Raw genomic sequence first — 55906 nt, forward strand, 5'->3', positions numbered from 1 at the left:
CCGGAACCGTTCGTACTGAGGAGGGGCTGAGCCTGGCAAAGCGGCTCCTCAGGTCGAACGGAGCGTCTAGTGCCCGCCCTTCGGCGTCTCCATCAATTCGGTCAGCACCCCGCCCATGTCCTTGGGGTGCAGGAAGATCACCGGCGTGCCATGCGCGCCGATCCGCGGCTCGCCCAGCACCTTCACGCCCTTCGCCTCCATCTCGGCCTTGGCGGCGTAGATGTCGGGCACTTCGAAACAGACATGATGCTGCCCGCCTGCCGGGTTCTTCTCGAGAAACTTCGCGATCGGCGAATTCTCGCCCAGCGGCTCGAGCAGCTCGATCTGGCTGTTCGGCGTGTCGACGAAGCACACGCGCACGCCTTGTGCGGGCAGGTCGAAGGGTTCGCCGATGCGGGTGGCGCCCATGATGTCGCGATAGCGGGCTACTGCCGCCCCAATCGAGGGCGTTGCGACGCCAACGTGGTTCAGGGGACCGAGTTTCATGCGTTTCCGTCTTTCTCAGACAGATATTCTAAGACCTTATCCTTGATTTCGGTGATTTCGTGCTGCGTCAGAAAGCTGACTTCTAGCGCATCACCCGTGTCGCAATCGGTAATCCGATGATTGCGGACCAGTCCTTCAATCATCTCTCGCGCCCATGTATTTTCTTTCACTCGGGCCATCTCGCACAGGACTTCAAACCTGTCAGTGATAGAAAATCTAGAGTCTGCAAGAAACTGTCCAAAAAGTCCTGCGGAATTGAAGCCGCTTTCGCCGGGCCAACCAGCGCAGTCAGCTCCCCAACTGCGGACGAATGCCGATGGGTTACATTGCGAAATGAAGTCTTCCCATTCAGCGCACAGGAAATTTATTTCCTTGCGTCCAGCGGACCCCGCCATCCAGTCCCAATAGTATACCACGTCCTTCTCATCGAAGAGGCCCGCTTCGACGTCCAACCCGGTGAGGTAGGAATATTTCGCATCAAAAGAGCGATTGACTCGCCCCTGCTTGTCGAATGGCTCTCTATCCATGCTGCCGCTCCTGTTTAAAGCGGAATATTGTCATGCTTCTTCCACGGGTTCTCGAGCTGCTTCCCGCGTAGCTTCCGCAAGCCCAGCGCGATCCGCCGCCGCGTGGAATGCGGCATGATGACTTCGTCGATGAAGCCCTTGCTCGCCGCCACGAACGGGTTGGCGAAGCGCGCCTCATATTCCGCGGTCTTCTCGGCGATCTCCTCGGGCGTGCGGCCGCGGAAGATGATCTCCACCGCGCCCTTCGCTCCCATCACAGCGATCTCGGCGGTCGGCCACGCATAGTTCAAGTCGCCGCGCAGGTGCTTGCTCGCCATCACGTCATACGCGCCGCCATAGGCCTTGCGCGTGATCACCGTGATCTTGGGCACCGTTGCCTCGGCATAGGCGAAGAGCAGCTTCGCGCCGTGCTTGATGATGCCGTTATGCTCCTGCCCCACGCCCGGCAAAAAGCCCGGCACGTCGACGAACGTCACGATCGGGATGTCGAATGCGTCGCAGAAGCGAACGAACCGCGCCGCCTTCTTCGACGAATTGATGTCGAGCACGCCCGCCAGCACCATCGGCTGGTTCGCGACGATGCCCACCGTGCGTCCCTCGATCCGCCCGAAGCCGATCAGGATGTTGCCCGCATGCGCCGGCTGCAGCTCGAAGAAGTCGCCGTCGTCGACCGTCTTCCGGATCAGCTCGTGCATGTCATAGGGTTGGTTGGCGCTCGGCGGGATCAGCGTGTCGAGGCTCGGCTCGAGCCGATCCCACGGATCGTCGCACGGCCGCTCGGGCACTTCCTCGCGGTTCGACGCGGGCAGGAAATCGATGAAGTCGCGCGCGGCGAGCAGGGCCTCGATATCATTCTCGAACGCGACGTCGGCGACCGAGGACTTGGTCGTGTGCGTGATCGCGCCGCCCAGCTCCTCCTGCGTCACGACTTCGTTGGTCACCGTCTTCACCACGTCGGGCCCGGTGACGAACATGTAGCTCGAATCCTTCACCATGAAGATGAAGTCGGTCATCGCCGGCGAGTACACCGCGCCGCCCGCGCACGGCCCCATGATGAGGCTCAGCTGCGGGACCACGCCCGATGCGAGCACGTTGCGCTGAAACACCTCGGCATAGCCGCCCAGGCTCGCGACACCCTCCTGGATGCGCGCGCCGCCGCTGTCATTGAGGCCGATTACCGGTGCGCCGACCTTCAGCGCCATATCCATGATCTTGCAGATCTTCTGCGCGTGCCGTTCCGACAGCGAGCCGCCGAAGACAGTGAAATCCTGGCTGAAGACGAACACCAGCCGGCCGTTCACCGTGCCCGATCCGGTGACCACGCCGTCGCCGGGGATCACCTGATCCTCCATGCCGAAATCGGTGCAGTTGTGCTCGACATACATGTCGAGCTCCTCGAACGAGCCGGGGTCGAGCAGCACGTCGAGCCGCTCGCGCGCGGTGAGCTTTCCCTTCGCATGCTGGGCGTCGATGCGCTTCTGGCCACCGCCCATCCGCGCCGCCTCGCGACGCTGCTCCAGTGCTTCGAGTATGTCGAGCATGGGTTCTCCCGATGTTGCGCCCTTCCCTCACAGGGACGGGCGCGGCGCGCAACTGCAATGTTGCGAAGTTGCAGCCGCAGGGTTTGCAGATATGAAGCGCCGATGGAACCCCGCCGCCGCATCTTCGCCGGAGACCGTTTGCGCGATCTGCGCCGCCGCACCGGGCTCAGCCAGGCCGCGCTGGCGCGGCGGTTGGGCATTTCGGTCAGCTATCTATCGCAGATCGAGAACAACGATCGCCCGGTGACGGCGGCGGTCCAGCTCGCGCTCGCACGGGAATTCCCGTTCGAGCGGCTGGCGAGCGACGATGCGCTGCCGATGCTGCTCGCGGCGGTGGAGGCGGGCAGCGACGTGAGCGTGGCACGCGATCGGCTGAGCGAAGAGGCGGTGCGCCGCGCGCTCGAGCAGCAACCGCAGCTCGCACGCCGGCTGGTCGCCGTGCACGAAGCCTATCGCCGTTCACAAGAGCAGCTGCGCGTGCTCGACGATCGCGTCGAAAGCGGCGCGCAGGAAGGATCGCAGCTCCCCTGGGAGGAAGTCCGCGACTGGTTTCAGGCCGAGGGCAATTATATCGATGCGCTCGATCGTTCGGCCGAAGCGCTGCACGCGCGGCTGGGCGATCTGCCGCTCGAACGCGCGCTCGAGCAGCGGCTGCGCCAGTCGCACGGCGTGCGGCTGGAACGCGAAGGCGCTGACCATGCCGAACTCAGCCGCTTCGATCCGGAGGCGCGGAGCTTCCGCCTCAACGCCGGGCTGCCGCCCGAAAGCCGCTGCTTCCGCCTCGCCACGCTCCTCGTGCGGCTCGAACTCGCGAGCGAGATACGCGCCGTCGCCGAGCACGCGGCGCTGGCCAGCACTGCCGGCCGCGAGCTGCTATCGGTGGGTCTCGCCAACTATGCCGCCGGCGCGCTGCTGATGCCGTACGGCGCATTTCGCCAGGCCGCGCAGGAAATGCGGCACGACATCGATCGGCTGCGCCAGCGGTTCGGCGTCAGCTTCGAACAGGCGTGCCACCGCCTTTCGACGCTGCAACGCCCCGGCGCCGCCGGGCTGCCGGTATTCTTCTGCCGAGTCGACATGGCGGGCAACATCACCAAGCGCCATTCGGCGACGCGCCTGCAATTCGCCCGCTTCGGCGGCGCCTGTCCACTGTGGGTGGTGCACGAAGCGGTCGCGATTCCCGATCGGGTGCTCGTGCAGCTTGCCGAGATGCCCGATGGGACGCGCTATGTCTCGATGGCGAAGGGGCTGGTGAAGCCTTCCGGCAGCTTCTCCCGGCCGCCGCGGCGCTATGCGGTTGCGCTCGGCTGCGAGGAAAGCCACGCAGCCGATTTCGTCTATGCCGATGCGCTGCGCACCGGCGGCGCGGCCACTCCGATCGGCACCTCGTGCCGCATCTGCCCGCGCACCGACTGCGACCAGCGCGCTTTCCCGCCAGCCGCATCGATCATCGAGATCGATCCCGACGTGCGCGAGACCGTGCCCTACGCCTTCCGCTGAGTACGGCCAGGATCAGCCGGCGCGCTCGTCCTCGGGAGTAGGCGCCGTGCTGGAGCGCGTGGCGACATCACCGCCCAGCGCACTATTCTGGTCGCGGTCGCGCGTGCTGCCTTCATTCTCGATATCCTCGGTCGCGCCACGGGGCTCCGGCCCTGCGTCACGGCCGATCGCATCGGCCTCGGGCGCATAGGCGTCCTCGCGTTCGCTCGGGTTTCGCTGCTGCTCGTCCAGATGCCGTGAGCTGCCCTGGTGAAGCCTTCGATCGCCGTTGCTCATACCTGCTCTCCTATTCGTTCGTGCGGCCAAGGTCGTCGGCGCGCGCGCCGCCGCCCAGGCTGGAATCATTTTCGCGATCGCCTTCGACCGTACTCACGCCGCCGATCTCGTTCGGGCTTTCCCCGCTGCGGAACAGGCCCTTCGACTGGCCGATGCCGGGATTGTCCTTCAAGTCGTCGCGATGCCGCTCGCGGGGCTCGGTCTTGTCATGCTTGCTGCTCATCGAAAAACCTCCTTGGGTGGTAACCAACCGCATGAGATCGCTCGACGTTCCGGCCGTTTGCGCGGCTGCGCCGACCCGTGCGATATGTGTGCCAAGACAGAAGAGAGGAGCAGGAAATGGCCACCGCGATCGCCGAAAAGCCGCAGATGTCCGACGCCGAATGGGAAGCGCGGCAGCAGCTCGCCGCCTGCTACCGCGTGTTCGACATGCTCGGCTGGTCCGAGATGATCTACAACCACATCACGGTGAAGGTGCCGGGCGAGGACAACGCCTATCTGATCAATCCCTATGGCCTGCACTTCAGCGAAGTGAAGGCGTCGAACCTGGTTAAGATCGATATCGACGGCAACAAGCTGGATGGCTCACCCTATCCGGTGAACCCTGCGGGCTTCACCCAGCACAGCGTGTTCCACAAGCACCTGCCCGACGCGCATTGCATCATGCACACCCACACCACGGCGGGCATGGCGGTGAGCGCGCTGGAAGGCGGTCTTCAGCCGACCAACTTCTACGCCTGCAACTTCGTGGGGCAGATCGCCTATCATGATTTCGAAGGCGTGACGGTGCGCTCGGAAGAGGGCGAGCGGTTGATCGCCAATCTCGGCGGCAAGCGCGTCATGTTCCTGCGCAATCACGGCATCCTGGTGATGGGCCGCACGCTTCCCGAAGCCTTCATCAAGCATTGGGCGCTCCAGCGCGCCTGCGAGATCCAGCTCGCCACCTTGTCGATGGGCAAGCCGCTGCACGTCCCGGACGAAGTGGTGTCGGTGCATCAGCGCGATCTTTCGAAAGTGCAGATTCCCGGCGGGCAAGGCGCTGCCGACTTCGCCGCGATGGTGCGGCTGGTCGATCGCATCGACACAAGCTGGCGCGACTAACCGGATGATGGAATAGCGGCGTCATGACTCGCTTCACCGTCAACGGCAGCCCAGTCGAATATCTGATGGATCCGGAGACTCCGCTTCTCTGGGCACTCCGCGACGCCTCCAATCTCACCGGCACCAAATATGGGTGCGGCACCGGCGAATGCGGCGCCTGCACCGTCGACATCGACGGGCAGGCCCGCCTCGCCTGCCAGATCTCGATCGCCGCCGCCGAAGGGACGTTCGTAACCACGATCGAAGGGCTATCCGAGGGCCGCGACCACCCGGTGCAGCGGGCACTGATCGCCGCGAGCGTGCCGCAATGCGGCTATTGCATTCCCGGCATCGTAATGGCCGCCGCCGCGCTGCTGCGGACGAACCGTTCGCCCTCGCGCGACGAGATTGCAGACGCGATCCCAAACCTGTGCCGGTGCGGCATCTATCCGCGGCTGACCGACGCAATCCTGCAGGCGGCGCGGATCGCACGCGGCGAAGGCGGCGCCGAAGCCACGCCAGGGCCGGGGTTCGGCGACGCGCAACGATGAAGCTTGCCGCGCGCTTTCAGCGCAATTCAGCCACCGCTCATCTCGCATGGCCTATCAGCATGCTACCTCGAAGCCCGGCGCCGAGCCGGTCCTGCGGAGATTTGCAATGATGAAGCCCCTATTGGCGACGCTGATCGCCGCGACCGCCCTGATCCCCCCGGCAGCGCAAGCCCAGCAGCGCGAGCGCCAGCAGCAGCAGTGGGAGCAGCGCCAGCAGATTCGTGAGTCCGCCCGCGAACGGCGCCAGGCGGCACGCGAGCAGCGCCAGCAAAACGCGCCCGTGCAGCGCCAGCGTCCGGCTGCGGCGGAGCTCCCGCAGCAGCGACCGGCCGCGCGCCCCGACTTCCGCCAGGATCAACGCGAAGCACGTCAGGAACGCCGCGAGGAGCGGCGCGACTTCCGACAGGATCGTCAGGAGAACCGCGGCGAGGCTCGCGGCGATCGACGCGACTTTCGTCAGGATCGCCGGGAGGACCGTCGCGACTATCGGCAGGATCGTCGCGAGGACCGACAGGACGCTCGCCGCGACTGGAACCAGCGCGAGCGGCTGACGCGCCAGGCGCAACGCCGCTACAACGACTGGCGCGACGACGTTCGCTGGCGCAACGATCTGAACGACCGGCGCGACTGGAACCGTCGCTGGCGCAACGATCATCGCTACGACTGGCGCCATTATCGTACGCGCAACCGCAACATCTATCGCCTCCCGCGCTACTATCCGCCGCGGGGTTACAATTACGGCTATAATCGCTTCTCGATCGGCCTGACGATCGGATCGCTGCTGTTCGCACCGAACTACTGGATCGATGATCCGTGGTACTATCGCCTGCCGCCGGCCTATGGGCCCTATCGCTGGGTTCGCTATTTCGACGATGCGCTGCTGGTCGATATCCGAACCGGCACCGTGGTCGACGTGGAATACGGCATCTTCTGGTAAGCGCCGGAACGGGGCCCGGATGCGGAAGAGCTTCGGCTCGCCGCATCCGGGCCCTTTTGCGTCTTCGGCGCCGGCGCTAGCCTCTTGCAATCGGCGGCTCGCACTGCACAGTGGCGGCGTGACACAGACGACCCGCAGAAAAACCGGCAGCCAGTCGATGAGCCGCGCGCGCATCGGCCGCGACGTCGCCGCCCGCCTCGAAGCCAATCCCTTCATCAAGAAGGCCAAGGTCGACGCGGCGCAAATCTATTATTTCCCCGATTATCTGAACGACGCCGAATGCGACATGCTGGTCGAGCGGATAGACGCCAACCGGCGTCCCTCGACTCTGCTCGCGACGCACGACGATCCGGATTTCCGCACCAGCGACAGCTGCGATCTCGACCGCTGGGCGCCTGAAATCCGCGCGATCGACGAGCGGCTGGCGCATCTCCTCGGCATCCCGCCCGAACATGGCGAGACGATGCAGGGCCAACGCTATGCCGTCGGCCAGCAGTTTCGCGCGCATTGCGACTATTTCCACGAGACCGAGGCCTATTGGCAGGACATGGTCGATCAGGGCGGTCAGCGCACCTGGACGGCGATGATCTACCTCAACGAAGTCGACGAGGGCGGCGCCACCTGGTTCCCCCGCGCCGGCATCCGAGTCGCGCCGCGCAAGGGCCTGCTGCTGATGTGGAACAATATGCTCCCCGACGGCAGCCCGAACTACGACACGCTCCACGAAGGCATGGCGGTGCTCGAGGGCACCAAATACATCATCACCAAATGGTTCCGCGAGAACGCCTGGATCCGCACCGCGGTGCCCACCTACACCTCGCCCGGCCGAGAGTCCTAGGCCTCGCCAAGCACGGGAATCCCGTGCCCAGGCTGTGATCGGCCCCAGCCCCATTCCCCTGTCAGGCGCAGCGCGCTACCGGTCGTTCATGTCCCACGCCCTCAACATCGATCGCTCGCTCTCCGGCCAGCCCTGGCGCTGGCGTGGACTCGCGGCAGATGCGCGGGATCCCGGGTTCGCGCCCGACGACCTGGTCACGCAGCTACTGCTCGCGCGTGGCTGCGCGCGCGAACTGCTCGAGCAGCATCGCGCACCCAGCATCCGCGCATTCATGCCCGATCCGTCGATCTTCCGCGACATGAACCGTGCGGCCGAGCGGTTGGCGGATGCGGTTCAGGCAGGCGAATCGCTTGCTGTGTTCGGCGACTATGACGTCGATGGCGCCACGTCCGCCGCGCTGCTGATCCGCCTGCTGCGCGATCTTGGGCTCGAGGCGCGGGCCTATATTCCCGACCGGCTGATGGAAGGCTATGGCCCCTCCGGCGAGGCGCTGGTGCGGCTCCATCGCGAAGGGGCGAGCCTGATCGTCACCGTCGACTGCGGCGCCCAGGCGTTCGAGGCGCTGGCGATGGCCCGCGATGCGGGCGTCGACGTGATCGTGGTCGATCATCACAAATGCGCGAGCGAACTGCCGCTCGCCCATGCGCTGGTGAACCCCAACCGCCTCGACGAAGCCGAGGGCGCCGAGCACGGCCACCTCGCCGCAGTGGGAGTCGCCTGGCTGCTCGGAGCCGCGCTGGTCCGCACGCTGCGCGCGCGCGGCTATTTCGCCGGCCGGCCGGAGCCGCGGCTGCTCGACATGCTCGATCTCGTGGCGCTCGGCACCGTTGCCGATGTCGCGGCGCTGCGCGGCCTCAACCGCGCCTTCGTGGCGCAGGGGCTCAAAGTGATGGCGCAGCGGCGCAATATCGGCCTCAACGCGCTGATCGAAGTCTCGCGGCTGACGCGCGCGCCGATTTGCTCGGACCTCGGATTCGCGCTCGGCCCGCGCATCAATGCCGGCGGACGCGTGGGCAAGTCCGATCTCGGGGTGCGGCTGCTCACTACCCGTGACGGTGACGAAGCGCGCGCGATCGCAGCCGAGCTCGATCTGCTCAACGAAGCGCGCCGCGCGATCGAAACCGAGGTCCAGGCCGCCGCCGAGGCGCTGTGCGAGCGGCAGGGCAACCGCGCCGTCGCGGTGGTTGCGGCGCGCGGCTGGCACGCGGGCGTGATCGGCATCGTCGCCGGGCGGCTCAAGGAACGGCTCGGCCGCCCCGCCATCGTGATCGCGATCGACGAGGACGGCACCGGCAAGGGCTCGGGCCGCTCGATCCCCGGGGTGGACCTGGGAGCGGCGGTGCTGGCGGCGAAGGACACCGGCCTGCTCCGTGCGGGCGGCGGCCATGCGATGGCGGCGGGGCTGACGGTCGCCGAGGACGGAGTCGAGCGTCTGTCCGATTTCCTCGAGGAACGATTGTCCGAGCGCGTGGCGCAGGCGGTGGGCGAGCGGGCGCTGCTGCTCGATGCGGTCGTGGCGCCCGGCGGAGTCAATCCGTCGCTGGTGGAGGCGCTGGAGGCAGGCGGCCCCTATGGCATGGGCTGGCCCGCTCCGCGGGTCGCGGCCGGGCCGGTGAAGGTGGTGAAGGCCGATTGCGTGGGCACCGGGCATGTTCGCCTGATCGTAGCGGGCGACGACGGCCGCAGCCTCAAGGCCGTGGCGTTCCGCCAGGCCGAGACCGAGCTCGGCCAGGCGCTGCTCGCCGCCCCGCCCTATCGCAAGCTCTGGATCGCCGGCCGCGCGAAGATCGACGACTGGGGCGCCCGCCCCGCCGCCGAGCTGCATCTCGACGACGCGGCATGGGCCGAATGACGCGGCTCCCCGCGCTGCCGGAAATCCGCCGCGTCGCCTTCTTCAAGCGCGACGAGCTGACGACCGACCTCATCTGTTGCGAAGTGGTGACTGCGAAGGGCGCCTTCCTCTTCCATGAGGAGCAGTCCGCATGGCAGGATCTGATCGCCAGCCTCGAACGGCTCCCGGGCTTCCGCCGCGACTGGTACGCAGCGGTCGCGAGTCCGGCCTTCGCCCCCTCCCCGCTCCTCGCCTTTGAAAGAGACGCTTGACCCGCCGCTCCGCTTTCCCTAACCGGCCACTCCACGCTTCGGCATGGCCCCTTCGTCTAGCGGTCTAGGACGCGGCCCTTTCACGGCTGAAACACGGGTTCGATTCCCGTAGGGGTCACCAGATTGCCTTCCCAGGGCATCCCAAAACGTGCCGTAAATGGCTGTTTTCCCTTGCGGCGTTGCCGGTGATCGCGATCGAAGCGGCTGAGACCCGCGGCGCGGCTGACGGCGATCGGAGCGAGCCCGATCGGCTACGATCTGCACGGGAACCTCACCAGTTCGAACGCCATCGGCTACGGCTATAATCTCGACAATCTGCTCGCCGGCATGTCGAACGGCGCAACGTTCAGCTACGATCCGCTGGGTCGCCTGACGAGCTATGGCAGCGCTGCTCAGACGCGCTTCCTGTATGACGGCGTCGAGATGGCCATAGCGACGACGGGCGCTCGTGATCGAAGCTGCGGAGCCGCGGCATCCTTTCGAAAAGTTCGCAGTTCTAGCGCTCAGCACGGCACAAGCGATCACCCCCGAAGTTCGACCGAACCCGACAGTCGTCCGTCGGCAACATTGCTGTCATAGAGCCTCGGTACGAGCCGGGCGTGCGCGACAGGGCCTCAAGTCAGCGTCCCGAACAAGGAACCGAAAGTGACGGGTCGAACGGACCCGGGGCGGTCGGTCCCGCTGTGCCGGAGACGGAATGGAGCGCCTTGCGGCAGGCACTCGTCGCCTATGTGCAGCGTCGCGGCAATTCCCGGGATGTCGCCGAGGATGTCGCGCAGGAAAGCCTCTCGAAACTGCTCCGCTATACCGAGCGAAACCGGCCCGCGAGCCTGTATGCGCTCGCGTTCAAGATCGCCGCGAGTACGCTTGTGGATCGCGCGCGCGGGGAAGCGCGCTACAGCCCGCCGGTCGACGAGGGGCATGCGTGCAGCGTTCCGCTGCCCGATACGGTGGCGGAGGACCGGGAGCAGCTGGCGCTGCTCAAGATCGCACTCGACCAGATGCCGCCGCTGCGCCGCGCGGTGCTGGTCCGGCGCAGACTGGAGAACCAGTCGTGCGCCCGCATTTCCGCCGAACTCGGCCTTTCGGTGGCGGCGGTGGAAAAACATGTCGTCCGCGGGCTTGGCGACCTGCGCGCGGCGATGGCGGATCGCCGGGATCGCGATAAGGTGCTTTCGTGACGCGCGAAGAGAAGATCAGGTCGGAAGCTGCCTATTGGCTTGAGCGAATGAACCGGCCGGTGTTCGAACCGGCCGAGGGGGCGGCGTTCGATCGCTGGATGAACGACGACGGCCGTCATCGCGAGGCATTCGCCGATATGGCGGCGGTGTGGGATGCGCCGCTGGTGGCAAGCGCGCTCGCCGAGCAGCCGGGCGCGGTGCAGCCGCAGAACTCGGAAGAGGCTTCGCTCCCCGCCCGCCGGGTCCCGGTCATGTGGCTCTCGGGCGCGGCGGCTGCGCTGGTTCTTGCAGCGCTGATCTGGCTGCTACCCGCGCTGCCGCGCAGCTATGAAACCGCCCCTGGAGCACTCGGCTCGATCGCGCTCGCCGATGGAAGCACCGTGGCGCTGGGGGGTAACAGCGCGATCCGCGTCCGCTATCTGCCCTGGCGCCGCGAGGTACGTCTTACGCGGGGCGAGGCGACGTTCGACGTGGCGCACGAGGCAAGCCGCCCCTTCGCAGTGCTTTCCGGGGTGGCGCGCGTCACCGTCACCGGAACGAGCTTTCATGTCGACCGGCTCGGCGAGGAGACAGTGGGGGTACAAGTCGCGCGCGGATCCGTGCGCGTCGAGGCAAAAGACGAGATGCTTCGGCTCGGCGCCGGCGAGGCCGCGCGCGCGGGCGGCGACGGGCTCGCCCGCGTTCCGATGCAGGACGAGGATCGCAGTTGGCAGTCCGGCTGGTTTGTCGCCAATGACGTTCCGCTCGGAGATCTGATTGAAAAACTTCGCCGCTACAGTAAATTGCCAATCCGCGTTGCCGATCCTGAAATAGAAGATCGTATCATCATGGGCCGGTTCAATATCTCGAAGCCGGAAGAGGTGCTGCGATCTATGTCGATTTCCTATGGCGTCAATGTTGATACCAACGAAAGATGGATAATTATTTCGTAGTTAAAGTGCAGCATTTCAGTCGCGGAACTTTAACAAAAAACTTCTGTCCGGATCGGTGGATCCGCTCCGTTTAATCCCCGGAAACCAATCACTGGGGGGTAACGATGCGAATGAACTTATTCACGCTGCTCAGCAGCGCCGCTGCCGTTGCGGTCGTGGCGCAGCCGGCGCTGGCGCAGGATGCCGACCACAGCCGCACCTATCGCTTCGAGCAGCCCGCGCAGGAGCTGGGCGATGCGCTGATCGCTTTCTCGCGCGTCACGCAGCTGCAGATCGCCTCCTCTCCCGCCGACGTGCGCGGGCTTCGCAGCCCTCCCGTACGAGGCGAGATGACCGCGCAGGCAGCGCTTGCGCGAATGACGCGGGAGCTGCCGGTGGACGCACGCATCGCGGGCCGCACGGTGACGGTGGCGCGCCGGACGGCCGCAGCGACGGGCACGAATGTCGTAGCGCACAACCGCCCGACTCCCGCAGAGCGCCGCGAGAGGCAGGACATGCCCTATTTCGCGCCGGCGTCTGAGCCGGAAGAGATCGTCGTCACGGGCTATCGCGAAAGCCTGGACCAGGCGCTTGTGCTGAAGAAGCAGGCTACGGGATCGAAGGAAGTGATCCTCGCCGAAGACATCGGCAGCTTTCCCGACCAGAACCTTGCTGAGGCACTGCAGCGCGTCCCCGGCGTAGCGATCAGCCGCGACAGCGGCGAAGGACGGCAGATCTCACTGCGCGGCCTCGGCCCCGAGTTCACGCGCACGCAAATGAACGGCATGGAAGTGCTGAGCAACACTGCTTCGGGGCTCGACAGCCGCAGCGGCGCCAGCCGGACGCGCTCGTTCGATTATAATGTGTTCGCTTCCGAGCTGTTCAACCAGGTGGTGGTCGAGAAGTCCTATTCCGCCGAGCAGGACGAGGGCGGCATCGGCGGCACGGTAGCGCTGCGCACTGCCAAGCCGTTCGACTATGGTGCAACCACGCTCGTCGCCAGCGCAAAGCTGCAGAGCAACCAATATACCGAAACACTCACGCCGCGCCTCGTTGCGCTGGCATCCACCCGCTCGGACGATTTTGGTGCGCTGGTGTCGGCTGCATATAGTTCGGCCGACACGATCGAATGGGGCTATCGCAACTGGAACTGGTCGCGAATGAACTTCGGCGCGGGCAATGTCGGCCCCGCGATCGATTCGGCGACACGTGACCTGCTGGTGAATGCCACCGGGGACGATCGCGTGTGGAACTCGCGGGCCCAGACCTACGCCAGCTGGTTCAACCATCGCGAGCGGCTGGGGCTTACCGGTACGCTGCAGTACAACCCCGATGATGCGACCGACGTGACGCTCGACGTGCTCTACGGCCGTCTGACGAACGACCGCGACGAACATGTCATCGGCAACGCCGGGACGAACGGCCTGTCCGCCAACGATGTGCGCGGCACCCAAGTGCTTCAGGACGTGACGATCGACCAATACAACAGCATCATCGCCGCCACGGTGAGCGGCGTCGATGTCCGCTCGGAATCAAAGCCGACGCAGGATCGCACTGATTTCTGGCAGGTGGCGCTGAACGGGCGTACCGCCGTGACCGATTCGCTCACCTTCACCGGACTGGCGGGCTGGTCGAGCTCTGTCTTCGATTCGCGCTGGGACCGGGTCTATCTGGAGTCGGTCGGTCACACCGTCTCTTTTACTGGGCTCGACACTCAGAATCCGGTCAACAGCTATGATTTCGATCCGGCTGATCCCGCGGCCTGGGATCTCCAGTCGCTCCAGTGGCGCGAAGACCATATCGAGAGCGAATTCTACACCGCCGGGGCTGACCTTGCCTGGAGCGTGGCCGAAGGCTCGGTGCTCAAGGCGGGCGGCGAGTTCAAGAAGTTCGAGAACAGCGGTTATCGCTACAATGCGAGCGCCAATTTCGAGAACCGAAACGCGCTCGCATCGTTGCCGACGATGCTCACACCATATTCCACTGCTATCCCCTATGTCGTGGCCGACGTTGCAGCGACGTTCGCCGCGCTGGGGATCGATGCGTCGCTCGACGACAGCGACCTTTCAGCCGGGACGAATTATTCGCTTACCGAACAGACCTGGGCAGCATTCCTCCAATACGACCTGCAGACCCAGGTTGGCGGCATGGGGCTGCGCGCGAACATCGGCGTGCGCTACTATGACACTGAACTGGTCTCGCGGGGCTCTTCAGTGACGAACGCGGGGCTGGTGCCGGTGGAGATCACCAGCCGCTACGACGGCTTCCTTCCCGCGCTCAACATCGCGCTGGACGTCACTCCTGAACTCGTCGTGCGCTTCAGTGCCAATCGGAACATCAGCAGGCCCGGTCTGGGAGAACTGAGCGCCGCTGCGACGGTTCGCGTCGCGGGCTATGGCGGCACGATCAGCGCGGGCAATCCCTATCTTACGCCGTACACCGCCAATTCGATCGAAGGATCGGTGGAATATTATGACGGAACGCGCGGGTTCCTGGGGATCGGGCTTTTCTACAAGGACATGGAGTCGTTCGTCACGACCGAGACCGCGACCGTACCCTACAGCGAAACCGGCTTTCCGCTCAGCCTTCTCGAAGACGGGCAGGACGGCTCGATCGTCTTCAACTTCACGCGGCCGGTGAACGGTCCGGGTGCGTCGATCCGCGGGGTCGAAGTCTCGGGCAAACGCGACTTCGACTTCCTGCCCGCGCCGTTCGATGCATTCGGCGCGCTGGCGAACGTCACTTATGCGGACGGCACGACCGACGTATATTACAACGCCGTTCCCTACGAACTCACGCTCGTCGATCTCTCCAAATGGTCGTACAATGCCACGCTCTACTATGACACCGAACGGGCCGGTGCGCGCGTGTCGCTCGCCTCGCGCGATCGCTACCGCAAGGGGAACGGTGGCAATAACAACATCGGCGAGTATTTCGCGCCCTCCACTGTGCTGGACGCTACCGCCTACTTCAACGTGACACCACGCATTCAATTGCGGGTGGAAGCGCTGAACCTGACTGACGAGCCGATCCTCCATTATGCCGATACCGATGCAAAGCGGCTGATGACGAGCACGTTCAGCGGCCGCACACTCACCTTCGGCGCGTCGATCCGCTTTTGATACGCGCGCGCTGCCCGCCGCGCCTGCAAGCGCGCGGCGGGCAGCGGGTGCCGTCCCATTGTATTTATCGGATATCCGCAATGACCTTGTCCTCAATCGGCCGGCGCGGTGTACTTGCATCAGGCTTCGGCCTTGCTGCCGCAGGGTTCGCCGGGACGGCGCGTGGACGTCACCTGTTCCGCGAAGATCCCTTCACTCTGGGCGTTGCGGCTGGCGATCCGGCGCCCGATGGCTTCGTGATCTGGACGCGCCTTGCGCCGCATCCGATCGAGGCGAGCGGCGGCATGCCCGGCTTCGACGTGGAACTGGGCTGGGAGGTCGCGGCCGATTCGCAGTTCCGGCACGTCGTGCGCAGTGGGCGCGCCATCGCAATTGCCGCGTTCGCTCATTCGGTGCATGCCGAAATCGGCGGTCTCCTGCCGCATCGGCCCTATTGGTATCGCTTCGTGGCGCCGGACAATCTGCCGAGCCCGATCGGCATCGCGCGCACGCTTCCGCTGCCCGGAGCGGAAATGGCGCGGGCCCGCATCGCAGTGGTCGGCTGCCAGGACTATGAGCGCGGCCTCTATACTGCCTATCGTCATCTCGCAGCGGAACCCGACCTAGATGCGGTGTTTCACTACGGCGACTATATTTACGAATTCGGGCCGCGCTCCGACAACGTCGTCCGTCGCCACTGGGGCGGCGAAGCAACGACACTGTCCGACTATCGGCTTCGCTACGCGCAGTACAAGCTCGACCCGGACCTTCAGGCAGCGCATGCCGCCGCCGCGTTCATCATGTCGTTCGACGATCATGAGATCGACGACAATTGGGCCGGGGAGTTCGGCAAGGATACCGGTGCCACCGCCGCGTTCGCCGCGCGCAAGGCGGCCGCCTTTCAGGCATGGTATGAACATATGCCCGTGCGCCCCGCCATGCGGCCAGGCGGGTCGGGCGTGCGCTGCTACCGCCGCTTCGATTTCGGCCGCCTGATGCGGATGCACGTGCTCGATACGCGCTCGTACCGCAGCCGACAGGAGTGCGAAGGCGGCGGGATGACGGCGGAGCAGCGGGACGCTTGCACACCACAGTACCCGCCTGGACGAACCATGCTGGGTGTCGCGCAGGAGGCCTGGCTCGACGCCGGCCTCAGCAACGACGCCGCTTGGAACTTCGTCGCGCAACAGGTCATGATGATGCCCTATGACGCGCGGAAGGACGGCGAGACGGTCGCCCGTCGCAGCACCGACAATTGGAACGGCTATCCGCAGGCGCGGCGCCGCTTCGTCGAAACGATCCGTCGCCATGGTCTGACGAACGTCGTCGTCGGCAGTGGCGACATGCACCAGAATGTCGTCGGCTACATTCCCGCCGATCCGGACGATCCGAGTGCGTCTCCGGTAGCAAGCGAATTCCTGGCGACCTCAATATCATCGGGAGGTACGGGCGGCCTTCGTCACTCGAACGAACTGCGAGCTCTGAACAACAACCCGAACGCGCTTCTGCTCAACAACCAGCGCGGCTATCATCTACATTCCGCCACGGCACAGCAGTGGTTGGCGGAAATCAAGGTGGTGGACCAGGTCCACCGCCCTGGAGGCTTGGCAGCCACCTTCGCCAAGTTCGCCGTGGATCCGCGACGACCGGCCCCTGAAGCAGGATAGCCACATACTTCCAGAAAGTTGATCTTGCACCTACAAGTTTTTGGTAGCGCGGACAAATGTAACCCGTCGCGATCTCGCCCCTCGGTGCAAATCGACGCCGAGCGACGTCAGCTTTCGGAAAAGCTGAATTCTCTGTCGAACAGCTGCTTATGGGGCGATAGGCCGCGGATCATCAACGGCACAATGCGCAACCGGTCGCCCAAAATCAACTCGTCACAGTGGAGTGACGCGTGTGACTTCTAGTGCGACGAGTCATGTGCGAAAAATGCTCCGCGAGCGTTGATCGTATCTCGCTGAATCAAGTGTTTACGCAGGAAGCTGTCTGAAGCGCAGGATGTGCCGAATTCCACGGCTCCATCCAGATTTCTGATGTAGCCAAGCACCTGAAAAGTAGCAAGTTTCTCTGCGAGCTAACCGCGTGGCACCCTGTTGTGGATCGTCGGACGCGCCCTCCTCCGCCACCGGGCAGAAGGCGCGCCTAGCGGGACCGAAGAGGCTCCGGCGTCAGCCAGCGCTTTTCCTGTGCGGCCACCCGGATCGCTGAGCTTGCCGAACCAACGACTCCTCATTATGCGAGCGATTCGCATTAGCATTTGGGGGAGTGGGAGTTTTGACGAAGTTCATTTTGTTGACCAGCGCGGCTGCGATTTGGTTGGTGAACGCTGGGTCCGCGCACGCGCAGGACGCCAACCGGCTGCCCGAAGTGGTTGCCGAGGGCGATCGCGCGCCCGTGCCCTACCAACCGGGCGAAGGTGTGGAGACCGGCACCAGCACGATCGAGCGCCAGCAGGTCGTGATCGGCACACCCGGATCTGGCGACGTCAACCAATTGCTCAAGACGCTGCCGACCGTACAGTTCACGCGCGACGAGGGTCTGGCGACGCGCGAGGAGATCCAGGACCTGCGGCCCGCGGATATCTCCATTTCCGGCGGCCGCTTCTACGAGAACCTGTTCACGCTTGACGGCATCGACGTTTCGTCGCGAATGGATGTCACACAAGACAATCCGTTCAACTTCAACGAAGTCGCAGGTGCGGGCGCGCAGGGGCTGTGGCTCGATTCCGAACTGGTCGGAAGCGTGACGTTGCGCGACTCCAATGTCTCTGCCGAATATGGCCGCTTCACCGGCGGCGTGCTGGAAATCGAAAGCCGCGCACCGGCGCCGGTGATCCGTGCCAGCGCAAATGCCAGCTACACCTCCGACGCACTGACCAGCTTCAAGGTGTCGGACCGCTCGCGCGAAGCGCTGGGGGCAGACTTCCCGGAGCGTCCCGAGTTCGAGAAGTGGCGCTATGGGGCGAGCTTCGACCTGCCGGTGATGGATGGAGTCACCACGCTGTTCGCCTATAACCGCTCACAAGCGGATGTGACCTATTTTCGAGGAAGGAACTACGGCAACGCGCCATTCGGCCAGTCGAGCCTGAGCGAAAATTTCCTGGGCAAGCTGCAGACTGAGCTGGGCGGCGGGACGAGCGCGACGGCACAGCTGACCTATAGTCCCTATCGCAGCGAGGCATCGAACGCGAACGGCGTCGACAACCTTATCACCAGCCATGGCGGCGGCATCACGGGGCGCCTGGGGGTAACCCATACGGGCGACATCGATTGGTCGATCGATGCGACATTTGCGCATACAGACACGAGCCGCGAAGCGCCCGCGTTCAACTACTCCATTCCTTCCTCGACCACCAACGGCAATGTCTGCGCCGCGACCAACTGCACGATCGGCGGTTTCGGCGATCTGGAACAGCGCCAGAACAACTATGGGCTGAAAGCGCGCGCGTCGGCGCCCACGGGGTTCGGGTTGCTGAGCGCGGGGTTCGACTATCAGCGGATCGACGCGCGGCGGCAGCGATCCGAGGATGGCGGTGCGTTCCAGATGGGCGTGACGGGCGCGAACATCGTCTGCGCTCAGGGCGACAGCCTTGCATGCGTTACCGGCGAATATGCGCTCACGCGTCAGCAGGTCTACCGAGCCTATGATGCCCACGTCGAACTCGACAGCGTCGCCGCCTGGATCGAAGCTAGAGCCGATATGGGCGAGATCACCGCGCGCATCGGCCTGCGCTACGATCATGAGGGTTTCCTCGAGAACCACAACTTTGCGCCCCGGCTGTCGGTGGCCTGGCAGACGCCTCTAGACGGCTGGTCGGCGACCTTGGGCGCAAACCGCTACTATGGCCGCTCGCTGCTCGCCTATGCGATGCGCGCACAGTATCCTGTCAACGTGACACTGGAGCGGGCGGCCGTGATCAGCGGGGGTAATCGCGTTTATTCGGACAATTGGACGATCCGGAGTCTCAGCAAGAGCGCGACCTATTCGGGCGACGGTGCGCTTGAGACGCCCTATTCGGACGAGCTGAGCGCAGGGATCAACGGAGGCTTGCTTGGCGGCACGCTGAGTCTGCGCGGCATCTATCGCGAAGGGCGAAACGAATTCACCCGTGCGCCAGGCACGACCGAGACGATCGTGCTGGAGAACGGCCTCACCGACACCTACACCCAATACACGCTGGCGAACGATGGATTCAGCAGCTATCGCGGCGCGTCGCTGGAATATGTTCGAAGCTTCGGCAAGCACAGCCTTGGTCTCAACCTCAACTGGTCGAAGACGCGCAGCAGCAACGACGACTATCTGGTCGACGTGCAGGACACGCTCGACGGCACTCCGGTGTTGTTCCAGGGGGAAGTGATGACGATCGATGAAGTCGAAGCGCTCAACCAGCGCGAAGACTTCGCCTCGCCGCTGCTCGGCAACATCACTTGGACGGCGCTGTGGCTTGACGATCGAATCCAGACCAACGTCAATTTCCGGTACCGGCACGGCTTCTCGCGGATTGAGGACACTGGCGTCAACGAGACGGTCGAAGGGGTCCGCTATGACGTGTTCGACCACGTCGAATATCCCGACGCGCTCGACGTCAATCTCAATGCGCGCATCGACGTGATCAGAACCGCCCTCGGCAAGGTCACTGCGGACGTGCGGGTCGCGAACCTGCTCGACAACACGCCCGCGCCGAACTCTACGCTGACCACGCAGCCCTATCAGTTCGGCCGATCGTTCTGGGTCGGCCTGAACTGGCGCTTCTGATGCCGCGCGCGCTCGGGGTCCTCGGCTGGCTGCCGCACGCCTCGCTGGCGGCGTCGGCGCTGCTGTTCGCCGCGGCGGTCGGCGCGCGGGCAGTCGAGCCGGTCGATCTGCGCGCGGCCTATTCCGGCACGCCCGGAAGCTGGCCCCGGCCGCAGCTGCGGCCGGGGGCCGTTTTCGCGGAGTTCGCCCCCCTACCCCCGCGCACGACGCCCGACGCCCGAGAGGCCAAGTGGATTGAGCTCGGCGCGAAGCTGTTCGATGATCCGCGCCTCTCGGCTTCGGGGCAGATCGCCTGCGCTTCGTGCCACGCCGCCGAGCTGGCGTTCACCGATGCGTTGCGAACTTCCTTCGGGCATGATCGGCAGCGCGGCCGGCGCAATTCTCAAGGCTTGCTCGTGACGCGCTGGATGACGCCCTTGTTCTGGGACGGCCGCGCCGCGACGCTCGAGGAACAGGCGCTGCATCCGATCACCGACGGGAAGGAGATGGCTGCCGAACTTGCCGATGTCGAACAGCGGATGAATGCAGTGCCGGAGTATCGCGAGGCCTTCGCGGAGCTGACCGGGCGGTCAGCCATACGCCGGGGCGACGTGGCCGACGCCCTGGCCGCGTTCCAGCGCAGTCTGCGCCCGCGCGGCACGCGCTTCAGCCGGTTCGTCGCCGGCGACAATCGTGCCCTGGACGACCGGCAGTTGCTCGGATTGCACCTGTTCCGCACGAAAGCGGGATGCGCCAATTGCCACAATGGCATGTTGCTGAGCGACCGACGGTTCCACAATCTGGGTCTCAGCTTCTACGGCAGGGCGCGCGAGGATCTCGGGCGGTGGGAAGTCACCCGCCTGCCGGAGGATGTCGGCCGGTTCCGCACGCCGTCGCTGCTGAACGCTGGGCGGACCGCACCCTATATGCACAACGGATTGTTGCGCAGTTTCGCCAATGTCGTCGCCTTCTACAATGCCGGCGGCGGGCGCGACCGGCGACCTAGCGCACTGGAAGGGGATGCGCCGCAGCCGACTCCCGATCCGTTGCTCGCGCCGCTGCACCTCACGCGCGAGGAGCAGGAGGCGCTGGTCGCGTTCCTCGAAACGCTCTAGCTGCGCGCGCGGTACCGCATCGGCACTTCGAAGGTGAGCGGCTCGCTGCGCGCCGCTTCGGGCGGCCGGGGAAAGGGTGACGCCGCCCGCACCTGCCGCAGCGCGAGCGCATCGAGCCAGTCGATCCCGCTTTCGCGCACGATCCGCACGTCCCGTACTCGGCCGCGCCGATCGACCGAGAAGGCGATCAGTACCGTCGCGTCGAACCGGTCGCGGACGAATTCGTTCGGGAACCGCTTATGCCGCTCCAGCCAGGCAAGGACACGCTGCGCATAGCGGTCCGCCCCCGATTGCGGCGGTGGGGCGGGCGCATCTGCGGGCTCGGTTGGCGACATTTGGGTGGCGACGGAGGCACTGGGTGCGGGTGAGCTCGTTCCGTCAGACAGCGCCGGAAGTGCCGGTAGAGTGAGAGCCGGGGTGAGCGGGATTGGCGCCTCCGCAGCGCTGCGCGGGGGAATCAGTGGCGCGGAGATCGCTCGATCCGTCGCGGTCGGCGCAACATGCGTTGGCCGCGCGGTCTGAACGGGTGCGGCAGGCTCGGCGGCCTCGGCGACCGGCTCGGCAATCGCAATCGGCTCGAACAGCCGCAATGCAGCGTCCCCTCGCGCCTGCTGCGCGCCCTGTGGAAACGAAAACTCGAGGAGGATCACTGCAATCAGCCCGGTCGTAAGGGCGAACGAGGCCAACGAAGAAAGAGAGCGAACCGCAAGCATGGCGGGCTTCTACGCGATTGCGAATCAATAGCAAATGTCCGGCGTAAGCGCTTTACGTGACGCCGGCCTAGTGGGTAATCAGCGGCGCGCCCTTCCAAGCTGCATGAAAGGCAGTTCGCGACGGTTCGTGACGGCGAACGTCGGCTGCGTCGGCCCGATCAGCGACATTCGGTGCACGGTTCCGGTCCGCTGGAGACCCGCTTCGCGATCTCGGGGTTGGTTGGCCATATCGGCTCCAGCACGGCGAGCACCGCGCCCGCCCTCAGCGTAGCACTCCGCCCTCCGCGTCCCACACCTCGACCGTCCCCAGATCGAGCGCGCGGATGTCCGCCTCGATCTTCGAAAGATCGCCGACGATCACCCAGGTCATCGCGTCTGGGTGCAGCATCGTGGCGGTCTGCGCGATCGTCTCCGGCGTCAGCGCCGCATAGCGATCGGGCATGGTGGTGACCCATTCATAGGGGTGCTGATAGCGATCTACCCAGCGCAGATAGCCGACCATCGCATTGTTCGTTTCGAACCGATCGGGAAGCGTCAGCACCTCGCCGCGGACATAGAAGTCCAGTTCCTCGGGCGTGACGGGACGGTCGCCGGCGATGCCGTGGAGTTCGCGTGCGATCTCGCCTAGCGCGTCGGCGGTGCGGTCGGTCTGCACGCTGGTGGCGACAGTGAACAGCTGGGGGCCGGTGCCGCCGCCGATCCCGCTGTTTGCGCCATAGGTCCAGCCCTTGTCCTCGCGCAGGTTCATGTTGAGCCGCGCGGTGAACCCGCCGCCGAGAATGCCGTTCATCGCGGAGAGATCGAAATTCATCGGATCGAGGCCGCTGGGCATTACCTGTCCGACACGGATCATCGACTGGATCGCGCCCGGCTTGTCGACCAGCACCACACGGGGCTCGGTCTGCGCGGAGAGCGGCGCGACCTCCTTCTCCCCGCGCGCCACGGCTGGCGCCTGCCAATTGCCGAGATGGCGTTTCAGCACGCCGAGCAGCCGGTCGAAATCGACGTCGCCCGCAGCATAGATCACGCCGTTGTCCGGACGGATCCAGCGGTCGCGGAATGCCTCCAGATCGGCGCGGCTGTAAGATGCGATGGTTGCCGCGCGTCCGGCGATTGGGCCGCCATAGGCATGATCGGCGCCGTACAGCAGATAGCTGTACACGCGCCCCGCGATGCTGCCCGGATCGGCGAGCGCCTGCTGCAGACCGTTGAGCGCATTCTGGCGATCACGCTCCAGATCGGCTTCGCGCAACCCCGGATGGCGGATCATGTCGGCCCAGAGAGCCACCGTCTCGTCGAGCGAACGGCCCAGCGCCGAGGCGGCGAAGTTGGTGGTGTCCGAATCGCCCGAGCTGTAGATGCGAGCGCCGAGCAACTCGCTGCGCTCGGCAAATTCGCTCGCCGTCAGATCCTGCGTGCCGTCGTCCATCATGCCGAGGTAGAAGCCCTGAAGTCCCGGCTTTTCCGACAGGTCGGCGGCGCCGCCCGCGTCGAAACTGGCGACCAGCTCGACCACCGGCGTTCCGGTCTTGTGCGAGAAGACCACACGCATTCCGTTTGACAGCGTCGCCTCGCGCCGCTCAGGCAGGGTGAGCGGCGCAGCCCCGCCGAAGGCGGGAAGCACGCTGCGATCCGCGCCATCGGCCAGCACCTCATGCGCGCCGAACGGCTCGACCGTCAGGCGGTAGTTGGGCCGCGCGAGCCACGTCTCGGCCGCCTGCTGCACCTCGTCGGGGGTCAGCGCGGCATATTCCGCCTCGTCCTCGGCATATTCGCTCGGGTTGTCGGAAAAGATCATGCCGCCCGACAGCATCATCGCACGCACGAACAGCGATTCGCGCGACCGCACATTATCGCCGTATGCCACCGTCTTGTAGCGCTCCAGTTCGGCCGACGTCGGCCCTTCGGCAATAAACCGGTCGATCTCGGCCTGCAGCACCTGCTCGGCCGCATAGCCGTCCACATCGGGCTTCAGCCGCATCTCGACGGTGAACATTCCTGCGATCGCCGAGGGCTGATAATTTACTGAAACGCCGGTGGCATAGGGGTGATCGATCACGAGCGCCTGATGCAGCCGCGACAGCCGGCCGCGCCCCAGAACGGCCGACGCCATGCGCAACGGAGCGGTTTCGGGCGTGTCGCCGCCGGGCACTGCCCAGCTCCACGAAAGCGCGGTCTGCGGCACGGTATCCTGCACCGTCTCGCGCCGAACGCGATCGAGCGTCGGCACCCAATTCTCAACGCGCGACACCGGTTCGCCGGCGGGAACGCTACCGAAATAGCGCGTCATCAGCTCGCGCGCCTGCTCGACCGTCACGTCGCCAGCCAGCGTCACCACCGCATTAGTCGCGCCATAGTAGCGGCGGAACCAGTCCTTCACATCGTCGAGCGACGCGGCATCCAGATCGGCCATCGATCCGATCGTGGAGTGGTAATAGGGATGGTTCGCCGGATAGAGGCCGCGCGCCTGCATCTCCGACATCATCGCATAGGGCTGGTTTTCGTAGGTACGCTTTTCGTTCTGGACGACACCGCGCTGTTCGTCGAGCTTGGCCTGACTCACCGCGCCGAGCAGATAGCCCATGCGATCGCTTTCCAGCCAAAGCACGCGCTCCAGCCCGCCCGTTGGTACGACTTCGTAGTAATAGGTCTGGTCGAGCGAAGTCGCGCCGTTCACCGCGGAGACGCCGATCTCCTGAAGCGGCGGCATATATTCGTCGTCGCGATGCTCCGATCCATTGAACATCAGATGCTCGAACAGGTGCGCGAAGCCGGTTTTCCCCTCGGGCTCGTTCATCGAGCCGACGTGATACCAGACGGCGACCGCCACCTTGGGCACCGAATGATCCTCGTGCACCACGACGCGCAGCCCGTTGGGCAGCGTGAACGTTTCATAGGGGATGGGTGCCTGCACCGCCTCCGCGGCCGATTGCTGGCGGGGCTGGGCAGACGCCGGCGCGGGAAGGAGAAGCGCAGCCGCTGAGGCGAGGAGAAGCGTGGTTATCTTCATGGGGTTCCTGGGGTTCGCGAGGGGGCGGCCGGCGCGAGAAGCGGTCGCACCGGCCGGGGACATGATCAGAAGGTGGCGGAAACACCGAGCTTGAAGCGGCGACCGCCCAGATAGGTGCCGCTGGAATAGAAGCGCGCTTGGTCGCCCAGCGTGTAGGCCACGTCGGGGGTGTTCGTGCCCTTGAGCAGGTCCGAACCTTCCACGAAGATGCGGAACTGGCCGAAGCTGGGACGGAGATAATATTCGGCGCGGAAGTCCAGCGTCTGCGCGTCCTCTGCGAAATAGCTTAGCGCGCGAGGGTAGAAATTCCACAGCGCCCGCGACTGGAAGCCGTAGGTCAGCGTCGCGTCGATATCATATTTGTTGTAGGTGAGCGCGACCGTTCCGGAATGTTTCGGCGAACTGCGGTAGGGTACGCCTGCGAATTCGTAGATATTGTCGTCGGGATCGCCATAGGCCCAGGAATAACGGTCCACCCGCTCGCTATGCGTATAGGTGTAGTTGCCGTAGATCCCGAGACCGCCGAGCACGCCCGGCAGGAAATCGAAGCGGCGCTCGGCCTGCACCTCGAAGCCATAGAGTTCGGCGACGTCGTCGCTGTTCACCGGCGTCGATCCGGTGATGAACACGCTGTCCGGATTGGCGGGATCGAAATAGGGTGGCCCGTTGAAATAGGGGTGATCGGGAAGCGTCACCGCCGCGAGGTTTGCAGCGCCGTTGCTGATGTTCGACTGGAGCAGGTTCTCGGTGCGCTTGTAGAAGCCGCTCAGCTTGAAGATGCCGATCCCGGAGTAATATTCCGCGCTCAGATCGAAATTGTGCGTGTTTGCCGGCTTCAGGTCCGGATTGCCGCTGTTTATCTGCAGGATCGGCTTGGTGCCCTGCGGCCCCGGAATGGGGAAGTTGATGAACGAGACACGCGTTTCGCTGGAAAGCAGCGCGATCTGCGGCCGCGCCACGGACAGAAAGTAGCCGCCGCGGAAGATCAGATCGTCGCTCTCGCGATAGTTGAACAGCACGCGCGGGAGGAATTCCTCGGTCGTCCCGCTTTCGGTGATCAGGCGTGAAAACTCGTTCTGGAATATCAGGTCCACGCCGATGCCGCCGCCGTTCTCGGGAAGGATCGGACCGGTATAGACGGGATAGACGAGGTTGCGCGCTTCGAGCTTCACGCGGTTGTACCGAACGCCGCCGATCACCTCGAGCTTGCCGAACTCCAGCTTCGATTGGAGATAAGCGGCAAAATTCGTCTCGCGCGTCATCTCCTGGTCCTGTCCGGGAACAGGCTCCAGCTCGGTGATCGTCAGCCCGGTGTTCGCCGCCACCTGGTCGATGTTGTTTACGAAATCGCGAAGCGACGCCTCGGTCACGGTCGTGAAGTTCGCGCCGTCGATGCCGATACGAGCAAGATCGGACTGCGCGAATACCAGGCCCGCGTCGGTCGCGAGGATGTTGCCGCCGATCTGAGAACGAATGTGATCGCTGCGGAATTCGGCGCGCTCGTAATAGGCGCCGAGCTCGATATAGCTCAGAAAGCCCGCGTCCGCCTGCCAGCGCACGCTCGCTTCACCGGTGTAGCGATCGTTGCTGCCGTTCGAACGATCGATCTGGCCGCTTGCATTCTGGATGGTGAAGCCCGCGGGATCGTTGACGAGCGCCCAGCCCTCCGCGCTGAGCAGCGGGAGCGGGATGCCGTCGCCCGTCCTGCGCCCGAATGCGGAGACGATATAACCCGCGTCGGGATCGAGCGCGCCAGGCAGAAAATAGCTTGCCTGCGCGTCGATCGCAGTGCCGTTGCCGACGGTGCCCAGCCGCAGCGTGTTCGAAAAGTTGCGCGGATCGGTGAGTTCACCGTGCGCATAGCCGGCGGTGTATTTGATCTCGAACGCGCCGAGATTGGTCCTGCCGTTCAGCGCATAGGTATCGGTGACGTTCTTGACGTCCTTCGCATAGCTGTAGCTCTGCGAGCGAGAGATAGCACCGTTGCCCGGCGTCAGATCGACGCTGAGTTCGGGGCCGGAATAGCCGCCCGGCACGTCGCTGTATTCCGCCGCGACGTTGAAGCTATCGGCTAGGCCGTACGACGTCCGCGTGGCTTCCGAATGCTGGAAGTCGAACTTCAGGTTCGTATGGCTCGCCACCTGCCATTCGGCCGAAAGCGTGGCGGCGAGATTCTCGTTCTCGATGTGCGAGAACTGGGTCGTCAGCCCCGTGACATAGCCCTGATCCGCGCCATCGACGAACGGAAAGGTGGCGTACGGATCGAGCTCCTCCGCCGATTCAAAGGTCGGCAGGCCGTTCTCATCGAGCGGCAGCGCGCGCCCGGTGCGTATCGTCGTTCCATAGCCGATCGTGCGCAGCTCGTGCCTGCGATACTGCACCGACGCGCTGAGGCCGAAGCTGTCGCCGAACGTGCCCGCGACGGTCCCCGAAACGAGATAGTCGCTCGCGAAGTCATCGGGCGCGCCGCCGCCTTCGAGCAGCAGACTGGCATAGCGGCGGGGGCGATCGAGCGGCGAGAGCGTCTCGATTTCGATCAGCCCGCCGGTGCCCGCGCTGTCGTGGCTGGGCAGCAGCGTCTTGTTCACCGTGATGCTGCTCACCGAATCGGCGAGCAGGTTCGACAGGTCGGCCGAACGCCCGGTGCCGCTGCCTACCGGGAGGTTGAGCCCGTTGAGCTTCACGGCGTTCATGTCCGGCTCGAACCCGCGGAGGATCACGTTGCTGCCGTCGCCGGTCGACGAATCGCGCTGGAACGACACGCCGGGAACGCGGCGGAGCGCTTCGGAAAAGGTGGTGCCGGTGAAATTGCCCAGATCGTCGGCGGAGACCACGTCGGCGCTGTTGTCGGCCGTGCGCTGCCGGTTCAGCGCCTTGGCGCGTGCGCTGGTCGAGCCATAGACGATGATCTCCTCGCCCGCCGTATTGGTGGCGCGATTCAGCGCGAGATCGACCTGCGATCGATCCTCTGCGGTCACCGTGACGATGCGGCTCACCGGCGCGAATCCGAGAAACGAGACCTCGAGCGTGTAGGTGCCCGCCGCGACACCTGGGAAACGAAAGTCGCCGAACTCGTCCACGCGCGTAGTCGCGCCCGTTTCGACGATACGTACAAGTGCGCCGGTGACGGATGCCGTTCCATCCGGGCCGGTGACATGCCCTGCGATTGTCCCCTCCCCCGCCTGCTGTTCGCCCCGCGGCGCCGGAGCGCTCACAATGAACGCGCCGCCACTCGTGGTGCTAAGCGTCAGGCCGCTACCGGTCAGCAACATGCGATAGGCGCCTTCGGGAGTATGGCTGCCCTGGAGCGGCGGCGCCGCCTTGCCGCGTATCGCGTCGCCGGAGAAGACGATGTTGGTCTCGGTCTGCCGCGCCACGGCGCGCAGCGAGCGTTCCAGCGGCTGCGCCGGCAGATCGAAGCTGTAGCGGGCCTGTGCCTGTGCCTGTGCCTGTGCCGGAATCACGATCACGCCGGCAGTGGCGGCGAGCGCCGCGAAACTGAGTTTCGAAACCATTCTTCCCCCCTGTTGCAGAGCGCGAAAAAATCCCGCTCCCCCAGGGGTAGACGATGGTGCGACGCAAAACCGACATTGCCGCGACACAAAAGTGAAAAAAGCGTCTACTCAGCGCAAGATTTGAATGGTTTCGCCATCGTCGCGGACATGAAGCCCGTGCAGCGTAGCGACTGCCTGCGCGAAGTCGGGCGTCGCATTGGTGGCGAACACGCCTGAAACGGGCAGCGCCGCGACGTGCGGATCGGGCACGGCTAGCCTTGGGCCGCCGTAGCGATTGAGTTCGGCGACGGCTTCGATGAGCGGCGTGTCGCGGAAGATCGCCTGTCCGCGCCGCCAGGCCGTGACCGCTTCGATCGATTCAGCGCGCGCGATCCGCATGCCGCGCTCGCCCGCGGTAAGCCGCTCGCCTGGATCAAGCTCGGCAGGCGCGACGGGCGTCGCGCCGCGCGGCGGCGGGGCCGCATCCGAGACCACCACCTTGCCCTCGATCAGCGTGACGGTGACGTTTTCGCCGTCGCGGCGGACGATGAAGACGGTGCCGACCGCGCGTATCAGCTTGCTGCCCGCATGGACGATGAACGGGCGCTCCGCATCATGCGCCACTTCGAACATCGCCTCGCCGCGGTCGAGCCGCACGCGCCGCCGATCGTCGGAGAAACGCACGTCCACTTGGCTATTGGTGTTGAGCGCGATGCGGCTGCCGTCGTCCAGCGTCGCGATCTTCTGTTCGCCTCGTGCGGTGGAATAGTCCGGGCTCGTCGAGAAGAGGCCGCTGATCGCGCCGAAGCCGAGCAGCACCAGGATCGCCGCGGCAAGCGCGAGTAACGGTCGCTGCGGCCGCGCAGGCGGCAGCGATTGGCGCGCGGGATGTCCATCCCCGTTCTGGAAGCAGAGCGCGGCGCCGGGCAGCATCGCCCAGATCTCAGTCGCACGCTCGAACGCGTGGGCATGCGCGGGATTGTCGTGCAGCCAAGCCTGAAATCCTGCTTCGGTGTCGGCGGTGCGCTCCCCCTGCAGGCGCGCCACCCAAGCCGCCGCCTCGGCTTCCACCGAGCTGTAGCGCATCCCGCCGCTCACCATTGCGACATCCACTGCATCAGCTGGAGCGTGGCGCGTGCGACCTGCTTCTCGACCGCCGCGACGCTCATCTCCTCATCCCGCGCGATCTCCGCATAGCTCATATTCTCCAGCCGACGCTTGAGCAGGATGCGGCGCGTGCGCTCGGGCAGCTGCTCCAGCCCAGCGGCGGCGTGCCGCAGCCGCTGCTGCTGCTCCACGATCTGCCCGGGGTCCGGCGTGACGTCGGCGATATGTCGCAGGTCCTCGGCATCCGCGAACGGCGCGCGCGCGTTGCGGCGCTGGCGATCGATCGAAAGATTCACTGCCGCAGTGACGAGCAGCGCCTCCTGAGACCGTGCCTGGGATTTGCGCTGATATAGCTCCAACTTGAGGAATGCGTCCTGAACCAATTCGTCTGCGTCCTGTTCGGGAATGCCCTGCCGCACCACGGCGCGTCTGGCCTTCTGAAGCATCTCGGCGAGCGTCGGCATCGGCGAAGCAGACCTCAGCTATCCAGACGCGCCGGTGAGACAAATCCGACATGCGCGCGAGCAGAAAAAGGATCCGGTCCGGACATGGCCGCCATAGTGTCACCGCTAGTTCGGGATGCAAGGTGCCGTTTCAGCAATCAGGCGCGCGGCGCCTGTCGGCGATAGCAGGACCGACGAGATGCTTGCGATGTTCCGGAAGTCTCGAACGTCCCATTCAACGCGGCGAACCTCCCCAAGCAGATGGCAGTCAGCCGGGACATTCTGATGGTATTGATGATGGTATACCCCGCACAGCTTCGATGTAATCGTTCGCAACCCGCGCAGCAGAGCGTCGGATTCGCTGGGTGTGAAGCATTCCCTTCCGAGAAGATTGCACCTTCAAGGATGTACGCGAAAACGGTATGAATGGACCCCAGAACAGGGGGCTGTGATGGACGAAGCAGATCTAGAGAATGTCATCAATTCCATTAGAAAATCGCTTGTCGCCGTCAATCTGGAGCGTGAGAAGGATGCCGATCCTCGGATGTTCCTGGCAACCGAAGCCGAGATCGAACTGAAATTCACTGCCCAGAAAAGCACCGCTGCTACCGGCGGTTTGAAACTGGTGGTAATTCCGGGCCTGACCGCAGGTGGCTCCGCAAAGCGTAAGGTCAGCGAGGAGAGGGTTCACACCCTACGGCTGAAATTCGCGCCGATTATCGGGACGAGAGTGGAAAACGGGAAAACAACGTTCACCACGCTGCAGGATGGCCGGACGGTCGATGTGCAACCTGATCCGAATGCCGTCACCATCCACGCTGATCCGGAGCAGTGGGGCGCAACAGGAATCGCGAACGACGGCTCGACGAACATTGGCGGTTCGAGCCTGGACAGCGGCGGCGCGGGCGGGATGGCGAGCGACACCGGCCCCGAATAGCGCCTGCGCTCTCCTCCCAAGCCATTCGGCGCCCGACGAAAGCCGCCGCGGCCCGCGCGGCGACGCCAGCGAGCGGCACGATCCGCGCATTCGCCGACACATCGGTTGAGGCATGGGTAGCGCCGCCGCCAGCGATATTTTCACCTCCATCGGCGGGGAACCCGCCGCCCATCCCCCCCACCCCCCCTCTCGTACCGACCCGCGCCGATGCGCCCGGCAGAAAAGGCGGAACGGCCCGGCGCGCGGCGAATTCTTCCAACAGGGAGAAAGGCATGCGCGGCGTTCTCGAACGGCTGCTGATCACGCTTGAGGTCCGCCTCGAGGCATTTGCGTTGCTCGACGTGCGGCGCGGACGTCGGCTGCACGTCGATCCGGGAGACGCGGTGCTGCTGCACCATGTGCTTTCCGGCAGCGGCTGGCTGGAAGTGCCGGGCCACGCTCCCGTTCGGTGCGAGCCCGGAACCGTGATCTTCGCTCCGGCAGGTGCGGACCAGAGACTGCGCATCGACGAGGACGACGAGGGCGAGGAAATCACGGCACTCGAAAACTGCGCGATGGTGAAAGACGGGCTGATTCGCTTCGACGCAGCGCGCGGCGGCGACCCCGATCTGCGGGTGGTAAGCGCATCCATGCTGGCGAGCGCCGACGGATCCTTCGGCCTGTTCGATGCACTGAAAGCACCTCTGACGGAAAGACACGAAGGAAACGAACGGGTGGCGGGCGCCTTCGCGCTGCTCCGGCGCGAAGCGGAGGCGCCGGGTCTCGGCACGCGCGCCTTCATCAGTTCGCTGATGCAGCTCTGCCTCCTTGCCCTGATCCGCCGCCACTTCGAGCAGTTGCCCCAGGATTCGCCGCTGATCGCCGCCTTCGGCGACCGGCGGCTCGCGCGCGCCCTTGCCGCCGTGCTCGACGCGCCGGCCGACGCGCACAGCGTGGCAAGCCTGGCCGCCACCGCCGGCATGAGCCGCTCCGCCTTCGCGCGCGCGTTCCGAACCGATTTCGACCTCAGCCCGATGGAGTTCGTCGCCAAGGTCCGGCTGCAACATGCCGCCGAGCTGCTTCGCGGCACCGATCTTCCGGTGAAATCGATCGCCACGTCGATCGGCTATGCCAGCCGCAGCCATTTCTCGCGCGCCTTCCGCGCAGCCTATGGCCGCGACCCGCGCAGCTTCCGCCGCCATGCGTCCCGCGCAACGGAGATCCCGCACCTCGATCCCGAAGCAGACGCAGACGCAGAAGAAGAATGAGGCAGGTGGCGCCGTGCTGCGGCAAACCGCTGCCTGGCGGCATTGAAGGATTAACCTTCCCGATGCTAGCAGCGGCCAGGGGATCGTACCGGGGTAGGTTCGACGTCATGGCTGAATTCTGGGTTTTCATCTACGCGCTTCTGAGCGGCTTCGTGCTGATGTCCTTGCAGCGCAACCAGCGGCAGCAGCGGCCTTCACCGCATATGGTGACGCTGGCCGGTTGGGGTCTCTTCTCGCTTTCATCCACGTTGGCGATCCTTATGGGCGCGCTTGCCTTCGCGCTGGCGATCGGTGTGCCGGTCCCGCTCGACGGCCTGGCGCCGGGCGTCGTCTAAGCCGATGCCGCTTTACGCCTTCGCCGGCCAGCAGCCGCAGATCGCCGACGATGCCTGGGTCGCGCCCAGCGCCGATCTGATCGGCGACGTCTGCCTTGACGCCCTGGCGAGCGTTTGGTTCGGCGCCGTGATCCGGGGCGACAACACGCCGATCCTGATCGGCGCGCGCTCGAACATACAGGAAGGCGCCGCGCTCCACTCCGATCCCGGTGCGCCGCTCACCATCGGCGAGGACTGCACGGTTGGCCATCATGCGGTGCTGCACGGCTGCACCCTCGGGAATCGCGTGCTCGTCGGCATGGGAGCGATCGTGCTCAATCGAGCCGTGGTCGGCGACGATTGCCTGATCGGCGCCGGCGCGTTGATCACCGAAGGCAAGGAATTTCCCGCGGGTCATCTGATCGTCGGATCGCCTGCGCGCGCGGTGAAACCCCTGCCCGAACAGACGAAGGCGATGCTCAAGGCCTCGGCCGCGCTCTACGCCGCCAAGCAGCGCGAATATGCCGAGGGACTGACGCAGGTCGGTTGAGCTGCCGGCGACGGAACTGGACAGTCATTCCAGTTGCGCTATGAAACGCGCATGTCCTTGCCTCCGCTGTTCGACCGCCTGCGCCTGCCTGTAATCGGCTCGCCGCTGTTCATCATCTCATGCCCCGAGCTGGTGATCGCCCAGTGCACCTCCGGCATCGTCGGCTCGTTTCCGGCGCTGAACGCGCGGCCGCAGAGCCAGCTCGACGAATGGCTGCATCAGATCACCGAGGCGCTCGCCGCGTGGGACCGCGACCATCCGGAAACGCCCGCCGCGCCCTTCGCGGTCAATCAGATCGTCCACCGCTCGAACGACCGGCTCGAACAGGATCTCGCCACCTGCGCCAAGTGGAAGGTCCCGATCGTCATCACGTCGCTCGGCGCGCGGCCAGAACTGAATGACGCGGTTCACCAATGGGGCGGAATAACGCTGCATGACGTCATCGACGACCGTTTCGCGCACAAGGCGATCGAGAAGGGCGCCGACGGGCTGATCCTCGTCGCGGCCGGCGCCGGCGGTCATGCCGGCCGACTGAGCCCCTTCGCGCTGGTTCAGGAAGTGCGCGAATGGTTCGACGGCCCCGTCGCGCTGTCGGGCTCGATCGCGACGGGCGCGTCGGTCCTCGCCGCCCAGGCGATGGGCGCCGATCTCGCCTATATCGGTTCTCCCTTCATCGCGACGCAGGAGGCCAATGCAGTCGATGCCTATAAGCAGGGCATCGTCGATGGGCGCGCATCGGACATCGTCTATTCGAACCTGTTCACCGGCGTGCACGGCAACTATCTGCGCGGCTCGATCGTCGCGGCGGGGCTCGATCCGGACAACCTGCCCGAAAGCGATCCCAGTGCAATGAACTTCGGCGGCTCCAAGGCGTGGCGCGACATCTGGGGATCGGGCCAGGGTATCGGTGCGGTGCATGCCGTCGAGCCGGCTGCGGACCGGATCGCCCGGCTCGGCGCGGAGTATCAGGCGGCACGCGCGCGACTCTGCGGCGGCTGAGCGGGCGACGCCCGCTGCGCGATCAGAATGCGTGCGTCAGCCGCTCGACCAGACTGCGTGCCGGGCTGTGGGAGGCCGCCGGCTCGTCCAGGGCATTGTCCAGGCGCGCCACGCGACGATAGAGGTCGATGCTGGCGACAATGATCGTCGCCGCCTGCCCCGGCATTGCCTGCAGCGTCGCATCCTCCGTCTCGGGAGCGTTTCCGAGCCGTCGTGAAGGGAGCAGCGCCGCACTTTCGCTGATTTCCCCGGCGTCGACCGCGCGGTGCGTGAGCAGCCAGGCAATGACGTGCATCAGCCGAGTGGTCACCTTGAGCGATTCGCACGAGAATGTGACGCGCGTCAGCGGATCGAGCTCGAGCCGCGTGTCGCGGCCCGTGGCGTCGAAATAGGCGCGCGCTTCGTCGGCGAGCAGCATCGATTCGACATAGAGCGAGTCGATCAGCTTGCGGTGAATCCGTGATGCCCCCGGTTCGTGCATTCCGCCGTGCTGCCACAGCCATTGTGGTGACGAAAAGGCAAATTTCCCCAGCCTGCGTCCCGATGCGGGAGCGGTCAGGCGATGATGTCGGGAATCAGCTGGTCTTCGAGCAGGGCAAGCTCGTCCCGCAGCTTGAGCTTGCGCTTCTTCAGGCGCGCGATCTGCAACTGGTCGGCTGATCCCGTCGCGCCTAGCGCATCGATCGCGGCGTCGAGGTCGCGATGCTCGGTGCGGAGCAATTCGATGCGCTTCAGGATCTCGCTGTCGTCCATCCGCCCTTTCCTGCCCGATGACGCCGCACGCCTCAACGGACCATCGTGTTCAGACTAACGGCTTGTCGCTTGGATCTAGATGGGAGCGCGACAACCGCTTCGGAAGATGCTTTATTCGATCCCCCCATCCACCGAATCAGGAGGAACGCTTCCATGCAGAACGCGCATTTCTCGGCACTTGAGGCCAAGCATCAGGTCCTCGACGAGCGAATCGCCAACGAATCGCAGCGCCCGCTTCCTGACCAGTTGCTGATCGCCGAATTGAAGCGGAAGAAGCTGCGCGTCAAGGAGGAGATGGCTCGCTAGCGAAGCCATCCACAGCTTTCTGCTGTCCAGAACCGGGAGTGCGCCCTGCGCCCTCCCGAACGGGCACGAGCAAAGCCGGTGCGGCGCGGGTCTTGCGCCGCGCGCCGCTGTCCCACCTACCGTCGGGTGATGATCGCCTTGGCATAATGCGGCGTGTGACCGCCCTTCCCGACCGGCTTGCGTGCAGCCATCGGATCGATCTCGCGATCGAATGCGACTCCGACGCGGCGTTCGGCGCACCAGGCGATCCGGCCCGTCACCATGCCGACTCCCCGCAGATCGACTTCGACCGGCGTGCCGACGGCGACCGGCTCGGCATATTCGGCCATCAGCCCGCCCGCGGAAAGATTGCGGACGCGCACCTGAAGGCTCTCGCCCGTTCCCGCCACACGGAACTGCGCGGTCAGCAACAGGCTGTCGCGTGCGCCGCTGCGCTGGCTTGCCGCCTCATCGGAGGAAGCGGTGCCGAGGGGGATGTGGGAAAACTGGTCCATTCCGGTCTTCTCGAACGCGAAGTGCATGATCCGCGAATAAACCAGCAACGCTTTTCGAAAGCGTTAACCCGCTACTCTTCGCGTGAAACCTTCTCCTGCCGTTCGTGGCGCTCCTGCGCCTCCACCGTCATGGTGGCGATCGGCCGCGCCTCGAGCCGCGCGAGCGAAATCGGTTCGCCCGTCACTTCGCAATAGCCATATTCGCCGTCCTCGATCCGGCGCAGCGCCGCGTCGATCTTGGCGATCAGCTTGCGCTGACGATCGCGGGTGCGCAGTTCGATCGACCAGTCGGTCTCGCTCGAGGCGCGATCGGTAAGATCGGCCTCGCGCAGGGAATCGCTCTGCAGCTGCGAGAGCGTCCCGGCTGCCTCGCGATAGATCGCGTCCTTCCACGCGTTCAGCTTGTCACGGAAATAATCCAGCTGACGCGGATTCATGAACGGTTCGTCGGCGCTGGGCCGGTAACCGTCGTTGGCGACCGCCGGGGGCCGTTTCTCAGGGTCGTCGAGCCGATCCAAAACCGTTGCCATCCCCACTCTCCACACTGGATCCCCAGTGGCGCCGCCTCCGGAGACCGCCCTTTTCTGCCCGCTGCGCCTATACGGATGTGCGCGCCGCTTCACAAGCGCCGCTTGCGCTCGAAGGCCTCTATAGCGGGTGGAAATTGCCGTTCCCTGAACCGCGCGGGCGAACCTGCCGAACCGCGCCGAGCGACCGGCGCGCTTCCGGAGTTAACATTTTCCGCCAGACTGAGGGCAGTATCGTACCGAAATCGTACGTTAACCATATGATGTCGGGTGCTGGGTGCAGAATTATTCAAAGTACGGCTTGAACAATGGTTAACCGCCTTGCGCTTAATAGTTTGTTTTGCACTTTAGACGCACTGAGTGGCGAGGAGCGGCTGTCCCTTCCGGCCAGCGCGCGCCAGCAACGAAAGAGTGGGACATCATGTCGGTTCGGATGGCCTTGGCGAAACTTTGCGCATGTACGTGCGGCGGGGCGATCGTGGGCGGCGGCGCCGTGCACGTGGCCGAGTCGGCACAGGTGCCGCAGGTCGAGCGCCAGCAGAGCGGCGACAAGCGTGTCGTTCGCCGGACCGCGCGGCGCGAAGCGATCAAGACGCGCCGCACGGTGCGCCGGACCGTGGAAACCCAGCAGAGCTGCCCAGCACCCACGGTCGTCACCGTCACGAGCCAGGGAACGCCAGTGCCGCTTCCGCCGCCCGTCTATCCGAGCAGCGGATTCGGATCGAGCGGCGAGATTCCGATCGTTTCCAGCTCGTCGAGCGGCTCGAGCAGCACCTCCGGCGGCGTGATCGGGGGGACAAGCGGCGGCGGCTTCGGCGGTGGCTTCTTCGCCGGCGGCTTTTTCGGCGGTGGCGGCGGCGGAAGCGGCGGGATCGTCATCTCGTCCACCACCAGCACCAGCGGCTCGACCAGCTCGGGAACCACCAGCAGCGGCTCCAGCGGCATCAACATCGACATCGACGTGTCGAGCGGCGGTTCGTCGACCAGCACCTCGACGGGCGGCTCGTCCACATCGACCGGAGGCTCGTCGACCAGCACCTCGACGGGCGGTTCGTCCACCTCGACTTCCAGCGGCGGCTCTTCGGGCGATGTCTCGAGCTCCACCTCGAGCGGTGGCTCGTCGGGCGATGTCTCGAGCTCGACTTCCACCTCAAGCGGCGGCTCGTCGGGCGACGTTTCGAGTTCGACGTCCAGCTCCACGTCGAGCGGTATCTCCTCGTCCAACTCCAGCTCGACCAGCTCGTCCAACTCGAGTTCGACCAGCTCGTCCAACTCCTCCTCGACTTCGAGTTCGTCGAGCTCGAAGGGCGGCTGGCACGGATCGAGCGGGTGGAGCTCGAACGGCGGCTGGAGCACCAACGGCGGCCACCATCCGCCAGGATCGAGCGGTCCCGGCAGCTCGAACGGCGGGCCTTCGCCGGTGCCGGCTCCGCCGATGGTGATCCTGTTCGGCGCCGCAGCGGCCGCGCTGGTGGCGCGCAAGCGCTTCGGTCGGAAGCGCGACGACTCGAACTCCTGACACGCCTGCCCCGCCGGCCCGATCCGGCGGGCGGGGCATCGGCGGTCAGGCCTTCACCAGCGCCTCCTCGATCTCGGTCACGGTGTGGCCGGTCAGATCCTTGTCGATCTCGCCGATCAGCCGCTCGCTGACCTCCTTGTGATAATGTTTGCGCAATTCGCCGAGCGCCTTGGGCGGCGCGACGATGATCAGCTTCTCGAAATCATTGCGCAGCGCGCGCTTTTTCAGAAGGTCTGCGGTTTCCGCGGCGAAGCGATCCTCTTCCAGCTGGTGGAAGTCGGTTTCCTCATAGGCGCTACGGCCGGCACCGACGCTGGAAAAGGAACGCCCCGGCGCGTCGGTCGACTGTTCCATATCCGACGGATTGTCCTGCTCGCGCACCCGCTCGACCTGGAGGTTGGGGTATTCCGCGTCGCCCTCGTTGCGCAGGAACAGCATCTTGCGGCCGTCCGCCACGACGACGAACGCATTGTTGGGAAGCTGCATGGGCGATCTCCTTGTTGGTATCCGATGGGAGGACAACGCCCGGCGGGTCGCGCGGGTTTCGGTGCCGCCCGGCTTGCACGGGCGCGGCGGCGCAGCCATAGCCTGCCGCCATGCACGACATCCGCTTCATCCGCGAAAACCCCGAAGCATTCGACGCCGGGCTGGCACAACGTCGCCTGGAGCCGCTCGCCGCCGGGTTGATCGCGCAGGACGAGCGCCGCCGCGCGCTGGTCACCGAGCTGCAGGCCGGTCAGGCGCGTCGCAACGATGCCTCCAAGGCGATCGGCGCCGCCAAGGCCAAGGGCGACGAAGCCGCCGCCCAGGCGCTGATGGCCGAGGTCGGCGCGCTCAAGGAGCGCCTGCCCGCGCTCGAAGCCGAAGAGAAGGCAATCTCCGAGGCGCTCGAGGCGCAGCTCGCCGCAATCCCCAACCTGCCGCTCGCCGACGTCCCCGAAGGCGCCGACGAGGACGACAACCTGCTCGTTCACGAAAGCGGCACGCGCCCCGACTTCGGCTTCGCGCCGAAGGAACATGATGCGATCGGCCCGGCGCTGGGGCTGGACTTCGAAACCGGCGTGAAGCTCTCCGGCGCGCGCTTCACGCTGGTGCGCGGTTCCGCCGCGCGCCTCTATCGCGCGCTCGGCCAGTTCATGCTCGACACGCTGACGGAGCAGCACGGATATGAGCAGATCGTGCCGCCGCTGCTGGTCCGCGACGAAGCGATGTACGGCACCGGCCAGCTTCCGAAGTTCGCCGAGGATTCGTTCCAGACTACGGACGGCCGCTGGCTGATCCCGACCGCCGAAGTGAGCCTCACCAACATCGTCCAGGGCGAAATCCTGTCGGCCGAGGCACTGCCGCTGCGCTTTGCCGCCTTGACCCCCTGTTTCCGTTCGGAAGCGGGCGCGGCCGGGCGCGACACCCGCGGCTTCATCCGCCAGCACCAGTTCGACAAGTGCGAGATGGTCTCGATCGTCACCCCCGAACAGTCGGAGGACGAACACGAACGCATGACCGGCTGCGCGGAGGATATACTGACGAAGCTCGGCCTTCCCTTCCGCCGCATGAAGCTGTGCACCGGCGACATGGGCTTCTCGGCCGCCCGCACCTACGATCTCGAGGTGTGGCTGCCCGGCCAGGGCCGGTACCGCGAGATTTCGTCCTGCTCGACGTGCACCGACTTTCAGGCGCGCCGGATGAACGCCCGCTATCGGCCCGAGGGCGAAAAGGCGACTCGCTTCGTTCACACGCTCAACGGCTCGGGACTGGCGGTGGGACGTACGTTGGTGGCGGTGTTGGAAAATTATCAGCAGGAAGACGGCTCGGTGACGGTTCCCGAAGCGCTGCGGCCGTATCTTGGCGGGTCGGAGCGGCTGGAGGCGCGGGGCTGATGCGCATTCTCGTCACCAACGACGACGGCTATCACGCTCCGGGCCTTGCGGTGCTGGAGGAGATCGCCGCCGCCTTCTCCGACGATGTCTGGGTGGTCGCTCCCGCCGAGGAACAGTCGGGCGCGGGCCATTCGCTCACGCTCACGCGCCCGCTACGCATCCGCCGCTTCGCCGAAAAGCGCTTTGCCGTTTCGGGAACGCCGACCGATGCCGTGATGATGGCGCTCGCCAAGATCATGAAGGACTGTCAGCCCGACCTGATCCTGTCCGGCGTCAATCGCGGCGCCAATCTGGCCGAGGACGTGACGTATTCGGGTACCGTCTCGGCCGCGATGGAAGGCGCGCTCGCCGGAGTCCGCTCGGTCGCCTTCAGCCAGGTCTATGCCAGGGAAGGCATGGGCGACACCGTTCCCTTCGCGGCGGCACGGGCATGGGGCGAACGCGCGCTGCGGCCGCTGCTGGAAGCCGAATGGGCGCCGCGCACGCTGGTCAACATCAACTTCCCCGCGCTTCCCCCGGAATCGGTCAAGGGCATCCGCGTCGTCACCCAGGGGCTGCGCGACTATGGGCGGCTCCAGATCGTCACCAATCGCGATCCGCGCGGATATGAATATCACTGGTTCGCGCTCGGCCCGACAATCGAGACCCCGGCCCATTCGACGGATCTCGAAGCGATTCACGACGGCTTCGTCGCCGTCACGCCGTTGCATCTTGACCTGACGCATCGCGATTCGCTCGATATGCTGGCAGGCGCCTATCGCTGAGAGGGCGCCAAGGGGGGGACTGCCGATGCTGAATCTGCGCCCGATCGGGAAGTGGACCCTGCCGGCGGCTGCGGCGCTGGCGCTTGCCGGTTGCATCCCCGCGGGCGAGCCTCGGCGCGCCGCTGGCCCGCCCCCTGCCCCGCAATCCTCGCAGATCGATTCGGATATCCGCCGGCTCCCGGCCGAGCCCAACGCCTGGGAAGCGCGAACCGTGACTGCCGATGCGGCAGTAGTGGGAAGCACGACCTACACCGTCCGTAGCGGCGACACGCTGCGCGGCATCGCCAACCGCACCGGTGCCGGATCTGAGGCGATCGCACGCGCAAATAATCTGGCCGCGCCCTTCACCATCTATCCGGGTCAGCGGCTTACCATCCCGGCGGGCCGCTACCATCGCGTCCGCGAGGGCGAGACAGGTATTGCGATCGCCCGCGCCTATGCCGTCGACTGGGGCCGCATGGTGACGCTCAACGAACTCGAGGAACCCTATATCTTGCGCGTCGGCCAGCGCCTGCTGATCCCCGACGACCGGCCGGAGACGCTTGCACAGCGCGCCGCCCGCTTCGAAATCGACATCGACGACATCGTTACCGGCGGCGAGCCCGCGCTCGCGCGCAACGAGGCGCCCGCGACACCCACCGCGTCCTCGGCCCGAGTGCTTCCCACGACCGCCGCCATCGCCGAACCGCCGCGGCTCACAGGCCAGTTCCAGTGGCCCGCGCAGGGCACGCTCCTGCGTCGCTTCGGCCCGGGGCCCTCGGGTGAGCGTAACGACGGGATCAAGATCGCGCTGCCGGTCAACACGCCCGTCGTCGCGGCGGCCGACGGCGTGGTCGCCTATGTCGGCAGCGACATTCCCCAGCTCGGCGGCATCGTGATCCTGCGGCATGGCGACGGCTGGACCACGGTGTACGGCCACGCCGGGCAGTTGCTCGTCCAGCGCGGACAATCGGTGGAGCGCGGCCAGACCATTGCGCTGTCGGGCGACACCGGCTTCGTCGATCAGCCGCAGCTGCACTTCGAAATGCGCCGCAGCCGGGCGCCGGTCGATCCGCTCGAACGGTTGCCGGAACGCTGATGGCACAGCGCCCCCCCGGCACGCTCCAGCGCAAGTCGCGGCTGCCCGTGTGGCTGTCGATCGGCTGGCGGATCGCCGGCGTGTTCGGCCTGCTTGCGCTCGCAGTTGGGGTGCACTGGTTCGATCGCGAGGGGCTGCGCGACAGCTATGACGGACACGTCAGCTTCCTCGACATCATCTATTTCACGATGATCTCGATCACCACCACCGGCTATGGCGACATCGCGCCGGTGACGACACAGGCGCGCATGTTCGACGCACTGGTCGTAACGCCGATCCGCATCTTCGCGGTGCTCTTCTTCGTGGGCACGACGTACAATTTCGTGATCCGCAGAACCTGGGACAAATGGCGCATGGCACGTATCCAGCGAAACCTGCACGACCACATCGTGATCGCCGGCTTCGGCAAGACCGGTTCGGAAGCGGTCGACGAACTGGTCGCGCGCGGCACCGATCCGGCAAGCATCGTCGTGATCGACAGCGATGCGGCTTCGCTGGCGCTTGCGGAATCGTGCGGCTGCACGGTGATGCAGGGCGACGCGACTCGCGATTCGATCCTCGAGGATGCGAAGATCGGCCGGGCGCAGGCAGTGATCGTCTCGGCCGGCCGCGATGATACCTCGATCCTCATCACGCTCACCGCGCGCCACCTGGCGCCCGACGTGCCGATCAGCGTCACGGTGAAGGCGGAGGACAATGAAGTGCCCGCCCGCGCCGCGGGTGCCACCAACGTCATCAATCCAGTGAGCTTCGCGGGGCTTCTGCTCGCCAGCTCGTGCACCGGGCCGCACATCTCCGACTATATGATGGACCTTGCCTCGATCCACGGCCGGGTGTCGCTTTCGGAGCGGCGGGTCACGCTGGACGAGGTCGGCAAACCGCTTTCGGCGATCACCACCGGCCTCGGCGTCCGCGTGTATCGCGACGGCAAGCCCTACAGCTTTGCCGAGCCCGAAGCGCAGGCGCTCGAGCAGGGCGACGTCGTGGTCGAGATTGTCCCCAGCGGCGCCGCCGAGGTCGCCCGCGAACAGATCGCCCGCGGCGCGCGCCGGGTCACCTGAGCGCGCAGGCGCACCCGGACCTAGCTTTTCCTTCAGAATTCCCTATGTCGCCCGCCAATCATGGCAACGCGACTCCCCGAACCGCCCAAGGTGGGCATGGTGTCGCTCGGCTGTCCCAAGAATCTGGTCGACAGCGAGCGCATTCTCACCAAGCTGCGCTCCGAAGGCTATGGCCTGTCGGCCGACTATGCCGGCGCCGACGTCGTATTGGTGAACACCTGCGGCTTTCTCGACAGCGCGAAGGAAGAGAGCCTCGAGGCGATCGGCGAGGCAATCGCGGCGAACGGCCGCGTCATCGTCACCGGATGCATGGGCGACGAGGCGGCGACGATCCGCGCGCGCTTCCCGAACGTGCTCGCGATCAGCGGCGCGCATCAATATGAGCAGGTGGTCGAAGCGGTGCACGAACACGCCCCGCCGATCCCCTCGCCCTTTGTCGATCTCGTCCCCGAAAGCGGACTCAAGCTCACGCCGCGCCACTACAGCTATCTGAAGATTTCGGAGGGCTGCAACCATCGCTGCGCCTTCTGCATCATCCCCGCGATCCGCGGCGACCTCGTCAGCCGCCGCCCCGACGCGATCCTGCGCGAGGCGGAAAAGCTCGTCGCGGCGGGGACCAAGGAACTGCTCGTCATCAGCCAAGACACTTCGGCCTATGGCGTCGACATCCGCAAGGAACCGCGGATGTGGAAGGGAGCCGAGGTCGTGCCCCATATGACCGATCTAGCGCGCGAGCTGGGCCGGATCGCGCCATGGGTGCGGCTCCACTATGTCTATCCCTACCCGCACGTCGATCAGGTCATTCCGCTGATGGCCGAGGGGCTGGTGCTCCCCTATCTCGACATCCCGTTCCAGCACGCCAGCCGCAACGTGCTGCGCGCGATGCGCCGCCCGGCCAACGAGGCGAAGGTGCTCGAGCGGCTGCGCGTGTGGCGCGACATCTGCCCCGACATCGCGATCCGATCGACCTTCGTCGTCGGTTTTCCCGGCGAGACCGAAGAGGATTTCGAATATCTGCTCGACTGGCTCGATGAAGCCCAGCTCGACCGCGTCGGCGCGTTCCGCTTCGAGCCGGTGGAAGGTGCGAGCGCCAACGCGCTCCCCGACCCCGTTCCCGAGGAAGTGAAGGAAGAACGCTACGCGCGCGTGATGGAAAAGACCGCGGCGATCAGCGCCGCCAAGCTCGCCGCCAAGGTCGGCCGCACGATTGAAGTGATCGTCGATGAAGTCGATGCCGAAGGGGGCGCCAATGCGCGCAGCCAGGCCGACGCGCCGGAGATCGACGGCCAGGTGTTCCTCCGCGACGCGGGTCATCTGGCGCAGGGCGACATCGTTCGCGTCGTCGTCGAAGATGCCGACGAACATGATCTCTACGGCGCCCCCGTCCACGCCTGACGCCGGCGCCGGCTATTCCGACAAGGAATAGGCGATCACTTTTCGCCGACCGGCGTCTTCCTGAAGTCGTGCCCGCCGGTCCAGACGCGACTCTCTGCTCGAGCGGCTCCCGGGGAATTTCGCAGCGGCTGCACATGCAGGCTAGGCGGAGCGCCTTCCCGCCCCTAGATCACAGCCATGCCTGATCTTTCGAACCTGCTGCAGCCCGATCGCGGCCAGTCCGCCCGCACCATCCACCTCGTCGACGCCAAGGGTTTCGACGCCTGGCTCTCCGCCCAGCCGCCGCGCGCGCGCGCCGCCGCCGAGGCGCAGAAGCTGAAGCCAACCGGCTATGCCAGCGCGATCCTGCCCGGCGACGGCGCCGAGGACTGGTCGGTGGTCACCGTGGTCGCCAACGTCGAGAAGCTCTCGCCCTGGTGCCTGGCGAAACTCGCCGAAACGCTGCCCGAAGGCAGCTACCGAGTCGAGGGCCGCGAGCCCGGCCCGGCGATGTACGGCTGGCTGACCGCGCAATATCGATTCGATCGCTATCGCAAGTCGGACAAGGCGAGCGGCCCGCGCGTGCTGCTGACCGGCGAGCCGGCGAAGATCGACGAGACGGTTCGCCTCGCCGAAGTCACCTTCAAGGTCCGCGACTGGATCAATCTCGGCCCGAACGACCTTGGCCCCGCCGAGCTTGAGGCGGCTGCCGAGGAAATCGCGCAAGCTCATGGCGGTACGCTCACGGTGACCCGTGGCGACGAACTGGCACGCGGCTATCCGATGATCCACGCGGTCGGTAAGGCCGCCGGAAAGGGCCGCGACCCGCGCCTGATCGAGATCGAATGGGGCGATCCCTCCCATCCGCGCATCGCGATTATCGGTAAGGGCGTGGTATTCGATTCGGGCGGGCTCGACATCAAGCCCGCCGCGGGCATGCGGCTGATGAAGAAGGATATGGGCGGCGCGGCCCATGCGCTCGGCCTCGCCGAGCTGGTGATGTCGCGCAAGCTTCCGGTGCGGCTCCACATGCTCGTTCCGGCGGTCGAGAATTCGGTGTCGGGCGAGAGCTTCCGTCCGGGCGACGTGCTCCAGACCCGCAAGGGCCTCACGGTCGAGAATTCGAATACCGATGCCGAGGGCCGGCTGATCCTGGGCGACGCGATCACCAAGGCGGCGGAGAAGGACCCCGAGCTGATGCTCGACTTCGCGACGCTCACCGGCGCCGCGCGCGTCGCGCTGGGCGCCGATCTCACCGGCCTGTTCGCCAACAGCGAGGGGCTGGCCGAGGAGCTGCTCGCCGCCGCCGATGCCGAAGCCGATCCCGCCTGGCGCCTTCCCTTGTGGGATCCCTATGACGAGATGCTGAAATCGGACGTGGCCGACATGGTCAATGCGGCCGAGGGAACCCCGTTCGGCGGCGCGATCACTGCCGCGCTGTTCCTGCGCCGATTCGTCCCCGAAGGCGTGCAATGGGCGCATCACGACATCTTCTGCTGGCGCCAGTCGGCGAAGCCCGGTCGGCCGAAAGGTGCCGACGCAGTCAGCCTACGCGCCACCTGGAAGGTGCTGAAGGACCGCTACGGCGGCTGACGCCCCGGCATTCAGCGCCCGCTAAGCTCCACTGCATCACGTTCCTCCCCGCAAAAAAGGGAGGAACGTGCGATGCACTGGCTGTTTTCGTTCGGATTGAAGGCGGGCGCCGCCGCGATGGCGGTCGCGCTGATCGGTGTCGCCGTCTCGGGCCCGGGAGTCGCCCAGTCGATGCCGTCGCGCTTCGCTGCGGTGGGACTGGTCGCCGACGGAGTCATCCTGCTCGATCAGCAGCGCGGCGTGGTCTATCACTGCTCGACCAGCACCTCGAGCCGCCTCGTCCAGAACTGCCTCGCGACCAGTCGCGTGCCCTGAAGGCTCAGCGCGAGGACGCCGCCGCCGCTTCGAGGATCGGCACGAACTTTTCGGCAGTCAGGCTCGCGCCGCCGATCAGTCCGCCGTCGACATTTTCCACCGCCAGGATCGCCGCCGCGTTCGCGCCGTTCAACGATCCGCCGTAGAGGATGCGGACGCCATCTGCCCGATCGCCGATCAGGTCGGTCAGCTTCCGGCGGATCGCCGCATGAATTGCCTCGATCTCCTCGGGTGTCGGCGTGCGGCCGGTGCCGATCGCCCAGCGCGGCTCATAGGCGAGCGTCAGCCAGCTGCCGTCGGCATCCTCGGGCAGCGACTCCTCGATCTGCGCCTGCACCACGCGCTCGGCACGGCAGGCGTCGCGCTCGGATTCGGTCTCGCCGACGCACAGGATCACGCCCAGCCCCTGCTTGTGCGCCGCCGCCGCCTTCGCCCAAATGGCATGGCCGGTCTCGTTCTGGTCGGCGCGGCGCTCCGAATGGCCGACGATCGCCAGCTTCGCGCCTGCCTCGACCAGCATCGCCGCCGAGACGCAGCCGGTATGCGCACCCTTCTCCGCCTCGTGGACGTCCTGCGCGCCGATCGGCATCGCGCCCGCCGCATCGGCCGCCGAGGCGATGAGCGTGAAGGGTACGCACAGCGCGGCGTCGATCTGGGGCAGCTTCGCGGCGGCTTCCGCAATCGCTCGCACCTCGGCGAGCTGCGCCCGCGTCCCGTTCATCTTCCAGTTGCCCGCTACGAACTTGCGGCGCATGCCGATCCTCCCTGTTTCGTGTCGCGTTGCCGATACCAGCCAAGGCGCGGCGCACAAGCTTGAAGGGTAACGGTCTCGGCCCTAAAGCGGTGCCGCACTTCCTCCAGCGAACGGCGTTCCATGCTCAGTTTCATTCGCAACCTCACCAAATCGCGCGTCGGTCTGATCGCCGTGTTCGTCCTGCTCGGCGTGATCGCGATCGCCTTCGCGGCGGGCGATATCACCGGCTCGCGCCCGGTCGGCGCGAGCAGCGGGGGGGAAGTGATCGCCCGGGTGGGCGATCGCGAGATCACCGAACAGGAACTACGTGACCGCATCGACATCGCGATCGACAACATGCGCCGCCAGGGCCAGAGCTTCGACATGGAGACCTTTCTTGCCGGCGGCGGTCTCGATTATGCGCTCGAGCAGGTGATCGACAACGCCGTGCTCCAGGAGTTCGGCGAGCGCACCGGCATGCGCGTGAGCGACCGCATCGTCGACGGCATGATCGCGAGCAATCCGGCGTTTCAGGGCCCGACCGGCGGCTTCGACCAGCAGCTGTTCGAATCGGTGCTCAATCGCGAGCGCATCTCCGAACGCGCGCTGCGCCAGGATCTGCGGAACGCCCGGTTCGGCGACTGGCTGACCGATCCCACCATCGGCGCGCGTCAGATTCCGGCCGGAATGGTGCTGCCCTATGCCTCGCTGCTGCTCGAGCGGCGCGAAGGCGCGATCGGCTTCATCCCGACGCTGGCGATGAACCCCGGCGAAACGCCCACCGACGAGGAGCTGGCGCAATATTATCAGCGCAACAGGGCGCAGTACACTGTGCCCGAGCGTCGCGTCGTGCGCTACGCGACGGTCGGGGTGGAGGATCTCGAGGGGCGCGCCGCGCCCACCGATGCCGAAATCGCCCAGGCGTATCGCGGCGCGGGTGACCGTTTCGCCGCTCGCGAGACGCGCACGGTGCAGCAGGTCGTGGTCGGCGATCAGACTGCGGCGCAGCGGCTCGCGGAAGCGGTTCGCGGCGGCCAGTCGCTCGCCGCGGCGGCCAGCGCGGCCGGTTTCGAACCGCGCACCTTCGAGGATGTCGAGCGCGCGGCGCTTGCGGGCGAGACTTCCGATGCCGTTGCACAGGCCGCCTTCTCGGCGAGCGAGGGCAGCGTCGCCGGTCCGGTCCAGTCGCCGCTCGGCTGGCATGTCCTGCGGGTCGATTCGGTCGATCAGATCCCTGCCCGTACGCTCGCCCAGGCGCGCGACGAGCTGGTCGAGGAGCTTCGCGCGCGCAAGGTCGCGCAGCTGATGGCGGACGTGCACGGCAGCATCGACGAAGGCATCGGCGAAGGCGGCACCTTCGACGAGCTGATCGCCGCCAATGACCTCGAGGCGCAGCGCACGCCGCCGCTGCTTCCCAGCGGCGTCAATCCCGACGCGCCCGATGCCGAGCCGAACGAGATGCTCCAGCCGATCCTGCGCGCCGCCTATCTCGCCGAAGTGGGCGACGAGCCGCAAATCGTGCCGATCTCGCCCGAGCAATTCGCACTCGTGTCGCTCGAGCGCGTCGTCCCACCGACGGCGCGGCCGCTCGACTCGATCCGCGAACGCGTCGTCCGCGATTACATGATCGACAAGGCACAGCAGCGCGCCCGCGAAGTCGCCCGTGACGTGGTGCAGGCGGTCAATCGCGGCTCGACGCTGCAGCAGGCGCTTGCCGCGGCCGGCGTGCGCGGCCTTCCCGCGCCGCAGCCGATCAACACGACTCGCGCCCAGCTCGCCACTGCCCAGGAACAGGTGCCGCCTCCGCTCCAGCTGATGTTCAGCATGAGCGAAGGACGCGCACGGCTTCTCGAAGCCGAGAACCGGCAGGGCTTCTACGTCGTCCATCTCGACGAGATCGAGGAAGCGGATGCGAGCGGCAACGAAGAGCTTCTTCGGCAGACCCGCGCCGGTATCGGCGGCGTGATCGGCCAGGAGCTCGCGCAGCAGTTCGTCGAAGCGCTGCGCGGCGAGCTTCGGGTCACGCGCGACGCGGAGGCGCTGCAGCGGCTGCGCGAGAGCCTCGCCTCGACCGGCACCGCCGGGCGCTGAGCGTCCGGTGATCGAGGGAGCCACGGCGGCGCGGGCCGCGCTCGAGGAGGGGCGACCGGCGCTGCTGTGGCGGCGGCTGGTCGCCGATACCGAAACGCCGGTTGCCGCCGCGCTCAAGCTGATCGAGCCGGGCCGCGGCGATTTCCTGCTCGAGTCGGTCGAGGGCGGCTCGGTGCGCGGGCGGCACAGCCTGATCGGCATTGATCCCGATCTGGTCTTCCGCGCGGCGGGAAACCGTGCCGAGATCAACGCCGCCTGGGCGAGTCACCGCGATGCCTTCGCTGCCTGCGAAGAACCGGCGCTCGATGCGCTGCGGTCGCTCGTCGCGCGCTGCCGAATGGACGTACCGCCCCAGCTGCCGCGCGCACTCGCCTGTCTGGTCGGCTATTTCGGCTATGAGGCGGTCGGGCTGATCGAACGTCTGCCGCGGCCGCCGGCCAATCCGGTCGACGTGCCCGACATGATCTTCGTGCGCCCCACGGTGTTGCTGATCTTCGATCGTCTCGCCGATGCGCTGTTCGTCATAGCACCGGTCTGGCCGCGCGAGGACACGGATCCGGCCACCGTGATCGAGACCGCCGCCGAGCGTATCGACGCCACGATCGCCCGGCTCGAGTCCACTCCACTTCCGCCGCGATCGCGCGCCGAGCCGACCGAACTGGCGCTCGAGCCACAGCTGCCGCCCGGCCGCTATGCCGAGATGGTCGCGCGGGCGAAGGACTATATCGCCGCGGGCGACATCTTCCAGGTCGTGCTCGCTCAGCGCTTCACTGCGCCCTTCACGCTGCCGCCGTTCGAGCTGTATCGCGCGCTCCGCCGCGTGAATCCCTCGCCGTTTCTCTATCATCTCGATCTGCCCGGCTTCAGCCTTACCGGGTCGAGTCCCGAGATTCTCGTCCGCGCGCGCGACGGCGAAGTCACCATCCGTCCGATCGCGGGCACCCGTCCGCGCGGCCGAACCGCCAGCGAGGACGAGGCGAACCGCAGCGCGCTGCTCGCCGATCCGAAGGAATGCGCCGAGCATCTGATGCTGCTCGACCTCGGCCGAAACGATGTAGGCCGGGTGGCCGAAGCAGGATCGGTTTGCGTAACAGACCGGTTTACAGTCGAATTCTACAGCCACGTCATGCACATCGTCTCGAACGTCGTGGGGCGGCTGCGCGGCGACGCGGATGCGCTGGATGCGCTGTTCGCCGGTTTCCCAGCCGGCACGGTCTCGGGTGCGCCCAAGGTGCGCGCGTGCGAGATCATCGCCGAACTCGAACCCGAGACCCGCGGCCCCTATGCGGGCGGCGTGGGCTATTTTTCGCCCGACGGATCGATGGACAGCTGCATCGTCCTGCGCACCGCGCTGGTGAAGGACGGCGTGATGCACGTTCAGGCGGGCGCCGGCATCGTGGCGGACAGCGACGCCGCCTACGAGCAGCGCGAGTGCGAAGCGAAGGCCGGCGCGCTGCTCGCCGCCGCGCGCGAGGCGATCGCGCGCGCGGCCGAGCCGGGCTACGGCCAATAGCGCACGGCTCCCGTGCGCGCTGGCCACGCCCGGCGGGTGGCTGCGATCAGGGGACTCGGGACTGCCGCGCCTCCGCCTCCAGCCGCTCCTGTGCCCACTGCCGGATCTGCTCCTGCGTGCAACCGGTCTGTCCGCCCGTGCCGATCGGGGAGCAGCTGTTGGGCAGGCCCGCGCGATTGACTTCCTCGATCATTTCCACGCGCCGTACCCAGCTCGTGTTCGCCGGCCGCTCGCTCGGCTGTTCGCGGAACCGCTCGGGAATCCGGTAGGGCGATTCGCCTGCGCGCGTGCACACGACGATCTCGTCGGGGCTCGTCGCCGGAGGACAGCTCTCGTCGCCATAGAGCAACACACTGCGGATGCGGGTGGCGTCGGCGCCCGCATCCTGCGGCGCATCCTGCACGGGAAAAGCCGCGGCTGCGGCGGCGGCAAGCATCATCGTGATCATGGTCTCTCCTGTGCACCGGCGAGGCACGGCCCCGCGCTTCGCAATATCCCGTAGCCAACGAATGCCCCTCCGCGAACGTTGCGCTGGACTGTGGCGGCGCTAGGGCAGACATCGTGTTGTCGTTGCGTATCCTTGCATTCCTCGCCGTGCTGGCGCTCGCAGCCTGCGGCGGACCTGGCCCCCAGTCGGCCGAACGCCTGGAACCGCCATGCCGTGAGGTCGCTTTCGAAGGCAATCACTTCACCGTGTGCCGGACGCAGCCGGGCAGGCACGACCTCCGCCTCGCCAGCCTCGATTCCGCCGGAGCGCCGCTGCGCGACTTCGATCGGCTGGAGACGCATCTCGGCGCCGACCGCACCCGTGTCGCCTTCGCGATGAACGCCGGCATGTACGATGCGCGCGGCCGGCCGATCGGACTCTATGTCGAGCGCGGCCGAGAAGCGAAGGCGCTCAATCGGAACCCCGGCCCCGGCAATTTCCACATGCTTCCCAACGGCGTCTTCTGGGGCAATCCCGACGGCTGGCACGTCACCCCCACCAGCGAATTCGCCGAGCGCGGTCCCGAGGATCTGTCGTTCGCCACGCAATCGGGCCCGATGCTGGTGATCGACGGGGCGCTCCATCCCGACTTCGCGCCGAACGGGCGCTCGCTGCGCATTCGCAACGGAGTCGGCGTCGACGCGAAGGGCAACGCGTGGTTCGCGATCAGCGGCGAACCGGTGTCCTTCGGCCGCTTCGCGCGCCTGTTCCGCGACCGGCTCGATTGCCCGAACGCGCTCTATCTCGATGGCGCCGTCTCGCGGCTGTGGTATCCGGAGGGCCGCCGCCGCGATCCGGGCGTTCCGCTCGGCCCGATTGTCGTCGCGCTGCAAAGCCGGTAGCGCAGCGCCATGATCCTCGTTCTCGACAATTACGACAGCTTCACCTGGAACCTGGTCCATTATCTGATGGAGCTCGGCGCCGAGGTCCGGGTCGAGCGCAACGACGCCCTGACCGGCGCCGAGGCGCTGGCGACCGGCGCCGACGCTTTTCTCATCTCCCCCGGCCCTTGCACGCCCAATGAGGCGGGATCGAGCCTCGATCTCGTTGCCGCCTGTGCCGAGGCGCGCAAGCCGCTGCTGGGAGTGTGTCTCGGGCATCAGGCGATCGGCCAGCATTTCGGCGGCCGGGTCGTTCGCGGCGGGCTGATGCACGGCAAGACCTGCCCGGTCGAACATGACGGCACCGGCCTGTTCGACGGCCTGCCCTCGCCCTTCATCGCGACTCGCTACCATTCGCTCATCGTCACCGACGTGCCCGAGGTACTGCGCGTCAACGCGACCGCCGACGATGCCTCGGTGATGGCTTTCGCCCATGCCGAGCTGCCGATCCACGGCGTCCAGTTCCACCCCGAGAGCATCGCCACCGAACATGGCCATGCCATGCTCGCCAATTTCCTGCGGATTGCCGGCATTCCGGTGCAGCAACCGGCGCTGGTCGCGTGACGACCGTCGCCGCCCTCCCCGATCCCGCGACTCCGCTTGCGCGCGAAAGCGCGGCGCAGGCGTTCGCCGACATCCTCGACGGAAGGGCCGCCGACGCGGCGATCGAAGCGTTTCTGATCGGCCTCACCGAGCGCGGCGAGACCAGCGTCGAGATCGCCGAGGCCGCGCGCGCGATGCGCGCCCGGCTGATTCCCGTCGCTGCCCCGGCCGGCGCGATCGACGTCTGCGGCACCGGCGGCGACGGGCATCACACGCTCAACGTGTCCACTGCCGTCAGCCTGGTGGTCGCTGCCTGCGGCGTTCCCGTCGCCAAGCACGGTAATCGTGCCGCCAGTTCGAAATCGGGCGCGGCCGACGTGCTCGAGGCGCTCGGCCTCGATCTCGATCGCGCCGCCGCCAATGCGGAGGCGACGCTTGCCGATCTCGGCATCGCCTTCCTCTTCGCGCAGAAACATCATCCGGCGCTCGCCCGCATCGCTCCGATCCGCAAGCGCATCGGCCGGCGCACCATTTTCAACCTGATGGGCCCGCTCGCTAATCCGGCACGGGTGCGGCGCCAGCTGATCGGAATCGCCCGGCCCGACTATGCACCGATCTACGCCGAGGCGCTGGAGCAACTCGGCAGCGAGGGAGCGGCCGTCGTCTCGGGCGCGGAATCGCTCGACGAACTCTCCTGCGCCGGCCCGAGCATCGCCGTCAGCATCGGCTGCGTCGCGCTGCCCGCGCGGATCGCGCCCGAGGACGCCGGCCTTCCGCGCCATCCGCTCGCCGCGATCCGCGGCGGTGCGCCCGCCGAGAACGCCGCCGCGCTCCGCCGCCTGCTCGAAGGCGAGCATGGCGCCTATCGCGACGCGGTGCTCCTCAACGCCGCCGCGGCGCTGGTCGTGGCCGGTCATTCGGACCGCCTGACCGATGGCGCCGAGGCGGCCGGCGAAGCGCTCGACGCGGGGCTTGCCAAGGCGCTTCTCGACTGCTGGATCGCCTTTCCATGAGCACCATGCTGGACCGGATTCTCGAAGCCAAGCGCGACGAAGTCGCCGGGCGCAAGGCGCGCACGAGCCGCGCCGAACTCGATGCGCATATCGCCGGGCAGACCGCCCCTCGCGGCTTCCGTGCGGCGCTCGACGCGCGCGCGGCGGCGGGCGGCCATGCGCTGATCGCCGAGGTGAAGAAGGCCAGCCCCTCGAAGGGCCTGATCCGGCCGGATTTCGATCCGCCCGCCCATGCCCGCGCCTATGCCGCCGGAGGCGCCGCCTGCCTGTCGGTGCTTACCGACGAACGCTGGTTCCAGGGCCATGACGACTATCTGATGGCCGCCCGCGCCGCATGCGCGCTTCCGGTGCTCCGCAAGGACTTCATGGTCGATCCCTGGCAGGCGATCGAATCGCGCGCGATCGGCGCCGACTGCATCCTGATCATCGTCGCCGCGCTCGACAACGTGCAGATGGCCGAGATCGAGGCCGCAGCGATCGAGCAGGACATGGACGTGCTGGTAGAGGTGCACGACGCGGCCGAACTCGATCGCGCGCTGCAACTGAAGTCGCGGTTGATCGGCGTCAATAATCGCAATCTCAAGGATTTCAGCGTCGATTTTCAGCGCACCTACGAGCTCGTCGGGCGCGCACCCGCCGATTGCACCTTTGTTGCCGAGAGCGGCCTCACCAGCCGTGCCGATCTCGACGCGATGGCCGAACATGGCGTCCGCTGCTTCCTGATCGGCGAAGCGCTGATGCGCCAGGACGATGTCGAAGCCGCGACTCGCGAGTTGATCGGATGAGCGACCTCACGCATCTCGACGAAGCCGGCGCGGCGCGGATGGTCGATGTCGGCGGCAAGGCCGCCACCGCACGCGAAGCCGTGGCCAGCGGGCGGATCGCAATGTCGGCGCAAGCCGCTGCCGCGATCCGCGCCGGCACTGTCGGCAAGGGCGACGTGCTCGCCGTGGCGCGCATCGCCGGGATCATGGCGGCCAAGAAGACCGCCGATCTCATCCCGCTGTGCCATCCGCTGCCGCTCACGAAGGTCACGCTCGATCTTGCGCCGGACGACCGCGGCGTCACTGCCACCGCGACTGCCGCCACCGAGGGCAAGACCGGAGTAGAGATGGAGGCGCTCACCGCGGTGTCGGTCGCACTCCTCACGCTCTACGACATGGCCAAGTCGGTCGATAAGGCCATGACGATCGAGCAGGTGCGCCTCCTTTCGAAGACCGGCGGCAAGTCCGGCGACTGGAAGGCGTGAGGCTCAGCCCCGCGCTGCGCGCCGGAACAGCAAGGCCGAAGCCAGCCATAGCCCGGTGAGCAGCACCGCCGCCCGGCCCGCGGCAGTTTCCCCGCCGGCGAAGGCCACTGCGCCGAGCACCACCTGCCCCGCCGCCGGCGCCAGCATCACCATCGCCATTCCCGCGGCGCGAAACCGCACCAGCAGTCCGCCGAGCAGCGCCGCGAGCACGATGCCGAAACACAACAGATTCACCGGGTGGTCACCATCGCCGATGAAGCCGACCGCAAGGTTGCTCCACGTCAGCAGGAACGCCGCCACGATCGCCGCCGCTGCCGCGCCGCGATAGGCCCAGCTGCGGGCCCGCGCCGCGAGCTCGAACCCCGCCCCGACGCTGCCGAGCATCACGCCGGCGACGATGAAGTCCCCCGGCGTCCAGTCGACCTCATCAGTGAACTGCATCGCCACCAGCGGCAGCAGCAGGAGCGCGACCAGTCCGCCCCAGCCGAGCACGCGCACCGCGTTCCACAAGCGTCCATCGCTCCGCGCCATTTGATCCGCCGTCATTGCTTCATCTCCCGTGATCTGGTGAGCCGCTCTCCTGACCTGCCACGGGGCTGCACGTCATGAGCAAAGGCTGAGGCTTTGGTGAGGCGCCTGAAAACCTGCTCGATCCGGTCTACACCTCCCGCCGCCCGAGGCGTAGGACGACGGGCATGACCGCACCGCTCCTTCCTGTCGATGAGGCGCTTGCGCGCCTGCTGGCGCTCGCATCGCCCCTTGCCGTCGAAGCGGTTCCGCTCGCCAGCGCCGCCGGGCGCTGGGTCGCCGAGGACATCGCCGCGCGGCGGACGCAGCCTTCCTCCGATCTCTCGGCGATGGACGGCTATGCGATCCGCTTCGCCGATCTTCCCGGCCCCTGGAGCGTGATCGGCGAGAGCGCGGCCGGGCGGCCCTTTGGAGGTACGGTGGAGCCGGGCGAGGCAGTGCGGATCTTCACGGGCGCACCGCTGCCGACCGGCACCGATACAGTGCTCGTTCAGGAGGAAGCCGCGCGCGACGGCGAGGCGCTCCGGCTGGCTGGCGAGGGGCCCGCCCATCGCGGCCGGAACGTCCGCCGCCGCGGGCTCGACTTTGCCGAAGGCGACCGGCTGATCTCCGCCGGCGATCGCCTCACTCCCGCCCGGCTCGCCCTGGCAGGTACTGCCGGGCACGGGGCGCTGCCGGTCCGCCGACGTGTGCGCGTCGCCATTGCCGCCACCGGCGACGAGCTGGTGCCGCCCGGCGCCGCCGTGGGCGTAGCGCAGCTGCCCGAAACCAACCGGCTGATGCTCGCCGCGCAGCTCGCCGATCTTCCGGTCGATCCGATCGATCTCGGCATCCTGCCCGATCGGATGGACGCGCTTGTCGCCGCGTTCCGCGAGGTGGATGCCGATGTGATCGTCACCAGCGGCGGCGCATCGGTTGGCGACCATGATCTGGTCCGGCCCGCCCTCGAAGCCGCGGGTGCGACCATCGACTTCTGGCGCATCGCGCTGCGCCCCGGCAAGCCGATGATGGCGGGCAGGCTCGGCGGCGCGGTCGTGCTCGGATTACCGGGCAATCCGGTCTCCGCCTTCGTCACGGGGTTGCTGTTCGTCCGCCCGCTCGTCGCGCATCTCTCCGGCGCTGCCGAGCCCGGAGTGCGCCCGCGCCGCGTGCCGCTCGGCGAGCCGCTGCCGGCAAATGGCCCGCGTGCCGATTATCTGCGCGCCGAACTGCGCGACGGCGCCGCATTCGCGTCCACGGTGCAGGACAGCGGGATGCTGCGCACGCTCGCGCGCGCCAGCTGCCTGATCGTGCGTCCACCGCATGTTCCCGCGGCGGAACGGGGCGACTCGGTGGAAATCCTAGACCTCGCTTGACTTGGCGAAACGTGTTGCTTAAACGTTCCGCGTCTGTTCTGACGGAGACGAACCATGCTCACGCGCAAGCAGCACGAGCTTATCTGCTTCATCGCTGATCGCCTCAATGAAACCGGCGTGTCGCCTTCCTTCGAGGAAATGAAGGACGCGCTCG

54 protein-coding genes and 1 tRNA gene (1 of these 55 only partly in view) are annotated in these 55906 nt (G+C 66.4%); 36 read left to right on the forward strand and 19 right to left on the reverse strand.

Annotated features, from left to right (window positions below; genetic code table 11):
* Positions 1 to 66 precede the first annotated feature (66 nt).
* The 3 genes from mce to H7V21_RS03450 are packed head-to-tail and all read right to left on the reverse strand — an operon-like array spanning position 67 to position 2554.
* The gene (gene mce, locus H7V21_RS03440; RefSeq protein WP_188055280.1) at positions 67 to 486 is read right to left on the reverse strand and encodes a methylmalonyl-CoA epimerase; all 420 of its coding nucleotides are present in this window, start codon (positions 484 to 486) and stop codon (positions 67 to 69) included.
* A complete protein-coding gene (locus H7V21_RS03445) occupies positions 483 to 1013 on the reverse strand; it encodes a hypothetical protein (RefSeq protein ID WP_188055283.1) in 531 nt (176 codons plus the stop codon). The genes mce and H7V21_RS03445 overlap by 4 nt, the downstream gene beginning before the upstream one ends.
* A 14-nt stretch (positions 1014 to 1027) precedes the next feature.
* Positions 1028 to 2554 carry an acyl-CoA carboxylase subunit beta gene (locus tag H7V21_RS03450; RefSeq protein ID WP_188055286.1) on the reverse strand — a complete coding sequence of 509 codons (1527 nt, stop codon included), beginning with the start codon at positions 2552 to 2554 and terminating at the stop codon, positions 1028 to 1030.
* 102 nt (positions 2555 to 2656) lie between these two features.
* On the opposite strand from H7V21_RS03450, the gene H7V21_RS03455 reads away from it, so the two are divergent.
* A complete protein-coding gene (locus H7V21_RS03455; RefSeq protein WP_188055289.1) occupies positions 2657 to 4054 on the forward strand; it encodes a short-chain fatty acyl-CoA regulator family protein in 1398 nt (465 codons plus the stop codon).
* A gap of 12 nt (positions 4055 to 4066) precedes the next feature.
* On the opposite strand, the gene H7V21_RS03460 is transcribed toward H7V21_RS03455, so the two are convergent.
* Together H7V21_RS03460 and H7V21_RS03465 are read right to left on the reverse strand one after the other, a co-directional pair.
* Positions 4067 to 4330, reverse strand: coding sequence for a hypothetical protein (locus tag H7V21_RS03460; RefSeq protein WP_188055292.1), 264 nt, complete (start codon positions 4328 to 4330; stop codon positions 4067 to 4069).
* Positions 4331 to 4340: 10 nt separating this feature from the next.
* Positions 4341 to 4553 (reverse strand): hypothetical protein, encoded by a 213-nt coding sequence (locus H7V21_RS03465; protein WP_188055294.1) that lies wholly within the window; start codon positions 4551 to 4553, stop codon positions 4341 to 4343.
* 116 nt (positions 4554 to 4669) lie between these two features.
* Here H7V21_RS03465 and H7V21_RS03470 point away from each other — a divergent pair, with 116 nt between their 5' ends.
* The 13 genes from H7V21_RS03470 to H7V21_RS03530 all read left to right on the forward strand — a co-directional run bounded on the left by H7V21_RS03470 (position 4670) and on the right by H7V21_RS03530 (position 20884).
* Complete coding sequence (locus H7V21_RS03470) at positions 4670 to 5431, forward strand: class II aldolase/adducin family protein (RefSeq protein WP_188055297.1); 762 nt, start codon at positions 4670 to 4672, stop codon at positions 5429 to 5431.
* A gap of 23 nt (positions 5432 to 5454) precedes the next feature.
* The gene (locus H7V21_RS03475) at positions 5455 to 5961 is read left to right on the forward strand and encodes a (2Fe-2S)-binding protein (protein ID WP_188055299.1); all 507 of its coding nucleotides are present in this window, start codon (positions 5455 to 5457) and stop codon (positions 5959 to 5961) included.
* A 106-nt stretch (positions 5962 to 6067) separates the two neighbouring features.
* Positions 6068 to 6898 carry an RcnB family protein gene (locus H7V21_RS03480; RefSeq protein WP_262503989.1) on the forward strand — a complete coding sequence of 277 codons (831 nt, stop codon included), beginning with the start codon at positions 6068 to 6070 and terminating at the stop codon, positions 6896 to 6898.
* Between the two features lie 157 nt (positions 6899 to 7055).
* Complete coding sequence (locus H7V21_RS03485; protein WP_188056331.1) at positions 7056 to 7736, forward strand: 2OG-Fe(II) oxygenase; 681 nt, start codon at positions 7056 to 7058, stop codon at positions 7734 to 7736.
* A gap of 88 nt (positions 7737 to 7824) precedes the next feature.
* A complete protein-coding gene (recJ, locus tag H7V21_RS03490; RefSeq protein WP_188055302.1) occupies positions 7825 to 9588 on the forward strand; it encodes a single-stranded-DNA-specific exonuclease RecJ in 1764 nt (587 codons plus the stop codon).
* Complete coding sequence (locus H7V21_RS03495) at positions 9585 to 9839, forward strand: hypothetical protein (protein WP_262503990.1); 255 nt, start codon at positions 9585 to 9587, stop codon at positions 9837 to 9839. Before recJ ends, H7V21_RS03495 begins: the two co-directional genes overlap by 4 nt.
* Before the next feature lie 45 nt (positions 9840 to 9884).
* Positions 9885 to 9960: transfer RNA gene (locus H7V21_RS03500), tRNA-Glu, on the forward strand.
* A 586-nt stretch (positions 9961 to 10546) separates the two neighbouring features.
* Entirely contained in the window at positions 10547 to 11020 is a 474-nt protein-coding gene (locus H7V21_RS03505) for an RNA polymerase sigma factor (RefSeq protein ID WP_188055307.1), read from the forward strand.
* A gap of 98 nt (positions 11021 to 11118) precedes the next feature.
* Complete coding sequence (locus tag H7V21_RS03510; RefSeq protein WP_262503991.1) at positions 11119 to 11952, forward strand: FecR family protein; 834 nt, start codon at positions 11119 to 11121, stop codon at positions 11950 to 11952.
* A gap of 110 nt (positions 11953 to 12062) precedes the next feature.
* Entirely contained in the window at positions 12063 to 15053 is a 2991-nt protein-coding gene (locus H7V21_RS03515; protein WP_188055313.1) for a TonB-dependent receptor, read from the forward strand.
* 80 nt (positions 15054 to 15133) lie between these two features.
* Positions 15134 to 16699: an alkaline phosphatase D family protein gene (locus H7V21_RS03520; RefSeq protein WP_188055316.1), complete on the forward strand. Its 1566-nt coding sequence runs from the start codon at positions 15134 to 15136 to the stop codon at positions 16697 to 16699.
* Between the two features lie 655 nt (positions 16700 to 17354).
* Positions 17355 to 19790: a TonB-dependent receptor plug domain-containing protein gene (locus tag H7V21_RS03525; RefSeq protein WP_262503992.1), complete on the forward strand. Its 2436-nt coding sequence runs from the start codon at positions 17355 to 17357 to the stop codon at positions 19788 to 19790.
* Positions 19790 to 20884 carry a cytochrome-c peroxidase gene (locus H7V21_RS03530; protein ID WP_188055319.1) on the forward strand — a complete coding sequence of 365 codons (1095 nt, stop codon included), beginning with the start codon at positions 19790 to 19792 and terminating at the stop codon, positions 20882 to 20884. The genes H7V21_RS03525 and H7V21_RS03530 overlap by 1 nt, the downstream gene beginning before the upstream one ends.
* On the opposite strand, the gene H7V21_RS03535 is transcribed toward H7V21_RS03530, so the two are convergent.
* The 5 genes from H7V21_RS03535 to H7V21_RS03555 form a co-directional block, all read right to left on the reverse strand.
* Positions 20881 to 21219, reverse strand: a complete 339-nt coding sequence (locus tag H7V21_RS03535) for a TonB family protein (protein ID WP_188055320.1) — start codon at positions 21217 to 21219, stop codon at positions 20881 to 20883. The two genes, H7V21_RS03530 and H7V21_RS03535, sit on opposite strands and share 4 nt — an antisense overlap.
* Before the next feature lie 640 nt (positions 21220 to 21859).
* Positions 21860 to 24607: a M16 family metallopeptidase gene (locus H7V21_RS03540; protein WP_188055322.1), complete on the reverse strand. Its 2748-nt coding sequence runs from the start codon at positions 24605 to 24607 to the stop codon at positions 21860 to 21862.
* 65 nt (positions 24608 to 24672) lie between these two features.
* Positions 24673 to 28122: a TonB-dependent receptor gene (locus H7V21_RS03545; protein WP_188055325.1), complete on the reverse strand. Its 3450-nt coding sequence runs from the start codon at positions 28120 to 28122 to the stop codon at positions 24673 to 24675.
* Positions 28123 to 28230: 108 nt separating this feature from the next.
* On the reverse strand, positions 28231 to 29214 hold the full coding sequence (locus tag H7V21_RS03550; RefSeq protein ID WP_188055327.1) for a FecR family protein: 984 nt from the start codon (positions 29212 to 29214) through the stop codon (positions 28231 to 28233).
* Positions 29196 to 29672, reverse strand: coding sequence for an RNA polymerase sigma factor (locus H7V21_RS03555; protein ID WP_188055330.1), 477 nt, complete (start codon positions 29670 to 29672; stop codon positions 29196 to 29198). Before H7V21_RS03555 ends, H7V21_RS03550 begins: the two co-directional genes overlap by 19 nt.
* A 430-nt stretch (positions 29673 to 30102) precedes the next feature.
* Between H7V21_RS03555 and H7V21_RS03560 the strand changes: the two genes are divergently transcribed.
* The 5 genes from H7V21_RS03560 (at position 30103) to H7V21_RS03580 (ending at position 33698) form a co-directional block, all read left to right on the forward strand.
* Positions 30103 to 30588 (forward strand): trypco2 family protein, encoded by a 486-nt coding sequence (locus tag H7V21_RS03560; protein ID WP_188055333.1) that lies wholly within the window; start codon positions 30103 to 30105, stop codon positions 30586 to 30588.
* Positions 30589 to 30860: 272 nt separating this feature from the next.
* Complete coding sequence (locus H7V21_RS03565; RefSeq protein ID WP_188055335.1) at positions 30861 to 31835, forward strand: AraC family transcriptional regulator; 975 nt, start codon at positions 30861 to 30863, stop codon at positions 31833 to 31835.
* Between the two features lie 107 nt (positions 31836 to 31942).
* Positions 31943 to 32170 (forward strand): hypothetical protein, encoded by a 228-nt coding sequence (locus H7V21_RS03570; RefSeq protein ID WP_188055338.1) that lies wholly within the window; start codon positions 31943 to 31945, stop codon positions 32168 to 32170.
* 4 nt (positions 32171 to 32174) lie between these two features.
* Positions 32175 to 32699: a gamma carbonic anhydrase family protein gene (locus H7V21_RS03575; RefSeq protein ID WP_188055340.1), complete on the forward strand. Its 525-nt coding sequence runs from the start codon at positions 32175 to 32177 to the stop codon at positions 32697 to 32699.
* 51 nt (positions 32700 to 32750) lie between these two features.
* On the forward strand, positions 32751 to 33698 hold the full coding sequence (locus tag H7V21_RS03580) for an NAD(P)H-dependent flavin oxidoreductase (protein WP_188055343.1): 948 nt from the start codon (positions 32751 to 32753) through the stop codon (positions 33696 to 33698).
* A gap of 22 nt (positions 33699 to 33720) precedes the next feature.
* Here the strand turns inward: H7V21_RS03580 and H7V21_RS03585 are convergent, their stop codons facing one another.
* Positions 33721 to 34179: a DUF1465 family protein gene (locus tag H7V21_RS03585; protein ID WP_188055344.1), complete on the reverse strand. Its 459-nt coding sequence runs from the start codon at positions 34177 to 34179 to the stop codon at positions 33721 to 33723.
* A gap of 74 nt (positions 34180 to 34253) precedes the next feature.
* A complete protein-coding gene (locus tag H7V21_RS03590) occupies positions 34254 to 34451 on the reverse strand; it encodes a YdcH family protein (protein ID WP_188055347.1) in 198 nt (65 codons plus the stop codon).
* 153 nt (positions 34452 to 34604) lie between these two features.
* Between H7V21_RS03590 and H7V21_RS03595 the strand changes: the two genes are divergently transcribed.
* Complete coding sequence (locus H7V21_RS03595) at positions 34605 to 34757, forward strand: YdcH family protein (RefSeq protein WP_188055349.1); 153 nt, start codon at positions 34605 to 34607, stop codon at positions 34755 to 34757.
* 116 nt (positions 34758 to 34873) lie between these two features.
* On the opposite strand, the gene H7V21_RS03600 is transcribed toward H7V21_RS03595, so the two are convergent.
* The 4 genes from H7V21_RS03600 to H7V21_RS03615 form a co-directional block, all read right to left on the reverse strand.
* Positions 34874 to 35299 carry a PilZ domain-containing protein gene (locus H7V21_RS03600; protein WP_262503993.1) on the reverse strand — a complete coding sequence of 142 codons (426 nt, stop codon included), beginning with the start codon at positions 35297 to 35299 and terminating at the stop codon, positions 34874 to 34876.
* Between the two features lie 23 nt (positions 35300 to 35322).
* Positions 35323 to 35781, reverse strand: coding sequence for an RNA polymerase-binding protein DksA (dksA, locus tag H7V21_RS03605; RefSeq protein ID WP_188055352.1), 459 nt, complete (start codon positions 35779 to 35781; stop codon positions 35323 to 35325).
* Between the two features lie 696 nt (positions 35782 to 36477).
* Positions 36478 to 37260 (reverse strand): hypothetical protein, encoded by a 783-nt coding sequence (locus tag H7V21_RS03610; protein ID WP_188055354.1) that lies wholly within the window; start codon positions 37258 to 37260, stop codon positions 36478 to 36480.
* A gap of 82 nt (positions 37261 to 37342) precedes the next feature.
* Positions 37343 to 37783: a host attachment family protein gene (locus H7V21_RS03615; RefSeq protein WP_188055357.1), complete on the reverse strand. Its 441-nt coding sequence runs from the start codon at positions 37781 to 37783 to the stop codon at positions 37343 to 37345.
* Positions 37784 to 37893: 110 nt separating this feature from the next.
* On the opposite strand from H7V21_RS03615, the gene serS reads away from it, so the two are divergent.
* The 7 genes from serS (at position 37894) to H7V21_RS03650 (ending at position 45359) form a co-directional block, all read left to right on the forward strand.
* The gene (gene serS, locus H7V21_RS03620; protein ID WP_188055359.1) at positions 37894 to 39174 is read left to right on the forward strand and encodes a serine--tRNA ligase; all 1281 of its coding nucleotides are present in this window, start codon (positions 37894 to 37896) and stop codon (positions 39172 to 39174) included.
* Positions 39174 to 39938 (forward strand): 5'/3'-nucleotidase SurE, encoded by a 765-nt coding sequence (gene surE, locus H7V21_RS03625; RefSeq protein ID WP_188055362.1) that lies wholly within the window; start codon positions 39174 to 39176, stop codon positions 39936 to 39938. The genes serS and surE overlap by 1 nt, the downstream gene beginning before the upstream one ends.
* A 25-nt stretch (positions 39939 to 39963) precedes the next feature.
* Positions 39964 to 41016 (forward strand): peptidoglycan DD-metalloendopeptidase family protein, encoded by a 1053-nt coding sequence (locus tag H7V21_RS03630; RefSeq protein WP_188055364.1) that lies wholly within the window; start codon positions 39964 to 39966, stop codon positions 41014 to 41016.
* Entirely contained in the window at positions 41016 to 42077 is a 1062-nt protein-coding gene (locus H7V21_RS03635; protein WP_188055366.1) for a potassium channel family protein, read from the forward strand. The genes H7V21_RS03630 and H7V21_RS03635 overlap by 1 nt, the downstream gene beginning before the upstream one ends.
* Before the next feature lie 60 nt (positions 42078 to 42137).
* Positions 42138 to 43472, forward strand: coding sequence for a 30S ribosomal protein S12 methylthiotransferase RimO (rimO, locus tag H7V21_RS03640; protein WP_188055368.1), 1335 nt, complete (start codon positions 42138 to 42140; stop codon positions 43470 to 43472).
* Between the two features lie 177 nt (positions 43473 to 43649).
* A complete protein-coding gene (locus H7V21_RS03645; protein WP_188055369.1) occupies positions 43650 to 45044 on the forward strand; it encodes a leucyl aminopeptidase family protein in 1395 nt (464 codons plus the stop codon).
* A gap of 72 nt (positions 45045 to 45116) precedes the next feature.
* Entirely contained in the window at positions 45117 to 45359 is a 243-nt protein-coding gene (locus H7V21_RS03650) for a hypothetical protein (protein ID WP_188055372.1), read from the forward strand.
* 4 nt (positions 45360 to 45363) lie between these two features.
* Here the strand turns inward: H7V21_RS03650 and tpiA are convergent, their stop codons facing one another.
* On the reverse strand, positions 45364 to 46113 hold the full coding sequence (gene tpiA, locus H7V21_RS03655; protein WP_188055374.1) for a triose-phosphate isomerase: 750 nt from the start codon (positions 46111 to 46113) through the stop codon (positions 45364 to 45366).
* Positions 46114 to 46233: 120 nt separating this feature from the next.
* Between tpiA and H7V21_RS03660 the strand changes: the two genes are divergently transcribed.
* Complete coding sequence (locus tag H7V21_RS03660) at positions 46234 to 48183, forward strand: peptidyl-prolyl cis-trans isomerase (RefSeq protein ID WP_188055377.1); 1950 nt, start codon at positions 46234 to 46236, stop codon at positions 48181 to 48183.
* 7 nt (positions 48184 to 48190) lie between these two features.
* The gene (gene trpE, locus H7V21_RS03665) at positions 48191 to 49696 is read left to right on the forward strand and encodes an anthranilate synthase component I (protein ID WP_188055380.1); all 1506 of its coding nucleotides are present in this window, start codon (positions 48191 to 48193) and stop codon (positions 49694 to 49696) included.
* Between the two features lie 46 nt (positions 49697 to 49742).
* On the opposite strand, the gene H7V21_RS03670 is transcribed toward trpE, so the two are convergent.
* Entirely contained in the window at positions 49743 to 50144 is a 402-nt protein-coding gene (locus tag H7V21_RS03670) for a hypothetical protein (protein ID WP_262503994.1), read from the reverse strand.
* A gap of 113 nt (positions 50145 to 50257) precedes the next feature.
* On the opposite strand from H7V21_RS03670, the gene H7V21_RS03675 reads away from it, so the two are divergent.
* Genes H7V21_RS03675 through moaC form a run of 5 tightly spaced genes read left to right on the forward strand, consistent with a single transcriptional unit; the run spans position 50258 to position 53869 of the window.
* The gene (locus H7V21_RS03675) at positions 50258 to 51025 is read left to right on the forward strand and encodes a phosphodiester glycosidase family protein (RefSeq protein ID WP_188055381.1); all 768 of its coding nucleotides are present in this window, start codon (positions 50258 to 50260) and stop codon (positions 51023 to 51025) included.
* A gap of 9 nt (positions 51026 to 51034) precedes the next feature.
* The gene (locus H7V21_RS03680; RefSeq protein WP_188055384.1) at positions 51035 to 51628 is read left to right on the forward strand and encodes an anthranilate synthase component II; all 594 of its coding nucleotides are present in this window, start codon (positions 51035 to 51037) and stop codon (positions 51626 to 51628) included.
* On the forward strand, positions 51625 to 52620 hold the full coding sequence (gene trpD, locus H7V21_RS03685; protein ID WP_188055387.1) for an anthranilate phosphoribosyltransferase: 996 nt from the start codon (positions 51625 to 51627) through the stop codon (positions 52618 to 52620). The genes H7V21_RS03680 and trpD overlap by 4 nt, the downstream gene beginning before the upstream one ends.
* Positions 52617 to 53405, forward strand: coding sequence for an indole-3-glycerol phosphate synthase TrpC (gene trpC / locus H7V21_RS03690; RefSeq protein WP_188055389.1), 789 nt, complete (start codon positions 52617 to 52619; stop codon positions 53403 to 53405). Before trpD ends, trpC begins: the two co-directional genes overlap by 4 nt.
* Entirely contained in the window at positions 53402 to 53869 is a 468-nt protein-coding gene (moaC, locus tag H7V21_RS03695) for a cyclic pyranopterin monophosphate synthase MoaC (RefSeq protein WP_188055392.1), read from the forward strand. The genes trpC and moaC overlap by 4 nt, the downstream gene beginning before the upstream one ends.
* A 3-nt stretch (positions 53870 to 53872) precedes the next feature.
* Here moaC and H7V21_RS03700 read toward each other — a convergent pair whose 3' ends face one another.
* Positions 53873 to 54415, reverse strand: coding sequence for a hypothetical protein (locus tag H7V21_RS03700; protein WP_223177041.1), 543 nt, complete (start codon positions 54413 to 54415; stop codon positions 53873 to 53875).
* Positions 54416 to 54564: 149 nt separating this feature from the next.
* Between H7V21_RS03700 and glp the strand changes: the two genes are divergently transcribed.
* On the forward strand, positions 54565 to 55752 hold the full coding sequence (glp, locus tag H7V21_RS03705) for a gephyrin-like molybdotransferase Glp (protein WP_188055393.1): 1188 nt from the start codon (positions 54565 to 54567) through the stop codon (positions 55750 to 55752).
* 54 nt (positions 55753 to 55806) lie between these two features.
* Positions 55807 to 55906 carry the start of a transcriptional repressor LexA gene (gene lexA / locus H7V21_RS03710; protein ID WP_188055395.1) on the forward strand. 584 nt of this gene lie beyond the right edge of the window, so 100 of the gene's 684 nt are visible here — the first part of the coding sequence; the start codon lies at positions 55807 to 55809; its stop codon lies off the right edge, out of view.

Source organism: Sphingosinithalassobacter sp. CS137 (genome assembly GCF_014334115.1).
Classification (GTDB): Bacteria; Pseudomonadota; Alphaproteobacteria; order Sphingomonadales; family Sphingomonadaceae; genus Sphingomonas.

What these genes read in the sequence shown, in the direction of transcription:
- mce (WP_188055280.1), bottom strand. Translation starts at nt 486, where the DNA reads ATGAAACTCGGTCCCCTGAACCACGTTGGCGTCGCAACGCCCTCGATT.
- H7V21_RS03445 (WP_188055283.1), bottom strand. Translation starts at nt 1,013, where the DNA reads ATGGATAGAGAGCCATTCGACAAGCAGGGGCGAGTCAATCGCTCTTTT.
- H7V21_RS03450 (WP_188055286.1), bottom strand. Translation starts at nt 2,554, where the DNA reads ATGCTCGACATACTCGAAGCACTGGAGCAGCGTCGCGAGGCGGCGCGG.
- H7V21_RS03455 (WP_188055289.1), top strand. Translation starts at nt 2,657, where the DNA reads ATGGAACCCCGCCGCCGCATCTTCGCCGGAGACCGTTTGCGCGATCTG.
- H7V21_RS03460 (WP_188055292.1), bottom strand. Translation starts at nt 4,330, where the DNA reads ATGAGCAACGGCGATCGAAGGCTTCACCAGGGCAGCTCACGGCATCTG.
- H7V21_RS03465 (WP_188055294.1), bottom strand. Translation starts at nt 4,553, where the DNA reads ATGAGCAGCAAGCATGACAAGACCGAGCCCCGCGAGCGGCATCGCGAC.
- H7V21_RS03470 (WP_188055297.1), top strand. Translation starts at nt 4,670, where the DNA reads ATGGCCACCGCGATCGCCGAAAAGCCGCAGATGTCCGACGCCGAATGG.
- H7V21_RS03475 (WP_188055299.1), top strand. Translation starts at nt 5,455, where the DNA reads ATGACTCGCTTCACCGTCAACGGCAGCCCAGTCGAATATCTGATGGAT.
- H7V21_RS03480 (WP_262503989.1), top strand. Translation starts at nt 6,068, where the DNA reads ATGATGAAGCCCCTATTGGCGACGCTGATCGCCGCGACCGCCCTGATC.
- H7V21_RS03485 (WP_188056331.1), top strand. Translation starts at nt 7,056, where the DNA reads ATGAGCCGCGCGCGCATCGGCCGCGACGTCGCCGCCCGCCTCGAAGCC.
- recJ (WP_188055302.1), top strand. Translation starts at nt 7,825, where the DNA reads ATGTCCCACGCCCTCAACATCGATCGCTCGCTCTCCGGCCAGCCCTGG.
- H7V21_RS03495 (WP_262503990.1), top strand. Translation starts at nt 9,585, where the DNA reads ATGACGCGGCTCCCCGCGCTGCCGGAAATCCGCCGCGTCGCCTTCTTC.
- H7V21_RS03510 (WP_262503991.1), top strand. Translation starts at nt 11,119, where the DNA reads ATGAACGACGACGGCCGTCATCGCGAGGCATTCGCCGATATGGCGGCG.
- H7V21_RS03515 (WP_188055313.1), top strand. Translation starts at nt 12,063, where the DNA reads ATGAACTTATTCACGCTGCTCAGCAGCGCCGCTGCCGTTGCGGTCGTG.
- H7V21_RS03520 (WP_188055316.1), top strand. Translation starts at nt 15,134, where the DNA reads ATGACCTTGTCCTCAATCGGCCGGCGCGGTGTACTTGCATCAGGCTTC.
- H7V21_RS03530 (WP_188055319.1), top strand. Translation starts at nt 19,790, where the DNA reads ATGCCGCGCGCGCTCGGGGTCCTCGGCTGGCTGCCGCACGCCTCGCTG.
- H7V21_RS03535 (WP_188055320.1), bottom strand. Translation starts at nt 21,219, where the DNA reads ATGTCGCCAACCGAGCCCGCAGATGCGCCCGCCCCACCGCCGCAATCG.
- H7V21_RS03540 (WP_188055322.1), bottom strand. Translation starts at nt 24,607, where the DNA reads ATGAAGATAACCACGCTTCTCCTCGCCTCAGCGGCTGCGCTTCTCCTT.
- H7V21_RS03545 (WP_188055325.1), bottom strand. Translation starts at nt 28,122, where the DNA reads ATGGTTTCGAAACTCAGTTTCGCGGCGCTCGCCGCCACTGCCGGCGTG.
- H7V21_RS03555 (WP_188055330.1), bottom strand. Translation starts at nt 29,672, where the DNA reads ATGCCGACGCTCGCCGAGATGCTTCAGAAGGCCAGACGCGCCGTGGTG.
- H7V21_RS03560 (WP_188055333.1), top strand. Translation starts at nt 30,103, where the DNA reads ATGGACGAAGCAGATCTAGAGAATGTCATCAATTCCATTAGAAAATCG.
- H7V21_RS03565 (WP_188055335.1), top strand. Translation starts at nt 30,861, where the DNA reads ATGCGCGGCGTTCTCGAACGGCTGCTGATCACGCTTGAGGTCCGCCTC.
- H7V21_RS03570 (WP_188055338.1), top strand. Translation starts at nt 31,943, where the DNA reads ATGGCTGAATTCTGGGTTTTCATCTACGCGCTTCTGAGCGGCTTCGTG.
- H7V21_RS03575 (WP_188055340.1), top strand. Translation starts at nt 32,175, where the DNA reads ATGCCGCTTTACGCCTTCGCCGGCCAGCAGCCGCAGATCGCCGACGAT.
- H7V21_RS03580 (WP_188055343.1), top strand. Translation starts at nt 32,751, where the DNA reads ATGTCCTTGCCTCCGCTGTTCGACCGCCTGCGCCTGCCTGTAATCGGC.
- H7V21_RS03585 (WP_188055344.1), bottom strand. Translation starts at nt 34,179, where the DNA reads ATGCACGAACCGGGGGCATCACGGATTCACCGCAAGCTGATCGACTCG.
- H7V21_RS03590 (WP_188055347.1), bottom strand. Translation starts at nt 34,451, where the DNA reads ATGGACGACAGCGAGATCCTGAAGCGCATCGAATTGCTCCGCACCGAG.
- H7V21_RS03595 (WP_188055349.1), top strand. Translation starts at nt 34,605, where the DNA reads ATGCAGAACGCGCATTTCTCGGCACTTGAGGCCAAGCATCAGGTCCTC.
- dksA (WP_188055352.1), bottom strand. Translation starts at nt 35,781, where the DNA reads ATGGCAACGGTTTTGGATCGGCTCGACGACCCTGAGAAACGGCCCCCG.
- H7V21_RS03615 (WP_188055357.1), bottom strand. Translation starts at nt 37,783, where the DNA reads ATGCAGCTTCCCAACAATGCGTTCGTCGTCGTGGCGGACGGCCGCAAG.
- serS (WP_188055359.1), top strand. Translation starts at nt 37,894, where the DNA reads ATGCACGACATCCGCTTCATCCGCGAAAACCCCGAAGCATTCGACGCC.
- surE (WP_188055362.1), top strand. Translation starts at nt 39,174, where the DNA reads ATGCGCATTCTCGTCACCAACGACGACGGCTATCACGCTCCGGGCCTT.
- H7V21_RS03630 (WP_188055364.1), top strand. Translation starts at nt 39,964, where the DNA reads ATGCTGAATCTGCGCCCGATCGGGAAGTGGACCCTGCCGGCGGCTGCG.
- H7V21_RS03635 (WP_188055366.1), top strand. Translation starts at nt 41,016, where the DNA reads ATGGCACAGCGCCCCCCCGGCACGCTCCAGCGCAAGTCGCGGCTGCCC.
- rimO (WP_188055368.1), top strand. Translation starts at nt 42,138, where the DNA reads ATGGCAACGCGACTCCCCGAACCGCCCAAGGTGGGCATGGTGTCGCTC.
- H7V21_RS03645 (WP_188055369.1), top strand. Translation starts at nt 43,650, where the DNA reads ATGCCTGATCTTTCGAACCTGCTGCAGCCCGATCGCGGCCAGTCCGCC.
- H7V21_RS03650 (WP_188055372.1), top strand. Translation starts at nt 45,117, where the DNA reads ATGCACTGGCTGTTTTCGTTCGGATTGAAGGCGGGCGCCGCCGCGATG.
- tpiA (WP_188055374.1), bottom strand. Translation starts at nt 46,113, where the DNA reads ATGCGCCGCAAGTTCGTAGCGGGCAACTGGAAGATGAACGGGACGCGG.
- H7V21_RS03660 (WP_188055377.1), top strand. Translation starts at nt 46,234, where the DNA reads ATGCTCAGTTTCATTCGCAACCTCACCAAATCGCGCGTCGGTCTGATC.
- H7V21_RS03670 (WP_262503994.1), bottom strand. Translation starts at nt 50,144, where the DNA reads ATGATCACGATGATGCTTGCCGCCGCCGCAGCCGCGGCTTTTCCCGTG.
- H7V21_RS03680 (WP_188055384.1), top strand. Translation starts at nt 51,035, where the DNA reads ATGATCCTCGTTCTCGACAATTACGACAGCTTCACCTGGAACCTGGTC.
- trpC (WP_188055389.1), top strand. Translation starts at nt 52,617, where the DNA reads ATGAGCACCATGCTGGACCGGATTCTCGAAGCCAAGCGCGACGAAGTC.
- moaC (WP_188055392.1), top strand. Translation starts at nt 53,402, where the DNA reads ATGAGCGACCTCACGCATCTCGACGAAGCCGGCGCGGCGCGGATGGTC.
- H7V21_RS03700 (WP_223177041.1), bottom strand. Translation starts at nt 54,415, where the DNA reads ATGACGGCGGATCAAATGGCGCGGAGCGATGGACGCTTGTGGAACGCG.
- glp (WP_188055393.1), top strand. Translation starts at nt 54,565, where the DNA reads ATGACCGCACCGCTCCTTCCTGTCGATGAGGCGCTTGCGCGCCTGCTG.